Genomic DNA, 54,111 nt, shown 5'->3' with positions numbered 1-54,111 from the left:
TGGACGGGCATCACCAGGCCGGTGCGGTGGGTGACGTAGGTCAGCGCCATCAGTTTAATGCGTGGGTACTTCGCGAACGCATCGCGATACGTCTGCAAAAGGCTGTCGAAACTGGCCGGGTGCGCGTGGGACACTTCGATCACTTCCACCCCACGATAACCAGCGAGCCAGCGCATGGCGCCTTTGACTGTGTCGTACTCCAGGTCACTGATCAGTACCTGATCGCCCGGTTGCAGGCGGTTGTAGTTGCGGATCAGCGACTGCAGGGCTTCAGTGGCATTGCGGGTGAACGCGACGGACTCGGTATCGGCCTCGATCAACTCAGCCAATTGGCGGCGAATCTCTTGATTCTCGCCCTGCTCGAAGCGCTGGCGCACATGCACCGCGTTGCTGCGGTTGATAAACGCAACATGCTCCAGATACTGCGCCTGCACCGCGCGGCTCATGCGCCCGAAGTAGCCGTTTTCCAGATTGATCGGGCCAGGCTCCAGTTCGTAGCGCCGGGCAATGGCTTGCCAGTGAAGTTCGTTATCTGCATTGCGTGGCATGACGAGGACTCTTAATGGCGAGGGGCGGGTTTGCCATGTTTGGCACGCAGCGGTTCGAGCAATTCAGACAGGCCGTTGTGGTCGATTTCCTGCATCAGTGCCAGCAGGCCGCCCAACTCGCCGTGGGGGAAACCCTCGCGGGCAAACCAGTTCAGGTAAGGGCCAGGCAGGTCGGCGATGATTCGCCCCTTATACTTGCCGAAGGGCATTTGGCGGGTGATCAGCAGTTCGAGTTTTTCGGGGTTCATGGGGTTTCAGCGGCGTGAGTCGAGACCTTTGAAAATACAGGCATTCTGCATGAAGGCCAAATGACAGATCATGCAAATAACGCACATACAGATGGTTCAATTATTCGCAACTAATTGATATTAAAAGAAAAAGTTATTTTTAGAAACCTGGCACGGGCGCTGCAATCATTAAGACAAGCTTCTTAACCCACCCGCACAAGGAATTGGAAAATGACTGACATCAACAAAGAATCGATCTCCGTACTCAACGACCTGATCGAAACCAGCAAAGACGGCCAGGAAGGTTTCAAGACGTGTGCTGAGGACATCAAGCACCCCGAACTGAAAGCCCTGTTCGTCAAACGCTCCGCCGACTGCGCCACCGCTGCTGCCGAACTGCAGACCGCCGTGCGTGCCTTGGGCGGCGATCCGGAAGATTCCGGTTCGGTCGCTGGCGCGCTGCACCGTGGCTGGGTCGACGTGAAGTCGATGGTCACCGGTAAAGACGAAGAAGCCGTACTGAACGAAGCCGAGCGCGGTGAAGACCACGCTTTGAAGGCTTACAAAGAAGCGATCGAGAAGATCAACAAGCATAACCTGGTGGGTATTCGTGACTTGGTTGAGCGTCAGTTCCACGGCGCCCAGCGTAACCACGACCAAGTGAAGGCCCTGCGTAACCAGGCACGCGCTCAGTCTTGAAGCCCGCTGGGTAACTTCCAGGTCACCTCTGGGTAACCGATATGGGAGGGGCTTGCTCCCGATGGCAATGTGTCAGTCAGCTTATCTGTAGCTGACCCACCGCCATCGGGAACAAGCCTCTCCCACATTTATATCTAAATCGTGTCGATCGTGAAATCGCAATCAGCCAATGCTGATCGGCGGCAGTTCGGTCAGTGTCACCACCTGCTGCTTGCGTGGCGCGAGGATTTCCGCCTCGCCGTCCACCACCAGCTCATCGCGCTGGTTGAACACGCGAGTGGCAATGCGTACACGAAACTTCGGCAGTTTCTCCAGAATTTCCAGACGCACGGTCAGGGTGTCGCCGATTTTTACCGGCTTTTGGAAGGTCATCTGCTGGCCGATGTAGATCGTGCCTGGCCCAGGCAACTCGCAGGCAACCGCCGCACTGATCAATGCGCCGCTGAACATACCGTGAGCGATCCGCTCCTTGAACATGGTGGCCTTGGCGTATTCGGCATCCAGGTGCAACGGGTTGTGGTCACCGGACATCGCGGCGAACAGCTGGATATCGCGCTCTTCGACGGTCTTGCTGTAGCTGGCGGTCTGGCCGACTTCAAGGGCTTCGTACGGGGTGTTGGTTACCTGTGTCATCTAAAGGTGCATCCTGTGGCTAATCGGTAATTTTTAATGGGCTGATTTTAAACGGCTGATTTTAAAGGAAAAGTCATTCGCAGTGGGCCGGTCTGCGCAACGTCAGGGCCTGGTCGAGCCACGTCAGCACATCCGCTGTGACAGCGTCGAGGTTGGTTTCGTTGAATACTTCGTGACGCGCCTGCGGGTAGATATTCAGTTGCAGGTGCTGGCAGCCGGCTTCACGCAGTGCATCGGCCAGATTGTTGAGACGCTTGCCCTCACTCACCGGATCACATTCACCGCCCATTACCAGGATCGGCAGGCCCGGGTCGATCTGCGCGAGATTGGACGCTTTGCTGATTTGCTGCAAGCCGCCCAACAAGTCGATCCACAGCTGGTTGGTGCAGCGGAAACCGCAGAGCGGGTCGTTGATGTACTTGTCCACTTCAGCCGGGTCGCGGCTGAGCCAGTCAAATGCGGTGCGATTGGGTTTGAACGCCTTGTTGAACGATCCGAACGACAGGAACTCGATCAGCGCACTGCGGCCACGCAGGCCTTGGCGCAGGCGTTCGGCCCGGGCAATCACCCGCGCGGCGCGGTACAGCGCCACCGGCTGGAAATTCGAACCACTTAGAATCGCCCCGTGCAGGCTGGCACTGTGGTGCAGCAGGTAGGCCTGGGCGATGTAGCTGCCCATGCTGTGGCCAAGCAAAATGATCGGCAGGCCCGGCTGCTGCTGGCCGATGTGCTGGTTGAGGCTGGCCAGGTCGCCCACCACTTTGTTCCAGCCATCCTTTTCTGCGTACAGGCCCAGGGTGCCTTCGTCTGCCGTGCGGCCATGGCCCCGCTGGTCCAGCGCGTACAGACCGTAGCCGGCACCGCACAAGGCTTCGGCCAGGCGCGCGTAGCGACCACTGTGCTCGGCCATGCCATGGGACAGCATAACCAGCGCCTTCGGCGTGCCGTCGGGCATCCAGTGATTGACGTACAGGCGGCTGCGGTCATTCGCGGTCAGCCAGAAGGTGCTGTGGTTCATGGCGGTTCCTTTGCTCAGGGTCGTGGCAGTGTATAGCTCATCCCGAGGCTTGCGGCTGGTCAGCGCAAGCCTTTGTAGGAAGATTCACGCAAGTAATGACGCTCTTTCCTGTATTTGCCTGTTTGGCCATAGCTGCTAACGTCCCCAAAGCTCCGCTTTCTATAGCAGCACACTTTTTATAGCTGCAGCGGCCGGACACACTCAGGTAAGGGGACAAGAATAATGCAACCTGATTTCTGGAATGACAAACGCGCGGCGGGCGTTCCCAATGACATCGACCTTACAGCCTACAAGTCGGTGATCGAAGTCTTCGAACGTTCCTGCAAGGCTTTTGCCGACCGTCCGGCATTCAGCAACATGGGCATTACCATCACCTACGCAGAGCTTGAGCGCCAGAGTGCGGCGTTCGCCGGCTACCTGCAACAGCACACCGACCTCAAGCCCGGCGAGCGCATCGCGGTGCAGATGCCCAACGTACTGCATTACCCGATTGCCGTGTTCGGTGCGCTGCGCGCCGGGCTGATCGTGGTCAACACTAACCCGCTTTACACCCCGCGCGAGATGCGTCACCAGTTCAAGGACGCCGGCATTCGCGCGCTGGTCTATCTCAACCTGTTCGGTTCGCGGGTGCAGGAAGTCAGCGCCGACACCGAGATCGACTACCTGATCGAAGCCAGGATGGGCGACTTCATGCCCGCCGCCAAGGGCTGGCTGATCAACACCGTGGTCGACAAGGTGAAGAAGATGGTCCCGGCCTATCACCTGCCACGTGCGGTGTCGTTCAAGCGCGCCTTGCGTATGGGCGCGGGGCTGGGCGTGACCCGTCACCCGGTGAGCCTGGATGACATCGCCGTGCTGCAATACACCGGCGGCACCACCGGCCTGGCCAAGGGTGCGATGCTTACCCACGGCAACCTGGTGGCCAACATGCAACAGGTGCGCGCGTGCATGTCCCAAGTTGGCGATGATGGCCACCCGCTCATCAAGGAAGGGCAGGAGGTAATGATTGCGCCGCTGCCGCTGTACCACATCTATGCCTTCACCGCGAATTGCATGTGCATGATGGTTTCGGGCAACCACAACGTGCTGATCACCAACCCGCGGGATATTGGCGGCTTTATCAAAGAGCTGAAGAAGTGGCGCTTTACCGGCTTGCTTGGGCTCAACACGCTGTTTGTGGCGTTGATGGATCACCCCGACTTCAAGACCCTGGATTTCTCCCACCTCAAGCTCACCAACTCCGGCGGCACGGCGCTGATCAAGGCCACGGCCGAGCGCTGGGAGCAAATGACCGGCTGCGCGATTGGCGAGGGTTACGGCCTGACCGAAACCTCACCGGTGGCCAGCACCAACCCGTATGGCAACAAATCCCGCCTGGGCACCGTGGGCATCCCGGTACCGGGTACGGGAATGAAGGTGATCGATGATGAAGGCGTCGAGTTGCCCCTGGGTGAGCGGGGCGAGTTGTGCATCAAGGGCCCGCAAGTGATGAAGGGCTACTGGCAGCAACCGGCCGCCACGGCCGAGACCCTGGACGCCGAAGGTTGGCTCAAGACCGGCGATATCGCAGTCATCGACGATGACGGGTTTGTGCGCATTGTGGACCGCAAGAAAGACCTGATCATCGTCTCGGGTTTCAACGTGTACCCCAACGAGATCGAGGACGTGGTGATGGCCCACCCGGCGGTGGCCAACTGCGCTGTGATCGGCGTGCCGGACGAACGCACGGGGGAGGCGGTGAAGCTGTTTGTGGTGGCGCGGGCCGAGGGCGTGAGCCTTGAGGAGCTGAAGAACTACTGCAAGGCCAACTTCACCGGCTACAAGGTGCCCAAGCATATTGTGTTGCGCGAGTCGTTGCCGATGACGGCGGTGGGCAAGATCTTGCGGCGTGAACTGCGCGACATCGCTTGATTTGAAATGAGGTCAAATGTGGGAGGGGCGGTGCGACGATTCGACTTGCTCCCGATGGCGCTGGATCAGTCACCAGATGTGTTGGCTGATACACCGCCATCGGGAGCAAGCCCCTCCCACCTTGTTGTTTTTTCGCCCTGAAAGCCCTATTCCAGAGCCTTTTGCTCGGGGATGTCCCGCCTGTTTGAAGTGTGACCAATTATTGTAGGACAGTCATGTTTATGACCGTAGGGCCCTCGTTTGGCTCTAGGCGGCACTTGGCAAAGCTGCTACTCTCGGCGCGCTTTGTGACCTCTCGGCTTGCTTGAAAGCGCCAGACTCACCTTAAAAAAACATACACCAATAATAATCGCATCAAATGCGATGATGAATTCGCGTCGCTGAGGAGTGGGCTTCCATGCACGAAGACTTTTGGAAGGATAAGTACCCCGCCGGGATTGCTGCTGACATCAATCCAGACGAGTATCCAAATATTCAGGCGGTACTGAAACAGTCCTGCCAGCGCTTCGCCAACAAACCGGCTTTCAGCAACCTGGGCAAGACAATCACCTACGGTGAGTTGTACGAATTGTCCGGCGCGTTCGCCGCCTACCTGCAACAGCATACCGACTTGAAACCTGGCGATCGCATCGCCGTACAACTGCCCAACGTCCTGCAATACCCGGTCGCGGTATTCGGCGCCATCCGTGCCGGCCTGATCGTGGTCAACACCAACCCGCTGTACACCGCGCGGGAAATGGAACACCAATTCAATGATTCCGGGGCCAAGGCCCTGGTCTGCCTGGCCAACATGGCCCACCTGGCGGAAAAGGTCCTGCCCAAGACCGCCGTCAAGCATGTGATCGTCACTGAAGTCGCCGACCTGTTGCCGCCGCTCAAGCGCCTGCTGATCAACAGCGTCATCAAGTACGTGAAGAAAATGGTCCCGGCCTATCACTTGCCCAAGGCGATCAAGTTCAACGACGTGCTCGCCAAGGGCCATGGCCAACCGGTCAATGACGTCAGCCCTGCCAGCAGCGATGTGGCCGTGCTGCAATACACCGGCGGCACCACCGGCGTGGCCAAGGGCGCGATGCTCACCCACCGCAACCTCGTCGCCAATATGCTGCAGTGCAAGGCGCTGATGGGCTCCAACCTCAACGAAGGCTGCGAGATCCTGATCACGCCGCTGCCGCTGTACCACATCTATGCGTTCACCTTTCATTGCATGGCGATGATGCTGATCGGTAACCACAACATCCTGATCAGCAACCCGCGCGACCTGCCGGCGATGGTCAAGGAGCTGTCGAAGTGGAAGTTCAGCGGCTTTGTTGGCCTCAATACCCTGTTTGTGGCGCTGTGCAATAACGAAAGCTTCCGCAAGCTGGATTTCTCCGCGCTGAAAGTCACCCTGTCGGGCGGCATGGCCCTGCAACTGGCGGCGGCCGAGCGTTGGAAGGACGTGACCGGCTGCGACATCTGCGAAGGCTATGGCATGACCGAGACCAGCCCGGTGGCCACGGTCAATCCGATCCAGAACATCCAGATTGGCACCATCGGCATTCCGGTGCCGTCGACCCTGTGCAAAGTCATTACCGATGACGGCGTCGAACTGGCCCTGGGCGAAATCGGCGAACTGTGCGTCAAGGGGCCGCAGGTGATGAAGGGCTACTGGCAGCGTGAAGACGCCACTGCCGAGATCCTCGACAGCGAAGGCTGGCTGAAGACCGGTGACATCGCGATCATCCAGCCGGACGGCTACATGCGCATTGTCGACCGCAAGAAGGACATGATTCTGGTCTCTGGCTTCAACGTCTACCCCAACGAGCTGGAAGACGTACTTGCGACCCTGCCGGGTGTACTGCAATGCGCGGCCATCGGTGTGCCGGACGAAAAATCCGGGGAACACATCAAGATTTTCATCGTGGTCAAGCCGGGGGCGACCCTGACCAAGGACCAGGTGATGGAACATATGCGCGCCAACGTCACCGGCTACAAGGTGCCCAAGGCCGTGGAGTTCCGTGATGCGTTGCCGACCACCAATGTGGGCAAGATCCTGCGGCGTGAATTGCGCGATGAAGAACTGAAGAAGCTGGGCTTGAAAAAGTAACCCGGCCTGAAATAAAAAGCCCCGCAGACGCGGGTAATGCCGATCAGTTAAGGGTAAATACCGTAACTGTGGCGAGGGAGCTTGCTCCCGTTGGGCCGCGAAGCGGCCCCAAAAATGGGACTGCTACGCAGTCCAACGGGAGCAAGCTCCCTCGCCACAAGTTATTGTTCGCCCTTTCTATTTCTTAACTGATCGGCATTACGCAGATGCGGGGCTTTTTATTGGGTGCGATTTCTGTAGAAGCGAGGCGGGCGGTACGTTTACAGCGTGAACTGCGCGAAGCTCACGCCAGCCCCGGCTGGGCGTACATCCTTCAGGAACGAATCCTTGTCCGCGCTCAGCTCCAGGGTGATCTCCGGCTTGCGCTTGCCCGCGTTGCGCACCACCAGGCCTTCGAGCTTTTCACGCAGGAACACCGTCGGCACCTTCAGGTGCAGCAACTGGTCACTCTCGGCGTTGTGCATCAACAGGTGAATCCACTCGTACTGGCCCACGGCGATGCGCGCCACCGGCAGGTCGAACCACCAGATGTTGCGTTTACGGTCCAGGTCGGTGAAGTGGCAGTTGTTGACGCCGAGTACGGCACCGCCCAGTTCCAGGTTTCTGCGGGCGATGGCCTGTGCTTTATTGAGTTTCATAACCTTCCTACGGGATCTGTTATTCAGCGTTATAGCCTGAATGTGCCGGGCATTCTCGTGGGTTGGCTGCAAAACATAAAGCCAAACCTGCGACCAGCGATGAAATGCCCGCTAAAAATAATTGAAACTCTGCTGAACAGCCCTGGGTCAATCTCTACGTAATGACCAAAACCCATCGATTGTTTCAGGAGAAATACCATGAGCAGCACATCGGATAAGGCAAAAGGTTTGGCGAACGAAGCCGTAGGCAACATCAAGCAAGGTGTCGGCAAAGTGACCGACAACGACAAGCTGCGTGCTGAAGGTGTGATTCAGGAAAAGAAAGGCGAAGTGCAGAAAGCAGTGGGCGATACCAAGGATGCGGTCAAGAAAGCGACCAAGTGATCTGCGATCGCTGGCTGTATGCGTGCAGCCCCGACGGCCATCCTCGGATGGCCGTTTTTATGTCGTACGGTGCAACTAAAATCTCGTAATTGTTTCAAAGTCGCCAAGTAGGCTACTTTTGATGTAGAAAACGGCCCCTGAGTCGCCCACGACCTCACCCTCTTTGCGGCGAAAGGAGACGCTATGATTTTTCCGGTATTAGATGGCCTCAAGCTGCACAAGGTGCTGGTGCGCACCGTCAAGGAATTCGTCGATGACGAAATGCCCACCTACGCCTCGGCACTGGCCTACCAGATGCTGTTCTCATTGTTTCCCTTCCTGCTGTTTCTCATTGCCCTGATCGGTTTCCTGCACCTGCCGGACTTCTTCACCTGGCTGCGCCTGCAGTCGGAACTGGTGTTGCCGCCCCAGGCCCTGGAGCAGGTCAACCCGGTGATCGACCAGTTGCAGCAATCCAAGGGTGGCCTGCTCTCGGTGGGTATCGTGATTGCGCTGTGGACCGCTTCGGCGGGCGTGCGCCTGATGATGAGCGCGATGAACGCCGCGTACGACGTGGTCGAAGGCCGGCCGATCTGGAAGCGCTTTCCGCTGTCGATTTTCTATACCGTCGGCATCGCCGGCATGCTGCTGGCCGCCGCCGCGTTAATGGTGCTCGGCCCGCAGGTGATGGAGTGGCTGGCCGGGCAGATCGGCATGCAGGAATTCGTGGTCACCCTGTGGACCCTCGTGCGTTGGCCGCTGATCGTGATCCTGCTGATGTTCGCGGTGGCCCTCATGTACTACGTGATGCCTGACGTTGAGCAGAAGTTTCGCTTTATCACGCCGGGTTCCGTACTGGCGGTGGTGGTCTGGATCGTCGCGTCCCTGGGGTTTGGCTACTACGTCAAAACATTCGCCGACTACAACGCCATGTACGGCAGTATCGGTGCCATCATTGTCTTACTCCTGTACTTCTATATTTCTGCCGCCGTGCTGTTGCTGGGGGCGGAGATGAATGCGGTGATCGAACACATGTCGGCCGAAGGCAAGGATCCCGGCGAGAAGGAGTTCGACGAGCCGGGTCACACCGGCGAAAAACAGCACGTCTCAGGCCTTGGCCGGGACCATTCCAAACCCACTCCCGACGAAGTCTGATCGATGATCCGTGAAATCCTGAAAATGGGCGATGAGCGCCTGCTGCGTATTGCACCGCCGGTTCCGCCGGAAATGTTCGACAGCCCCGAACTGTGGCAGTTGATTGATGACATGTTCCAGACCATGGAACACGTGGGCGGCGTTGGCCTGGCCGCGCCGCAGGTGGGTGTCGACCTGCAACTGGTGATCTTCGGTTTCGAAAGCAGCGAGCGCTACCCGGATGCCCCGGCGGTGCCGCAGACCATCCTGATAAACCCGCTGATCACACCGCTTAGCCCGGTCGTGGAAGAGGGCTTTGAGGGTTGCCTTTCCGTACCGGGCCTGCGTGGGGCGGTGGACCGTTACCAGCAGATTCGCTACGAAGGTTTTGACCCCAAGGGTGAGCCGATCGTACGTATTGCCGACGGTTTCCATGCGCGGGTGGTGCAGCATGAATGCGACCACCTGATCGGTCGGTTGTACCCGTCGCGGATTACGGACTTCAGCAAGTTCGGGTTTATTGAAGTGATGTTCCCGGACATGGACCCCGCCGCCGACGAATGATCAACCTCGATAGCTGATCGATCCCACCCTCCGCGTGGGAACGTTCACTTGGCGGGTTTGACGAACCGCAACGTCATCCGGTCTGACTCGCCAATCGCCACATACCTGGCCTTGTCCTGCGCCCCTAACTTCAACGTCGGCGGCAAGGTCCAAACACCCTCTGGATAGTCCTTGGTATCCTTCGGATTGGCATTGACTTCACTCTGCCCGGCCAGCTTGAACCCGGCATCGGTCGCCAGCTTCACCACTTGTGCGGTGGTCAGGTAACCACTGTCCTTGATCGCTTCCAGGTCCGCGCCATCCTTGGCCCGATGATCTTCCACACCCAGCACGCCGCCCGGTTTCAACACCGTGTAGAACGCACTGAACGTAGCTTCGGCGGTATCGGCAAGTACCCAGTTGTGCACATTGCGAAACGTCAGCACGGTATCCGCCGAGGCGGGTTTGCCGAATACGGGCGCCTTGGGATCAAACTCGACAACCTCGGCCCTGGCATAGCGTGCCGGGTCGGCGGCGAATTTCTTTTTCAGGTTCTCTTCCGAAGTGCGCGCGTAGGCGCTCACATTCGGCGCCTGCACCGCAGCGATGTAATGCCCATGGTCCTTGAGCAGCGGCGCCAGCACTTCGCTGTACCAGCCGGCTCCTGGTGTAATCTCGATGACGGTTTGCTTGGCGCCCAGGCCAAAGAACGCCAGCGTCTGCTGCGGATGGCGATAGCCGTCGCGCGCACCGTTGGCCGGCTCGCGCCAACTGCCGGCGAGAACGCTGGCGTATTGCTCGGCGGTAATCGGGGCGTCGGCTGCCTGGCTGAAGGTTGGAGCGAGGAGGGCGGTGAGGGACAGAGCTGCAAGCGTCGTTTTCATGATCGTCCTGGTAAGGGGCCACTGTGCCGTCGAGGCTAGCATGGGCCCTCTCCCTGCCGATCACACATTATCCGAGGTCGACCTCACCAAACGTTCTAAGCCCATGGCGATCATTGGCTTGTTGCGCTTGTAGCGCACCAGCCGTTCGCTGAGGGATTGGGGTAACACAGTCTCTTGGCTGAAACCCATGCGCTGATACACAGCTTCCAGGTCCGGATGACACAGCAACCAGACCGTTCCTTCAACCTCGGCCGCCGCCTGAAGAATCAACCTCCCCGCCAGCCCCTGGCCGCGATAGGCCGGGTCGACAAACACCCCGGTCAGCCATTGCCCACCCACCACGGGCGTTAGGCACAGGCCGGCGATAATCTCGCTGTCTCGTGCCACCCACAAACGTCCGCCCTTGAGCGCTTTCATCGGCGAATTGTGGCTGCGATAAAACTTGTTAAGCAACGGCCACAGGGGCTCTGCCAACGGTTCGATGAGTAACTCGGGCATGGTGTTCAGGCGCGCGTGATCAAGGGTCGGGGATTATAAGCGCCTTCTGTCCGGCAATAGGTGGTATACCCAGTGTTACATCCCCTGTAAGTGGAGCACGCATCATGGCCAAAGGTATGGATTCAAAGAAAGCCGCGAAGAAAAAACCGGCAAAAACCGCCGATGAAAAACGCGCCGACAAGAAAACCAAGAAAGCCGAGACTGGCTTGTTCGGTCACTGAGTTACACGCTTAGAACCAAACGCTCTGCAAGATTTTCGCGCCTCACTGCACAGAGCAGGAAACACCTGCTCTGAGCTGCCGATACACAATTGCCTTGATCACAATCCGCGCCGAGATATCCACGTCCTGGCGCTTCACTCATTTCGCGCACCCAATGGGCCAGCTGGCGCACTGATGGCCTTGCAGAGCACCAAGCCCCGTCTATGCTCACCCAACCATTAGCCGCTCTATGGCGGTGATCGAGTTAACGCCCCAGGGCCATATCCTCAACGCCAACGAAAACTTCCTCAAGACTGTGCAGTATTCCCTCGACGAAATTGTCGGCCAGCACCACAGCCTGTCCTGTCACCGCAGCGAAGTGGAGTCACCGGCCTATACGGCGTTCTGGGCGTCACTCAACCGCGGTGAATATCACGCCCACCGGTTCGAGCGCAAAAACAAGTACGGCAAGACGCTGTTTCTGGAGGAGTCCTACAGCCCGATCTTCGATACCCATGAAGTGCGCAGCCTCGCGGCGCGGACCAGCGCAATCGGGCAGTTCAATTCGACGTTGCAACTGCAGTAACCCGCGTCATAGCCGGGTTACTGTGGCAAGCGGGTTTACAGTGGCGAGCGGGCTTGCCCGCGTTGGGCTGCGAAGCGGCCCCAATAAGAACACCGTGTTTATTCAGGTAATACGCGGTGTACGTTTTTAGGGCCGCTTCGCAGCCCAACGCGGGGCAAGCCCGCTCGCCACATGGTCAGCATTCACGCGGGACGGCGGTGTTGCTTAGATCGCTGCCAGGGTTTCTTTCACGGCCTGCGCCTGCGGGTCGGTGGTCTTCGCGGCTACCTGCTGTTCTTGCTGGTCCTTCAGGCGCTGAGCCACTTCCTTGGCAATCGCATCCTGTTTTTCCTTCGGCATGGCCTGCACTGCTTCCTCGGTCAAACCCTGCTCCTTGAGCAACTGTTCGCGAATGCGTTCGGCCGGGGTTTTGCTCATGTATTCGTTGAATTCAGTACGCGCGGTGCTGGTGGTGGAGCCGGTCGCGGCCACATCCGTTGACGCCACAGGCGCAGCAGTGGTTGCCTGCAACTGCACGCGAGTCTTGGCGAAGGCTTCGTCGATGCGATCGCTCGCCTTGTCCAGTTCCTTCTGCGCGGCCGGCACCGTGACGCTTTGCTGCGCGGCCTGCAGGGCGCCGCTGTACAACGTGCTGGCAGCGGCGTTGGCGGGGTCCATGTCGGGTCGCTTGATCTGTTGGACGGTCGACACGGCTTGGGTGTTGTTGTTAACCAGCATGTTCGGTCACCTGGAGAAATGTACGGTGTCACAGCTGGAGCAAATTGCATGCCGGGTACGCCAGCCCCGGTTTTAAAGGGGCTGGCGCGGCCGTCGCGGCAAACATTGTCCCGCAGGCGGCCAACCTTTGCCGTCAGTGGGCGATGTTTTCCAGCGCCAGGTTGCGCGTACGTGGCCCGAACCAACTGATGGTGATCATCACGATCAACATGCTGCTGGCGATAAAGGCCAGCACGCCCGGCGTGCCCAGGTGCTCGAGGATAAAACCGATCAACAGGCTGCTGAACACCGTCGACAAGCGGCTGAACGAATAGCAGAACCCCACCGCCCGTGCGCGAATGTTGGTGGGGAACAATTCGCTTTGATACGAGTGATAACTGAAGCTCAGCCAGGCGTTGCAGAAGGTGATCATCACCCCGCAGATCACCAGCCCCACCGCCGTGGTTTGCAGCGCGAACAGGCTGCCGAAGATCACCGCGCCCATGGCCGAACCGACAATCTGCCATTTGTTCTCGAAGCGGTTCGCCACTTTGACAAACAGCAGCGGCCCCAGCGGGTAGGCGAGGGTGATGATAAAGGCGTACATCAAGCTGTGGGTCACGCTGACGCCCTGGCCCGAGAGCAGCGCCGGCAACCAGTTGCCGAAGCCGAAAAAGCCGATGGCCTGGAACACATGGAACACGATCAGCATCAACGCGCGGCGGCGGTACGGCGGTTGCCAAATATCGGCAAAACGGCCGGAGCCCTGCACGCTGACGGCTTCGGGCTCCGGCTCGTCCAGCGGTTTGCCGTGGTCCTTTTGGCAGCGCGCTTCCAGGCTGTCCATGATCTTTCCGGCCTCGTCAAAGCGGCCTTTTTGTGCGAGCCAGCGCGGTGATTCCGGCAGACGCTTGCGCAGTTGCCAGATAAACAGCGCAAACACCGCACTGGTCAGCACCACCCAACGCCATCCGGAAATCCCGAACGGCGCCTGGGGCACCAGCCACCACGACATCAACGCCACCGTCGGCACCGACAGAAACTGGATGAAAAAAGCAAAGGCAAACGCCGAGCTGCGCATGCGCTTGGGCACCAGTTCCGAGAGGTAGGCGTCGATGGTTACCAGCTCGATGCCAAGGCCAATGCCCACCAGAAAGCGCATGCAGATAATGCCCAGCGCGGATGTTTGAATGCCCATCAACACTGTGGCCACGGTGTACCAGATCAGCGCGAAGGTGAAGATCGCCCGGCGCCCGAAGCGGTCGGCAATCGGGCTGAGCAGGCTGGCGCCGAGGAACAGGCCGAGAAAGGTCGCCGAGGCAAATGCGGCCTGGTCGGAGAAACCAAACACGCCCTCGCTGCCGGTATGGAAAATCCCGTCGCTGATCAAACCGGGGCTGATGTAGGCGGTCTGGAACAGGTCGTACAGCTCGAAAAAACCACCGATCGACAGCAACGCCACCAAGCGCCAGACGGTGGCGACGGCGGGCAGGCGGTCGATGCGCGCGCTGATATGGGCGGCACGGATCGGGTCGATGCCGTCCGTGGCAGAGGCGGTGAGTGTCGACATAGGAGCGATTCCAGGGGCAGTGACCTGGAATCTTAGCTGGCTAACGGAAATCGGCGCTTGTGAAGTTGCGTGCGGCAGGCCACACATTCGCCGATTTATTGCGCTTAGGCGTTATGTTTCAAGGTTTTATAGCGCAGGGGCTCAGTAGGTGATGGGGATCTCAAAGGTTTGGAACGCATCATCCACCGGCTCATAGCCCAGTACCCGTGTGGTCTCGCTCAGGTCCAATCGCTTGAAACGGTTATTGGAAATGCCATGGGCGATCAAGTGTTTTACCCCGATGGCCTCCACCGAACGCTGCAGCAGCTGCACCGCATCACGCGGGCTGAGCCAGGCGCTGAGGTCGCGGGCGTTGTTGAGGTCGTGGGTTTCGGGGAATTCAAATGCGCCGATGCGCAGGGCAATGGTCGACAGCGGCGTTTTGGCGGCGTAATAACCGCACAGCGCCTCGCCGTAGCATTTGCTCACGCCATACAGGTTGGCGGGCATCACCTGCATGCCGGGGGTGATCTGGCGGTCCACCGGGTAGCCTTCGATGGTTTGCGCGCTGCTGGCGAACACCAGGCGATGGACCCCGGCGGCCAGGGCGGCTTCGAACAGGTAGGTGGTGGCGAGGATATTGTTCGGCAGCAGTTCGTCGAACGAGGCGCTGGCGTGGGGGATGCCTGACAGGTGCACGATCACGTCGATGCCGTCGAGCAGGGCGGCGAGGCTGGGTTTGTCACTCAGGTCGGCGTGCACGAAACGATGCTCGCCCAGGTCGAAATCCGGCGTGAGGCGGTCGGTGAGGGTGAAGCGGTAACGGTCTTTCGAGGCTTCGAAAAACGTCTTGCCGATTCTGCCGCAGGCGCCGGTGAGCAGTACGTTGAGTCCTTGCATGTAACCTCCGGTGAGCTACAAGTTATAAGCTCCAAGCCGCAAGAAAAAGCGGTCTGGCTTGAAGCTTAAAGCTCACAACTTGCAGCTGCCTTTATTAGTTATGGCCGTCGAGGGCGAAGGTCTGGAAGCCTGGGTGGGAGCTGAGTCGCTGATAGTACGCCGCTACCGCCGGGTAGGCCGGGCGTTCCATGGGCGTCATCTGCCAGCGATGCACCGACAGCCCGATCGGGATATCGGCCAGGGTGAATTCATCACCGGCCACGTAGGCGTTTGTGCGAATCAGCTGTTGTTCGAGCAGGCCCATCTTGTCATTCCACACCTGCACAGCGGCGGCGATGGCCTCTGCGTCGAGGCCGTCGGGGTTGTTGCGTACCAGCGCGGTGAAGGCATCGCCCCAGGCGCGGTTGAGTTCGACGGCCTGCCAGTCCATCCACTGCTCGACCCGGGCCCTGGGTGCGGGATCAAAGGGGAGCAGGTCGTGGCGTTGGTAGAGGTTCACCAGGTAGCGGCAGATGGTATTGGATTCCCACAGTACGCCGTGGTCGTCGATCAGCACCGGCACTTGGGCGTTGGGGTTGAGGGCGAGGAATTCGGCAGACTGGGTGGGTTTGAAGCCGATGCCCCAGTCTTCGCGCACGTAGTCGATGCCCAGTTCGTGGCATGTCCACAGGACTTTACGCACGTTGATGGACGAGGCACGGCCTAAGATTTTCAGTGAGTGTCCCATGGTGCTTCCCTGGCATTGGAGAGCAGCCAATCTAGCAGGGGCAAAGTGGGCACGGTTAAAAATGTGGGAGGGGGCTTGCTGAGTAAGGCTTTAGCAGCGTGGAGTGTGCTGGTCCATCGCCTTGCCGACCAGCAATACGCTGAGTTCGCTCAATTGATGAATGGCGAGTGCTACATCGCGGTGTTTACCGGTGAGGTCATCGGACAGGTCGAGCAACAAGGTGCTGACGGAGCACACGGTTTCGTAGCTGTTGATCAGCAGGGTTTCGGTGGGGATGTCGGGGATAACGGTGAAGAGGGTCGTTGGCGATTTTTCAACTTCTTTGATCATTACGGTGCTCCTGGTCTAGAAAGTCCAAAAGTGGGCTACTAAACCCGATCACCGAGAAGTTCAGCGACCGGCAAACCTTAGAGACCCGCACCCAAGCGCACAAGCCGGCGGATTCTGACGTAAGCGTAGGCAACGGAGCAAGGCGCTGACCGCAATGTCCGTCGCGTCCTACAGGCGTCCTACGTGCTCTCCCGCACCTGCAACTCAAACCCCATATCCACCACCGGCTTGGCGATCTTGTTACCCGCCATGATCGTCAACAAATGCTCCGCCGCACGCCGGCCAATCGCTTCCCTTGGCGTGCTGATGCTGCTCAGTCGCGGCACCATGAACGAAGACGCGGGCAAGTCGTTGAAGCCCAGCACTGCCACGCGCTCCGGCACTTTGATGCCATGGCGCATGGCTTCCAGCAGCGCACCCTGGGCCAGGTCGTCGTTGCCGAAGAAGATCGCATCCACATCCGGATGGGCGGCCAGCAGCTGCAAGAACAACTCGCCGCCCAAACCCACTGAGGAGGGCCGTGGCGTCAGCAGTTCCAACGCCGGGTCATACAACCCGGCCTGTTGCAGTGCGCGACGAAAACCTTCACCGCGCAGCAACGTACGCTGATCCAGTTGCGCGCCGATATACGCCAGGCGCTTGCGCCCACGGGAGATTAAATGCGCCGCCGCTGTCTCACCTGCGCTCAACTGCGAGAAGCCCACGCAGTTCACCCCGGCGTTGGGGTCCAGGTCCATCATGTACACGCAGGGCACATTGCTGGCTTCGACCATTCGTCGTGCGCTTTCGGTGCGGTCGAAGCCGGTCAGCAGCAACCCCCGTGGCTGGTAGGCCATGTAGTTGCGCAGCAGGTTTTCTTCTTCGTCGCGGGAATAGTGTGAGTTGCCGATCAGCACTTCAAAGCCCTTGGGCCGCAGCACTTGGTGGATGGCTTCCAGCGTTTCGATAAACAACAGGTTGGACAGCGACGGCACCAACACCACTACCGAATGGCTCTGGGCTGAGGCCAGGGCGCGGGCGGCTGGGTTGACCACGTAGTTGAGTTCGGCGGCGGCCAGTTGCACTTTTTCCACCAGTTCGGTGGCCACTGTGCTGATGCCGCGCAGGGCGCGTGAGGCCGTAATCGGGCTGACCCCGGCCAGGCGGGCGACTTCGTTCAGGGTGGGGCGTCCCGTCGTGCGGGTATTTTTATCGTTCTTGGAGGTCATCAGGCGGCTTGCCAAACAAAAATCGAGGCACTAAGGTAGCGCTGTCTCTAAATGGCTGCAAATTATTGAACTTTGGGTTGCCTGATCCGGTTCAAATGATTGAAGCGGATGCACGCGTCACTCCATAAAAATGACAAGACGGCGCGGGAAAAGCCTGTTTTTGCACTGCCCTTACGGCGTGTAAAGGTAGCGCTATCTGCGTCCTGAGGTGTTTCATGAGTCAACCTGTTACTGCCCTGGTCATCATGGGTGTTTCCGGCTGTGGCAAGTCCAGCGTCAGCGAGGCCTTGTGCCAGTTGAACGGTGCCACTGCCATCGAAGGCGACAGCTTCCACCCCGCCGCGAACATCGAAAAGATGAGCGCCGGCCACCCCCTCAACGACGACGACCGCGCCGGCTGGCTCGACATCCTGTGCGATGAACTGCGCCGCTCGCTTAAGGCCGGCGAACACCCGGTACTCACCTGTTCATCCCTGAAAAAGAAATACCGCGACCACTTGCGCGAATCTGCGCCGGGCCTGGGTTTTGTGTTTCTGGAGCTGACCCGTGCCGTTGCCGCCGACCGCGTGCTGCATCGCCCCGGCCATTTCATGCCGGCCAGCCTGATCGACAGCCAGTTCGCCACCCTTGAATCGCCCGTGGGCGAGCCGCTGACCCTGGCGCTCAACGCCAGCGAAGACAGCGTCGAGGCGTTGGCCAAGCAGACCAACGACTGGTGGCTGCTACACGGCTTTGAACCTAAAAAATAATTTTTTGCCGGGAAAGATAGCGCTATCCCCGGCGAAAGATTCAATACCGGCTTTAATAACAACAACAAACAGGAGAGACCCCCATGTTTGGCATGTCCCACGAGTCCTACCTGCTGCTCGATGCAGTGGTCACTATCATCGGGTTGATCGTTCTGATCACCAAGTTCAAGGTTCACCCGTTCATTGCACTGATCATCGCGGCCGGCTTCCTCGGCCTGACCTCGGGCATGCCCGTGGACAAGATCATCAAGGCCTTCCAGGACGGTTTCGGCGGGGTGCTCGGCTTTGTCGGCATCATCCTCGCGCTGGGCACGATGCTCGGCAAGATGATGGCTGAATCCGGCGGCGCCGATCAGATCGCCCAGACACTGATCCGTGCCTTCGGCAAGGACAAGGTCCAGTGGGCCATGATGTTCGCCGCATTCCTGGTGGGCATCCCGCTGTTCTTCGAGATCGGCTTTGTGTTGCTGATACCGCTGGTGTTTATCGTCGCGCGCCGCACCGGCGTGTCGCTGATCAAGATCGGCATCCCGCTGCTCGCTGGCCTCTCGGCGGTGCATGGCCTGGTGCCACCGCACCCGGGTCCGCTGCTGGCTATCGGCGTGTTTGGCGCGGACATCGGCAAGACCATCCTGTACGGCCTGATCGTCGCACTGCCGACCGCCATCATCGCCGGCCCGATCTTCGGTACGTTCATTGCCAAGTACATCCCCGGTAATCCGTCCCAGGAACTGGTCGATCAACTGGCCCGCGAGCCGGAAAACAAGACGCTGCCGAGTTTCAGCATCACCCTGATCACCGTGCTGCTGCCGGTGTTCCTGATGCTGCTGAAAACCTTCGCCGACGTCGCTTTTGCCGAAGGCAATGTGGTGCGCAACTGGATGGACATGATCGGTCACCCGATCACCGCCTTGCTGCTGGCGCTGCTGCTGTCGCTGTACACCTTTGGCCATCGCCAGGGCATCCACTCCAAGCAGATCCTCAAGTTGCTCGACGCCAGCCTTGCGCCGACCGCCGCGATCATCCTGATCATCGGCGCCGGTGGTGGTTTCAAGCAGATGCTGGTGACCAGCGGCGTGGGTGACGTGATCGGCCATATGGCGGTGAACGCGCAGATCAACCCTATCCTGCTGGCGTGGCTGGTAGCGGCGGTGATTCGTGTGGCGACCGGTTCTGCAACCGTGGCGACCATTACTGGCGCAGGCATCGTGGTGCCGGTGGTGGGGATGATTCCTGGGGTTAACCGTGAGCTGCTGGTGTTGGCGACGGGGGCGGGCTCGTTGGTGCTGTCTCACGTCAACGATGCGGGATTCTGGCTGGTGAAGCAGTACTTCAACATGACCGTGGCCGAGACGTTCAAGACCTGGACGGCGATGGAAACCATCCTGTCGGTGGTGGCGTTGATCTTCATCATGTTGCTGTCGTTGGTGGTGTAACAGGCACACCGCAAAAACAAATGTGGGAGGGGGCTTGCTCCCGATTGCCGAGTGTCAGTCACTGCAAATGGTGACTGGTCCACCGCTATCGAGAGCAAGCCACCTCCCACATGTTTGACCGAGTCAGGGTCAGGCTTTAGGGGTCAGCCCGTCCGCCCGGAACATCCCGCGAATCCCCCGCACCGCCTGGCGAATCCGGTCCTGGTTCTCGATCAGCGCGAAGCGCACATGATCGTCACCGTACTCACCAAACCCAATCCCCGGCGATACACACACCTTCGCTTCCAGCAGCAGCTTCTTGGCAAATTCCAGCGAGCCCATGGCGGCATACGCCTCGGGGATCTTCGCCCAGACGTACATCGCTGCCTTCGGATTTTCCACCATCCAGCCCAGCTCATGCAGGCCCTTGACCAGTACATTGCGGCGCTGGCGGTATTGCTCGGCGATGTCTTTCACGCACTGTTGGTCGCCTTCCAGCGCAGCGATCGCCGCCACTTGCAGCGGGGTGAAGGTGCCGTAGTCGTGGTAACTCTTGATCCGCGCCAGGGCGTTGACCAGTTCCGGGTTGCCCACCATGAAACCAATGCGCCAGCCGGCCATGTTGTAGCTTTTGGACAGGGTGAAAAACTCCACCGCAATGTCCTTGGCGCCCGGCACCTGCATGATCGACGGGGCTTTCCAGCCGTCGAAGACGATGTCGGCATAGGCCAGGTCATGCACCACCAGCACGTCGTACTGCTTGGCGAGGGCGATCACCCGCTCGAAGAAATCCAGCTCCACGCACTGCGCAGTCGGGTTGGACGGGAAACCGAGGATCATCATCTTCGGCTTGGGAATCGAACCGCGAATCGCCCGTTCCAACTCGGCGAAGAAGTCTACGCCGGGAATCAGCGGTACCGAGCGCACCTGGGCGCCGGCAATCACGGCACCGTAGATATGAATCGGGTAGCTGGGGTTCGGCACCAGCACTGTGTCGCCCTGGTCCAGGGTGGCCAGCATCAAGTGCGCCAGGCCTTCCTTGGAGCCGATGGTGACGATGGCTTCCGACTCGGGGTCGATGTCCACTTCATAGCGGTCTTTGTACCAGCGCGAAATCGCCCGGCGCAGACGCGGAATGCCTTTGGAGGTGGAGTAGCCGTGGGTGTCTTCACGCTGGGCGACGGTGACCATTTTTTCCACGATGTGGGGAGGGGTCGGGCCGTCAGGGTTACCCATGCTCAAGTCGATGATGTCTTCGCCGCGCCTACGCGCAGCCATCTTCAGCTCGGCAGTGATATTGAAAACGTAAGGAGGGAGTCGATCTATGCGCGCAAAGCGGCGCGGCGAACCTTGGTCTGCCATTGTTGCCTCGAAAGTACGTAAGCGCCCGGAACCGTCCGAGCGACGTCGGCCACTGCGGTGGCCTGCGGGGCAGACAATACGGTCGATGATGGCCAGTTGTCCAGATGCGTAGGAAAAATTTCTGCATGGAGTCCCGCGTGGATATGCCCCTATACTCGATACGGGTTTGTTCCCTCATAAGAAGGAGACTGTTCATATGGATCAGCAGACAAAACAACCGTTAGAGCCACGCATGGAAGAGGGTAAGGCACTGGTAATTGCTGGTGTACAAGGGCGTTATTCGAAGGCCACCGTGGGCGATATCCCGCGGCTGTGGGAGTTGTTTGATACGTGCATCAAGGACATCAAAAAACGTGTCAGCGGCGTGACCTACGGCGTTTGCCATAACCCCCTGCACGGTGAGTTTGATTACCTGGCCGGGGTCGAAGTCCCGTCCAAGATCGATGTGCCGAGCAACTTCCAGTCCATCGAAATTCCGGTGCATCACTACGCCGTATTCCCGCATTACGGCCCGGTACAGGCGCTGGAGCAGACATACGAGCGGATCATGTTCGAATGGTTGCCGCATTCGGGCTACAAGGTTGCCGGGGTGGATTTTGAGCGCTACAGCGCGGATTTTGATGGGAGAAAGGGCACTGGCACTGTCGAAATCTGGTTGCCGATAGAAGCGAAGGCCTGAAACACCGGCCGAAGATGATTTATGCTCTTCGGCCATTTTTTTCTGCGAGTGAATGTTGATGATCAAGCGCTGCACGTTGCTCGACCACGCTGGCTGGCTGGCGTTGCGTATCGCGCTGTGGCCGGATTCGGCGTTCGGCAGTGAGGATGAAACACAGACCCTGCTGAGCGCGCCAGAGCGCAACCTTGTCCTCACCTTCCACGACGCCGACGGCCAGGCAGTGGGTTTTGCCGAGGCGTCGGTCCGCGAGGATTACGTCAACGGCACCAGCACCTCGCCGGTCGCGTTTCTTGAAGGGCTGTACGTAGCGCCCGCCAGCCGTGGCCAAGGTGTCGCACGACAGCTTGTCGCCGCCGTTGAACAGTGGGCCGTGGACGTGGGCTGCGTGGAACTGGCGTCCGACGCATTGCTGGAGAACCACAGCAGCCATGCCATGCATCAGGCCCTGGGCTTCGCAGAAACCGAGCGCGTGGTGTATTTCTTGAAGCCGCTGGCGGCTTCCGACAAGTAGTCCCTGTCACGTAAACATGACATTCACTTCAAAAAGTCATGTTTGCGTGACATTCACCGAGCGTTAAACACCCAACTCAACCTGCGCTCATACCCAATCCGGCCCTTATAGGCCTCGCCGCTATCCGCCCACCCCGCGCCCAGATACAAGCCCATCGCCGCCACGTTGTTGGTGTCCACCGACAGCTCCAGCGCCTCGATCTGCGGCCACGCCTGCTTCGCCGCATCCGGCAGCGCCCGCATACACGCCTTACCAAACCCTCGTCCCTGTTGATGCCGATCCACCTGCAGCGCGTGCAGCGTGGCACTGTGTTCATCCGCCCAATGGGGCAGGCACGGTGGGCGTTTGAGCAGGAGGAAAGCCACTGGGGTGTCGTCGGCGAGCAGGGCGAAGCCCTTGATGCCGGGGTTCGGGTTGACCAGCAGGGAGTTCAGCGCGCAATAGATATCGCCGGAATACGCCAGTTGGTCGGGATGCACTTCCAGGCCGTCGAGCTGCTGTTTTTGCGCAGTGCTCAACGTCTCATAGGGCACGAGGCGGGTTTCCATCAGGGGGGCATCCGAATTCCTACGCAGAAGCGCGGATTCTAGCGGGTTTGCCGGGGGCGAAATTATTTTTCAGTGGGCTGTCGATTGGCCGGTGGCGCGTTCGACTCAGGGTTTCTTAAGTAATCGACGCCTTTCAATATGGAAGTCGGCGCCGGTCTGTTCGAGCTGAAACCTTGAGTTCCGGCGGTACGGGTCGGCAGTGTGGAAGTACGCCCCGTGCGTGAATTGAATCTCTGAACACAACAATCATAAAACTCAGGAGGTTTCCCCATGAACCCGCAACCCGCTGAATTTGAACTGTCCATCAGCCGCTTGATCGACGCGCCGCGCAGCCGCGTCTTCCGTGCCTGGACCGAACCGGCCTTGCTGCAACAATGGTGGGGCCCCCACGGCATGACCACCCCCGAGTGCGAAATGAACCTGTGGGTCGGTGGCCTGTTTCGCACCCTGATGCGTGCGCCGGATGGCAGTGAGTACCCGCGGTGGGTCAGCTTGCATTTCTATTGGCTGATACGCCGCCATCGCCGGCAAGCCGATATCTACAGGGTTGGGCGTTATTCGAGCATCTGCCCCAACATCCAGCTCCCCGCCGGCCCCGGCGGGTGTTGCCGCGACCAGAGTGCATCCACCGCCACCGAGCGCGGCCAACCGCGAACGGTGAGTTCCACCAGCCCGGCATTGCCAAAGCGTTCCACCAGCCAGCGCGGCAGTGCCGCCCAACCGAAGCCGAGTTGGGCCATCTCCATCAGCATCAGAAAACTCGGCGCCGACCACACGCGGCCCGCAGGGCGGGTTTCATTCGGGTTGATGATGCTCGCCAGGCGTAGTTCACGGTGTTGCTGCAATGCCTGCTGGTCGACGGCTGCCAGGCTGGCCAACGGGTGCGTAGGGGCGACGAACAGGGCGATTTCAGTGCGTTGCGCCACCGGCGCGCGGGTCAGGTCGGGCGGATACACGTCCTGGGCTTCGATCAGGGCAATCTGCGCCCGGCCACTCTGAACCAGCGCGATCAAGTCCTCGCATTCGGCGATCAACCATTCCAGCTCCAGGTCCGGGTAGCGTTGTTCGAAGGCCTTGAGGGCGAGTTCGAAGCGTTCCGACTGGTACGTATCGGACATCGCGATACTCAGCTTTGGCTCCAGCCCCTGGGCCAACTGGCTTGCCGCCAACTCCAGACGGCTGCTGGCCTCCAGCACCTGCTCGGCGCGCTGCAACAACACATGCCCCGCCGGGGTCAGCGTCGGCTTGCGGCTGCTGCGATCAAACAGCACCACGTCCAAGTCGATCTCAAGGCTGGCCACTGCAGCGCTGACGGTGGACTGGCTCTTGCCCAACTTGCGCGCCGCCGCCGAAAACGAGCCTTGGGTGGCAGCTTGCACAAACGCCTGGAGCACTTCATGGGACGCCATGACTATCGCCTTGATCGATGGTTATTGGTTATGAAGTATCGACTCAAGGGGTAATGATGGCAACCGTTGTCACTCACGGAGCCGGGTCATGAACCCTACCAAATCCATTACTGAACGCGTTTGCCAGGCCATCGGTTTCGAGGCCCTGGCGTTGTTGATCTGCACCCCCTTACTGGCGTGGATCATGGACAAACCTGCCCTGGAGATGGGCATGGTCACCCTGGCAATCAGCCTGATGGCGTTGACCTGGAACGTGATCTTCAACGGCCTGTTCGACCGCCTCAAGGCCCGCCTGCAACTGGCCAACAACGGTTGGACCCGCGTGCTGCACGCCCTGCTGTTCGAAGGCGGGCTGATCCTGGTGTGCGTGCCCTTGATTGCTGCGTGGCTGAATATCAGCCTGATGCAGGCGTTTATCCTCGACATCGGCGTGCTGCTGTTCTTCCTGCCGTACACCTATGTGTATCACTGGGGGTATGACGTGTTGCGCGAAAAACTCTTACAAAAACATGCCGCCCGACGCCTCGATACGTTGCCCGGTGATCCAGTGGCTGCCGTCGGCCAGCAAGAGGGAAATCGCCCCGCCGATGTCATCCGGTAAACCCGCGCGGCCCAGGGCGGTGTTGCTGGCGACCATGGCGTTGAGGTTTGCGTTGTCGCGCACCGCGCCGCCGCCGAAGTCGGTCTCAATGGCGCCAGGGGCGAGGATGTTGACGCTGATGCCACGTGCGCCCAATTCTTTGGCCTGGTAGCGGGTCAGCACTTCCATCGCGCCTTTCATGGCGGCGTACGCCGCGTAGCCCGGCAGGCTGAAGCGCGCCAGGCCGCTGGAAATATTGAGCATGCGCCCACCGTCGCGGATCAACGGCAACAACTTCTGGGTCAGGAAAAACGGACCCTTGAATTGGATCGCCACCAGTTGGTCGAACTGGGCTTCGGTGGTCTCGGCGAAGCTGGCATGAATGCCAATCCCGGCGTTGTTGATCAGAAAGTCGAAGTGATCCTGTGCGAAAACATCCTTGAGCACGCCACTTACTTCGCCGACGAAATCGTTGAAGGTCGTGCTCTGGCTGACATCCAGTTGCAGCATGGCGGCGCGGCCACCCAATTGTTCGATCTGCGCGACCACCGCCTGCGCCTCATCCGCTTTGCTGTGATACGTGCCGATGATATCGACGCCTTGCGCCGCGAGGTGCAGCGCGGCGCTTTTGCCCAGGCCGCGGCTGGCGCCGGTGATCAATGCGATTTTGCGGGTCATGGTGAGTTCCTCTGAGTGATCGTGGGATGAAGTGTATTTGTCCGGCTGTTACGTGATAAACAGAGTGAAAGCGGAATCACTGGCCGGATAGGGCGAACAATCCATGAACAAACTGGAGTTGCTGCGCACCTTCGTGCGCGTCACCGAACTGTCGAGTTTCACCGGCGCCGGCGAGAGCCTGGGCCTGCCGCGCTCCACCGTGTCCGAGCACGTGCAGGCGCTGGAAGAACTACTCGGCACGCGGCTGTTGCAGCGCACCACGCGCAAGGTGCAGGCGACCCAGGACGGTCGCGTGCTCTATGAGCGCAGTAAGGATTTGCTCGCGCACATGGAGGAACTCGAAGGGCTGTTTCGCCAGGACGAAGCGCAACTGGCCGGGCGCATCCGTGTGGACATGCCCAACGTGATGGCGCGGGAATTGATCCTGCCGCGCCTGCCGGAATTCATGCGCGCGCACCCGCTCATCGAGCTGGAAATCAGCACCACCGACCGTCAGGTCGACCTGCTCGCCGAGGGGTTTGACTGTGTGTTGCGCGTCGGTGCGCAGCCGGACCAGTCCGTGGTGGCGCGGCTGTTGTGCAGCCTGCCGATGATCAACTGCGCGAGCGCGGCGTACCTGCAACGTTATGGCGTGCCGCAGACGCTGGCAGACCTGGCCGATCATCAGTTGGTGCATTACGTGCGGCCGCTGGGTTCGCGCTCGGCGGGGTTCGAATACCAGCAGGGCAACAAAGTGCAGCGCATTCCCATGGCCGGGCGGGTTACCGTCAACAGCACCGATGCGTACAAGTCGGCGTGCCTGGGCGGCTTCGGGATTACCCAAGTGCCGGCCCTCGGTATTGGCGATCAGTTGGCCAGCGGTGAGTTGGTCGCGTTTTTACCGGATTACCCGGCGCCGCCGTTGGACGTATCCCTGCTCTACGCCGGGCAGCGGCATTTACCGTTGCGGGTGCGGGTGTTCATGGACTGGCTGGCGGCCACGCTGCAAGCCCAGCTCTAACGCCGTGCCGACAATTGTTGAGGCGTCAGGAACGCATCATGGAAGTAATCGCGGAACGCCTGCATCGCCGGGGTAAACGCGCGCTCGCGGTGCCAGGCCAGGCCGACGCTCATGGGCGTGACCTTGTCGGTCACGGTCAGGGTTTCGATGCGCTTGCCTTCCAGTGACCAGGGCCGATGCACCAGGTCGGACAGAATCGCCACGCCGCTGCCATTGGCGACCATGCTGCGTACCGCCTCCACCGAACTGGTGCGCAGCCGCACCTTGGGCGTTTGCCCGGCCTGCTCCCAGTAGCGCATGGCGCTGTGTTCGGCTTCGTCGACGGTGAGCAGGATGTAGGGTTCTTCGGCCACATCCGCCAGGCTCACGGCGCCGCGCTCGCACAACGGGTGATGGCTGGGCAACCACAGGCGTCGCTCCGAGTTGAACAGGATTTCCGAGACGATATCCGGGTGGGTGAGGTTGGCGGTGAGCACCACGGCCATGTCGAACTGGCCGTCGAGCAGGCCGTGTTCGATGGCTTGGCGCTCCTGTTCGAACACTTCGATGGTCACGTCGGGGTGCCAGTGTTCCATGCGCTGCAAATGGTGGGGCAGGAAGTAACCCAGCACTGTGTAGCTGGCGGCCACGCGTAATACGCCGCTGGCGCGGTAGTCGGGCAGGGGGCTGTTCAGCGCGTCGTCGACACTGCGCACGATCACGTAGGCGCGGTTGAGAAAATGCCGGCCGGCGTCAGTCAGGTTCATGCCCTGGGCCGAGCGCACAAACAGCTGGGCGCCGAGCATCGCCTCCAGCTCCTTGATCGCGGTGGTCACCGCCGATTGAGAGATGTTCAAGTGAATCGCCGCTTGGGAAATCTGGCCGATTTCGGCGGTGGCGACGAAGTAGCGGATTTGGCGCAAAGTCAGTGACATAAGGCTTTCCCCTGATCGTTCCCACGCTCCGCGTGGGAAAGCAGCCCAGGACGCTCTGCGTCTGCTTTTAAAGTCGTGACGCGGAGCGTCACAGGATTCATTCCCACGCAGAGCATGCGAACGATCGGTGTCGATCTGTCGTCAGGAGCTTAGTGATATCTGATTTTCAGAAGATACCCTATCTGATAATAGATCTTCCCAAGGGGTCAAGCGCCAGCCTACTTTCCAGCATCACCTTTGGCGGAGCAACCCCCGATGCAGGCAGTGGATTTCAATTCAGACATGGGCGAAGGCTTCGGCCCCTGGACCATCGGCGATGGCGTCGATTCCGAGCTGATGGCCTATATCAGCTCGGCGAATATCGCCACCGGCTTCCACGCCGGCGACCCCGGCACCATGCGCCGCACCGTCGAACGCGCCAAGCAGCTGGGTGTGGCGATCGGTGCCCATCCCGGCTTTCGCGACCTGGTGGGATTTGGCCGCCGGCATATCAACGCTCCCGCTCAGGAATTGGTCGACGACATCCTCTACCAGCTCGGCGCCCTGCGTGAAATCGCCCGGGCCCAGGGCGTGACCCTGCAACACATCAAGCCCCACGGTGCGCTTTACATGCACCTGGCCCGCGACGAAGAGGCCGCACGCCTGCTGGTGCAAAACCTGCAATTCATCGAGCCGACCTTACTGCTGTACTGCATGCCCAACTCGGTGATCTGGCGCGTGGCCAAGGAATTGGGGCAGCCGGTGGTGCGCGAGTTTTATGCCGACCGTGAGTACGATCTGACCGGATCTATCGTGTTTACCCGCAACGTGCGTGCGCTGGATCCTGCAACGGTTGCGGCGCGTGTCTTGCGTGCGTGTCAGACCGGCCTGGTACGGACCGTAGAAGGCGAAGACCTGTTTATAGAATTCGATTCCATCTGCCTGCACAGCGACACCCCCGGGGCCCTGGAACTGGTAGAGGCGACCCGCGAAGCGTTGGACCAGGCGGGAATAGCAGTCAAAACACCAAAAAAATAAGATCAGAAATAACTTTTTTGCCTGCCTTTCTATAACGATTCCAAGAGGAACAGACATGGCTGAAACGTCCCCCATCCGCTACAGCTTCGGCGCTGATGAACACCTGTTTGCCGAGGTCAGCGACAGCATGTCCCTGGAGGCCTTTTTCAAGGGCATGGCGGTGACTCGCGCCGTGGAGCGCCTGGCGCTGGAAGGCGTGCTGGATGTGTGCCTGGCCAATGCGTCGTTCCAGATTCGCTTCGACCCCGATCGTATCGCGCCCCAGGTATTGCTCGACGCGGTGCAAAGCGCCGAAGCCCAGGCGGTGGCCGAACGCACCTTGCACACGCGCATCATCGAAATTCCGGTGCTCTATAACGACCCCTGGACCCATGAAACCCTGATGCGTTTTCGCGACCGCCATCAAGACCCCAGCGGCACCGACCTGGAGTACGCCGCGCGCATCAATGGCTTGGCCGATGTGGATGCGTTCATCGCCGCTCACAGCGGCGCGCCGTGGTTTGTGTCGATGGTTGGCTTTGTCGCGGGCTTGCCGTTCATGTTCCAGATGGTCGAGCGCGAGCGGCAATTGCAGGTGCCCAAGTACCTGCGCCCGCGCACCGACACCCCCAAGCTGACCCTCGGCCACGGCGGCTGTTTTGGCTGCATTTACTCGGTGCGCGGCGCCGGCGGTTACCAGATGTTCGGCGTGACCCCGGCACCGATCTACGACCCGCAGCAGCAGTTGGCGTACCTCAAGGAACACATGGTGTTCTTCCGCCCCGGCGATATCGTGCAGTTCAAACCCATGGATCGCGACGCCTATGACCTGGCCGTCGCCGAGGTGGACGCAGGCCGTTTCGACCTGCGCATCCGCCCGGTGGAATTTTCCCTCGACGCGTTTCTCGAAGACCCCGTCGGCTACCCGAAAACCCTGCAGGAGGCGCTGGCATGATCAAGGTCCTCAAACCCGGCCTCGCTACTTCCGTGCAGGACCTTGGCCGCGAAGGCTATTACCACTTGGGCATTCCGCCATCGGGCGCACTGGACCCATACGCACTGAGCGCGGCCAACCATCTGGTGGGCAACCCGGTCGGTGTGGCCGGGTTGGAATGCACGTTGATCGGCCCCGAGTTGGAGTTCCGGCAGGACGCCCTGGTGGCACTCAGCGGCGCGTTGATGTCACCGCGCCTGGATGGCGAAGTGGTGCACCAGGACACCGCCTTCCAGGTGCGCGCCGGGCAGGTGTTGCGCTTTGAATTTCCCAAGGCGGGCGCGCGTACTTACCTCGCGGTCGCCGGTGGCATCGATGTGCCGTTGGTGCTCGGCAGCCGCTCGACGTACACCCTGGGGGCGCTCGGTGGTTTTCACGGGCGGCGCTTGCAGGAGGGCGATGAACTGCCCATCGGCGAGGCCAGCGGCCAGGGGCGCGCGGGTAACAGTTTACCCATGGCGCTGCGCAGTTCGGTCGGCGGCGATGTGACGTTGCGCGTGGTGCCGGGGTTGTATTACGAGCGCCTGACGGATGCGGCGAAAAGCAGCTTTTTTGCTGAACCGTGGACCGTGGGTTCCGAAGCGGACCGCATCGGTTATCGCTTCAAGGGCGGCAGTGCGCTGAGCTTTCAGCCACGTGAGCAGCCGTTTGGTGCGGGGTCTGATCCGTCGAACATCGTCGACAGTTGCTACCCCATCGGTTCGATCCAGGTACCGGCCGGGCTGGAGCCGATTGTGCTGCACCGGGATGCGGTGTCGGGTGGCGGTTACGCGATGATCGGCACGGTGATCAGTGCCGACCTGGATTTGATCGGGCAGATGCAGCCGAACCAGCGGGCGGGGTTTGTGGCGGTGACGCTCGAGGAGGCGCTGGAAGCGCGACGGGTGTACAAAAAACGGTTGAAGGCGATGACCAGATTGTTCTGCTGATCGTTCCCACGCTCTGCGTGGGAATGCCGCCCTGGACGCTCTGCGTCCGCTTTTGACGGTCGTGACGCAGAGCGTCACAGGATGCATTCCCACGCGGAGCGTGGGAATGATCGATCAGCGATGGTGTGTCAGAACAGTTGAGTGAACAACCAGTACAAACTACCCGACAACACAATCGCCGCCGGCAACGTCAGCACCCAGGCCATCAGCAAGTTGCGGATGGTCTTCATCTGCAAGCCACCGCCATTGGCCACCATGGTCCCCGCCACCCCGGACGACAACACATGAGTGGTCGACACGGGCAACCCGAACATATCCGCTGCGCCGATGGTCAGCATCGCCACTGTCTCGGCCGACGCGCCTTGGGCGTACGTCAGGTGGGTCTTGCCGATCTTCTCGCCGACCGTCACCACGATGCGCTTCCAGCCGACCATGGTGCCCAGCCCGAGGGCGATGGCCACGGCGATCTTCACCCACAGCGGAATAAAACGCGTGGCGTTGTCGATCTGTTGCTTGAACAGTTGCAGCTTGTCTTGGGTGTCGGCGTCGAAGCTGCCGACCTTGCCCTTGTCTATCAACCGAATGGTTTCGCTGGTCAGGTACATGTCGTTACGCACGTTACGTACCGCCTCGGCGGGGACTTTGGCCAGTGAACCGTAGCCTTTTACTTCGTCACCGATCTGGCCGGCGAGGGCGGCGAGGGCGGGTATCAGTTCCGGCGTGGCCTCCTTGGTGCGTACATAGGTCGAGAGGATCGGCCGCGGATCTCCTGGCAGCGCGTGCGGTGCGCTTTTCATCAGGGCCACCTGGGTCACTTCGGCCACCGCCGCGAACTGCAAAGACTGCTCGGCGGGCATGGTGCGGTTCAGTGCGTAGGCCATCGGCAGGGTGCCGACCAGGATCAGCATGATCAGGCCCATGCCTTTCTGCCCGTCGTTGGAGCCGTGGGCGAACGACACGCCGGTGCAGGTGACGATCAGCATGCTGCGAATCCACCACGGCGGCGGGGTGTTGCCTTTGGGGGCCTTGTACAGCGCGCGGTTTTTCACAAAGGCGCGCAGGGCCAGCAACAGCAGCGCGGCAAACGCGAAGCCTATCAAGGGTGACAGCAGCAACGCATAACCGATCTTGGTCGCCTGGCTCCAATCCACGCCGCTGGTGCCGTCACGCCCGTGCATCAAGGCATTGGCGACGCCGACGCCGATGATAGAGCCGATCAGGGTGTGGGAAGACGACGCAGGCAACCCCAGCCACCAGGTGCCGAGGTTCCACAGGATCGCGGCGATGAGCAGGGCGAAGATCATCGCGAAACCAGCCGATGAGCCCACCTGCAAAATCAGCTCGACCGGCAGCAGCGCAATGATGCCGAACGCCACCGCACCGCTGGACAGCAGCACCCCGAGGAAGTTGAAAAAACCCGACCACACCACCGCAAATTGCGGTGGCAACGAATTGGTGTAAATCACGGTGGCGACGGCGTTGGCGGTGTCGTGGAAGCCGTTGACGAACTCGAAACCCAGGGCGATCAGCAGCGCCACGCCCAGCAGCAGGAACGGCGTCCAGGTGGTGACCTCCGTGCCCAGTTCTTTCATGTCGTGCATCAGGCTGTAGGCGGTAAACAAAAGGCCCATGGCGAGCACGGCGAAGAAAAAGATCACCGTCAACAGGCTGGGTTTTTTGTCCAGTCGGGGTTTGGGGTCGGCGTGTAAGCCGGCGGTGGAGGCAGTCAGGGAAGGGGTGGCCATGCCGAAGCATCCAGTGGGGAGGATGTCGCCCATGATCGTTGCAGAATGTTACAGACATGCTGCCTCAGGTCATGTTTAGCTCATTGAGCAGCACCGCTGGTCAGTCCGATCGTTCCCACGCTCCGCGTGGGAATGATCAATGTGGGAGCAAGCCCCCTCCCACCTTTTTTACCGCATTCCAATTCAGTAATCCTTGCGCTTGCGGAAGGCCCAGCGCCCGGCAATCAGGGTGAAGGTCGCAACCAGCGCCACCAGAATCCAGAAGCCTTCCGGGTCTTGGGAGAGCGGTACGCCGCCTACGTTCATGCCGAAAAAGCCGGCAATGATGTTGATCGGCAGCGCCAGTACCGTCACCACCGTGAGCGTAAACAGCGTGCGGTTGCTTTGCTCGTTGAGGTTGGCGGCGATCTCTTCCTGCAACAGCTTGATCCGCTCACCCAGGGCCATCAGGTCGTTGATGATCAGCGCAAACTCCTCCGTGGATTTGCGCAACTCCTTCACGTCTTCCTTTTGCAGCCACTGCGGCGGGCGGTTGAGCAGGCGCAGCAACGAACCTGGCTCCAGCGCCAGCAGGCGTTGCAGGCGTACCAGCACCCGGCGCGCCGCACCCAGTTCGGCGCGGTTGGTGGACAGGCGCGAGGACAGCAACTGGTCTTCGATATGGTCGACGCTGATGCTGGTCTTGCGCACGATCTGCGTCAGCACTTCGCCCTGGTCGCGCAGCAGGTGCACCAGTAATTCCAGCGGCGAGCGAAAGCGTTCACCGGCCTTTACCGACGAGCGCAATTTGTCCACCGAGTGCAACGGTTGCAGGCGCGCGCTGACCAGCAGCCGGCTGCGCGCGCACACCCACAGCGTGGAAATATCCGACGAGACCATGCTGCTGAAGTTGAACACCACGTCGTTGACCACCGCCAGCAAGGCCGAGTCGACGTGTTCGATGCGGGTAGAGCGCGAGCCTTCATGCAGGGCTTCGAAGAATTCTTCGGGCAAGGCCAGGTTCGCCTGCATCCAGCGCTCGCACGCTGCGTGGGCCAGGTTCAGGTGCAGCCAGAGGAACTCCTCCGGGTCGGCCGGTTGTTGCAGGGCCTTGAGGGCGGTGGCCGAATCAATCTGTTCACCCTTTTCACCGGCACGAAAACGAAAACCGTAAAGCAAGCCAAACAGGTCGGAATCCTGGTGGCTGTGGTCGATGCTGTGGTTCATGGGGGCTCGCAGAGAAAGGGCCTGTAGGACGTTTCACAGGTTCGCGTGGGCGAATCATTGCAAGGATATTTGACATTTTTGTGACACTAAGAGGTTTTTCACTGCAATAAGACATTTTTTTGACCATTGGTCGGGTAGGCTCAAGAAGCGTCTAGAACAGCCGATCCAGCGCATAAGCCCCGTGTGGATCTGAGGGCCCATTGATGACAGGGAAGTTAAGGCGTGCTTGCACCCTATCCCCTCGTGTCGAGACTTTCCCCTATGAAACTTCTGCAAACATCCCTGAGGGCACAAATTCTGTCGCTGCTCGGCGGCAGCCTCCTGGCGATGCTGTTGATCGCCCTTGCCTGTTTCAACTTCCTCTCCAACGGGGTGCAAAGTTATCGCAGTTTGCTCGAGGGTCCCTTGCTCACTTCACAACTGGTCGATGAAGCCAACCTGCAATTCAAGGTGCAGGTGCAGGAATGGAAAAACGTGCTGCTGCGCGGCAAGCAACCGCAGGATATGGAGAAATACTGGGGCCAGTTCCAGGAGCGGCAGCGCGATGTACAAGGCATTCTCACGCGGCTGGTCACCCAGACCAACAGCGACCCGGTCTTGAACCGACGCATCGAAACCCTGCGCCAGGAACACCAGCAGCTCGGCGTCGCCTACCAGAAGGGCCGCGATGCCTACGTGGCTGCGGGCGCCGATGCAGCCGCCGGCGACAACGCGGTCAAGGGAGTGGACCGCGCAGCCAGTGAGCAGATGAGCGCCCTGGTCAGCGACCTGCACGCACAAGGCACTCAACAATCCCAGGCCATCAGTGCTTATGCCGAGCGCACCGTGTGGGTGGGCCTGGCGATCATGTTGCTGTCCGGTGTGCTGATTGGCCTGTTCAGCCTGTGGCTGATCAACCGTAACCTGATCCTGCCGATTCGCAGCCTGATCGACTACGTGACTCAACTGAGCCGTGGTCGTTTTGCCGAACGTGTTGCCAGTTCCCGCCAAGACGAACTGGGGCATCTGGCGGCCGCCGCCAATACCTTGCGCGACTTTCTGGCCGAGACCTTCAGCCGCTTGCAGCGCAGTGCCAGCAACCTGGTGGGCGCCAGCGGCGAGTTGAATTCGATTGCCGCACAGATGTCGACCGGCACCCACGACCAATTTAACCGCACCGATCAGGTGGCCACGGCCATGACTGAAATGTCGGCCACAGCCCAGGAAGTGGCGCGCCACGCCGCCAGTGCCTCGCGCGCTGCCGATGAGGCCGACCACTCGGCCCGCGAGGGCGGCGAAGTGATGAAAGTCACCATCGCCACCATCGGCCAGATGCGTAATGAAATCCTCAACACCGGTACCATCATCCGTCGCCTGGAAACCGACAGTGTGCGCATCGGCAAAGTGCTGGAAGTGATTCGCGGTATCGCCGAGCAGACCAACCTGCTGGCGCTGAACGCGGCTATCGAGGCTGCGCGGGCAGGTGAGGCGGGCCGTGGTTTTGCAGTGGTGGCCGACGAAGTGCGCAGCCTGGCGCAGCGCACCGCCGCGTCGATCATCGAAATCAACCAGATTATCCAGGCGGTGCAGACCGGCGCGGTGGATGCGGCCGAGGCGATTGTCACCGGCCAGTCGTGCAGCGATGACAGTGTGGAAAAAGTCACTCAGGCCGGCGCCATGCTGGCTCACATTACCCAGGCCGTTGAAGCGATCCGCGATATGAACCGCCAGATTGCCACGGCGGCCGAGGAGCAAACCTCGGTGGCTGAGGACATCTCTCGCAACATCACGCAGATCACCACCGTGGCCACGGCCAACCTCGAGAGTGTTCAGCGCACTGAAGCCGCGAGCCACAATTTGCGCAGCTTGTCCGGCGAGTTGAATGAGGTGACGGCGCGACTGGGTGCCTGATCAGGCCGTTGGCAGGCTAAACGTAAACACCGTGCCGTGCTCTTCGGTCGTGGTCAGGTCCAGCTCGCCGCCGACGCCGAGGCCGAAATTCAACGGGTCGAGCACGGCGCATGCGGTCCAGGTGTCGTCGGTCACCCTGGCCACTGCGGCAAAGCGCAGGCCGGTCATGTCGCTGATGACTTTGAGCATCGCGGGCACGGCACTGATTCGGCCGATGGTAGCGAGGTTGGTGGCTTTTTGCTCCATGCAGCGGTCTCTGTACGCAAAGTGGCGGCGTGATGCCCTGGCCCGTCAGTGGGATTCTAGTGAGCTTGCGGGTTATAGGGGCAGTTTCATCCGCTCGAACGGGGTTTTCCTACGCTGCATTGACGAGCGCCCATAAAAAAACCGCGCCACCCGAGGGTGGCGCGGTTTTTTAAGGTTTGACTCAGGTGTCCAGCTTGTCTTCCAGCACGGCCCCGGTCTTGGCGTCGAGCTTCACTTCAAACTTCTTGCCGGTGGTATCGGTCAGGTCAACTTCGTAGACCAGTACGCCACTATTGTTGTGGTCCAGTTCGGTGTCGTTGATGGTGGCGCCGGCATGTTTGGCCACGGCCGCAGCGTTGAGTTTCTCGAATGGCATCACAGCGCCGGACTTGAGCAGGCCTTCGATATGATCCGGGCGAACATCAGCCTGGGCCAGGCCGGCAGTCAGGGTCAGGGCGGTGGCAGCGAACAGAGCGGTCAAGGTTTTCATCGTGTGTATCCTTCTTCGGTGAGCTGTTTAAGTGGGCTCAGGTTAACCAGTGCAACTTAACTCATGCTTAATTAGTTCAAGGAGTTGCGCAGTTCGTTCAATCCAATGTGCACGCGAACTTTCATGCTGGGGCCTCACGTAAGGGAGACTCGGATGAAACGGTTAGTGAGTTGGATGTATGCGCCCGCGTTCCTGGCAGGGTTTGTCGGCTGGTCACTTTGGCTGATACAGGCCGGGCAAGCGCAATGGCTGGTGCTGGTCTTTGCCACAGCGGTGGCGGTGTCGTTCCTGGCGGAACAATGGCTGCCCTATGAGCCGCAGTGGAATCACACCCTGGGCGACCGTCGGCGTGACACGCTTCACGCGCTGGTCAACGAAAGCCTGAATGCCTTGGGTTTGCTGATAGTGCCGGGGCTGACTGCGCTGCTGGCGTTCGACGGAATCTGGCCGCGCGGGTGGCCGATGTGGCAGCAATTGTTGCTGGCCGTTTTCCTGGCCGACGCCGGCATTACCTTGATGCATTACGCCAGCCATCGCATCGCCCCTCTGTGGCGCCTGCATGCGGTGCACCACAGCGTGCAACGGCTCTATGGCTTCAATGGGTTGATGAAGCATCCCTTGCACCAACTGCTGGAGGCCACGGCGGGCCTGCTGCCGTTGATCCTGCTGGGGATTCCGCTGGAGGTGGCGCAGTTGCTCGCACTGGCCATCGCCATTCAATTGTTGTTACAGCATTCCAACGTCGATATGCGCCTGGGGCCGTTGCGTTGGGTCTTTGCCTGGGCGCCGGTGCACCGTTTTCATCATATGAAGTACGGCCGGGCGGGCGATGTGAATTTCGGGCTGTTTTTCAACCTGTGGGACTGGCTGCTGGGCACGGCGTTTTATCGTGACGGCTATCGCATGGGGCCGGGGGATTTGGGCATTGGCAGTCGGCCGGATTTTCCGGTGGCGTACGGGGCGCAGTTGCGTGATCCGTTTATGCGTGCGCAGTTGGCCAAAGAGCCGCCGTTACCAGACGATCTACGTTAAGAGTCGCACGTGCAATTGGCGCAGTGACGCTCCAGCGGTGACGCCAAACAACTGCTTCATCGTCCGCGAGAAGTGCGCCGAGTCGGCAAAGCCCGCACCGTGGGCGGCCTCGGTCAAGCTGCTGCCGGCGAGGGCCAGTTGCAGTGCGACGCGCAACCGCCGCCACAGCACCAGGCGGCGTATCGGCACACCGAGTTGATCAGCGAACAGCCGCTCCAGTTGGCTCAGCGACAGGTGCGCCGCCTGGGCGAGGGCAGCGGCCGATACCTTGCCGGCCAGTTGTTGATCGAGGGCTGACAGGGCGCGCTTTATCCGAGCATCTTCAAGGGTGCGCCGGGGCAATTGACGCAAATGCTGGTCGAGTATTTCCAGCGACAGTTCGCCGGCAAGCAGCAATTGCTGCAAAGGCTCGGCATCAAACACGACGGGTTCGGCATACAGCATCAACACCTCAGCCTCGGTCTCGAGAATGGCGTGGGTGTGCCGTGAAGGGATAAACAGGCGATGGGCCGTGACTACACGGCCATCAAGGCTGACCGTGACCGGCCCGCCGAGGGAGAACATCAACTGATGCGCGTAATGCGCATGGGGCGCGGTGCGCCAAGGCTTGCCGAGGATCAGGCCGTAGTCACACCCCAACCACAGGAGGCCTGACCCTTCGGGTTTCACTCAGTACTTATAGTCGTTCAGCAGATCCTGCACGCTGGACGACGGGTAGCGCTTGTAGAACTTGAGCAGTTCGGCGGCGCGGTTGGTGAAAATGCCGTCGACGCCTGCTTTCGTCACCTTGTCGAAGTCCACAGGCTCATCGACGGTGTAGACGTGCACCAGTAGGCCCTTGTCGTGGGTAAGTTGGTTCATTTCAGGCTTCACCAGGTCGGTGTAGCTCTGGTCGCCGTGGGCGGTCAGTTCGGCCGACGGGCCAGTGCCAATGGCGCCGAGGCTCTTGGCTTCGTCGACCCATTTTTCAAATTCAGCGGCGTCTTTCGGCTCTTGCTTGGCGTAGTAGGCGGCCTTGGTGGTTTCGCCGGATTCGGCGAAGGTCTGCTTGGATTTCGGTTCGATGCTGCCTTCACCCACCCATAACAGCAGGATCTTCGGGGTGTTCGGCATTTCTTTCTGCAGCTCTTTCAAGCTGTCTTTTTCAAACGTCTGCAGCACGACGCGGCCCTTGCCCTGGCCAACACCGATGTTCTTCTGCGCTTGGTTGGAACCGGTGGAGCTCAGCCAGCCCTTGTCCAGCAGCTTGTTTTTCAGGTCGGCTTCGATGCCAGGAAACTGCTTGGGCTCCTTGGTTTCGATGTACAGGCCTGGTTTGTGCTGCGGCGAGCCTTCGGCAATCTTGATGATTTCGTCGAGGCTCTGGATTTTCAGGCCCACGAACCCTGGGCGGGCACGATCCGGGTAAGCGGCGTTGAACCAACTGCCGGCGTCCAGGGTGCGCAGCTCGGCCCACGTGAACTCGTTGGCCGGGCTGTCTTTACGCTCGGGAAACTTGGAGGCCACGTCGGTGGTGCGCTGCAGGTTGTTGTCGTGCAGGGCGAACAGCACGCCGTCCTTGCTGCGCTGCAGGTCCAGTTCCAGGTAGTCGGCACCCAGGTCGCGGGCGAGCTTGTAGGAAGCAGCGGTAGATTCGGGTGCGTCGTAGGAAGCGCCACGGTGGGCGATCACGGCTGGGTAGGGGATGCCTTCGTTAGTTGCCAATTCAGCCGGGCTGATCGGGTCGGCAGCCTGCGCCTGGCCAAAGCCGAGCATCAGGGCGAGCAGCAAGGCGCTCCCTATCGTGGCTGGCACCGGGCCGTTGGTAAACGTGACAGGCATATGCGAAGTCCTTTCGTGGAGGTAGCTTTGAGAAGGCCTCCTTTTTAACAATTGATTGCGAAAGGCGCTATCACCAAACCGACATTAACGTGCGCACGGCCCAATTTTCTCGGTTTTTTTGTGATGCATTGCAGTACCCTTGCCTGAAGCTGCCCCGCTAGAGGGCGGTACTTTCTGCCACGCGTGTAAACCATCTTTCCAGTCCCTGTGGGACTTTTCAGTGAGGTTGACCATGCGCATCACTTCCGAGCTTATCTGCCAGGCCGCCGACCAACTCAAGGGTTTTGTCGGCCTGAACCGCAAGTCCGGCCAGTACATCGTGCGTTTCAGCGAAGATTCCTTCGGCATGGACGTGGCCGATGACGGCATCATCCCCACCGCCGAATTTGTCTGGCTGCCAGCCCCCGAGCAGGCCATGACCCTGTCGCGTGAACGCATTCAGTTGCTGCTGGACCAGAACATCGACGACCGCATCAACATCACCGAGCCGCTGCGGGTGTATATGCAGCGGGTGGAGATACCGCAGATCAGTGCGTTGCGCAGTTTGGTGAGCTGACAATCAAGGTGTGGGCTTGTCGTGGCTAGCATGCCTGTTGTGGGGCGCGTGCTTTTTGTGGCGAGCGGGCTTGCCCCGCGTTGGGCTGCGCAGCAGCCTTAAAACCTGACGCCTCGGTGTATCAGTAATAACCAGGTGGTCTGAATGGGGCCGCTTCGCGGCCCAACGGGAGCAAGCTCCCTCGCCGCAGTTACGGTGCTTACCCTTAACTGGGCAAGCCCGCTCGCCACGACAAGCGTGTTACTGGCTGTCGAATGTGTAAGCCCGCTCCACTTTGCACACCCGTGTGTGAAACGCCGCGTACCAGGTGGAGCGTCCCTGTTCACGTATGTCCCGATGCTCGGCCTGCTGTTTCCAGGCCAGGATCGCCGCCTCGCTGCTCCAGTACGACACGGTGATCCCCAAACCATCCTCCCGCGCCGATTCCACCCCCAGGAACCCCGGTTGTTCGCGCGCCAGTTCCAGCATGCGCGTCGCTGCCTGGCCATAACCTTGATCACCGTCGGTGCGCAGTGAGCTGAAAATCACCGCGTAGTAGGGTGGCGCGGGCGTCTTGGCGATCATGCCGACACCGCCTGGCAGGCCTTGAGCAGGGCAACTGCCAGCGGCGGCGTGATGCCTTTGAGGGCGGCGCGTTCGGGTTGGAACAGGGTGGCGACGAAGAACGGATGGTCGAGCAATTCCACCGCGCGCACATCTCCCGCCGAATCATGGCCGCTGGAAATCAGCTGGCCTTCGAGCAATGCGCTGGCGAACTCGGGGCTCATGCCGTAGCGGCAGCGATAGCCTTCCTCGATATCAAGGTGGCCGTAGGCTTCGGCGATTCGCGTGTAGGGCGCCAGGCGCACGGTGTCGGTCGCTTCCACCAGCGCACAGCTCAGTGGCGTGATCACTGCACGCTTGGCATCCGGCGCCAACTCGCCATGTTCGGCGTCGGCCCAGCCGAGCACGTTGCGGGCATATTCCAACACCGCATGTTGAAAACCACCGCAGGTACCGAGGAAAGGGCGACGCTGTTCGCGGGCAAAACGGATCGCGCGCAGTGCGCCTTCAGCGTCGCGGTACGGGCTGGCGGGCACGCACCAGAAGCCGTCGAAGCCATGGAGTGATGGGGGGAGTGTGTCGGTGTCGAGCCATTGGGCATGAACGGTCAGCCCCAAGGTGTCGGCCGCCTGTTGCAATGCGAGGGGAATGGCCTGGTGCGCGATGACGTCGGGGTTGTAATCGCCGATCAGGGCGAGGTGCAGGGTGGTGTTTTTCATCGTGGGCGTCCCATGGCTTGTTGTGTCCTGGTGCGCACTATAGATTGGCGTTCACGCAATCAAAATTGGCGTTTACCCACATGCTCAATGCAGCCACGCACTATCAAATCGACTACCCCGACCTGTCGCTGATCCTTGCTTTGGTACGCGGTGGCACACTCGCACGGGCGGCGGCATTGTTGCGGGTGGATGTGTCCACGGTGTTCCGTGCGGTTCGGCGGTTGGAGGCGTCGCTGGGCCAGACGTTGTTTGAAAAAAGCCGCGCCGGTTACCTGCCCACCAGCCTGGCCAGCCACCTGGCGCAACAGGCCGAGCACGCAGAACAAGCTCTGGAAGCCGCGCGAATAGGCGTGGAGCAGGGCGGTGAAGTGATCAGTGGCACGGTGCGCCTGACTTGTACCGACTCGGTGCTGCAAGGCCTGCTGCTGCCGGCCCTGGCGCAGTTCATGCCGGATTACCCGGCGCTGACCCTGGAACTGAGCACCTCCAATGATTTCGCCAACCTCAGCCGCCGCGATGCCGACATCGCGCTGCGCCTGACCAAGACGCCACCGGAGCATCTGGTCGGCCGCCGCCTGGGCGCGGTGGCGTATCAAGTGTGTGCCAGCGCGGGCTATGCGCGGCAGCACGAGGGTCGCGACCTGGCCGACCTGGCCTGGATCGCGCCGGATGACTTCCTGCCCGATCACCCCACCGTCGCCTGGCGTCGCGCGCACTTGCCGGGCGTGCGCCCGAGTTATCGTTGCAACAGCATGTTGTCGGTCACCGAACTGGTGCGGGCGGGGTTGGGCGTGGCGGCGTTGCCGGACTTTCTATTGAACGGCAGCCTGCAACCGCTGGGCCCTGCGCTGTCAGGGCATGACACGGCGCTGTGGTTGCTGACACGCCCGGATTGCCGGGCGTTGCGCTCGGTGGTGACGCTGTTTGATGAGTTGGGGCGGCATGTGCGCTTGCCGGGGCGTTAGGTTTTTCGCACAAAGTGCTCATGCATTTCGCACGTCAGGGTCTCGATGTGTTCCGTCAGCTTCTGGGTCATTTCCGTCAGATGGGTGTTTTGTTCCAGCAGGGCCAACAGCTGTTTGCTGGTCTGTTCCGCCTGAGCCTGGCGCTCGGTATTGGCGACGGCCAGCGCTTCACGGTGTTGCGCATCGGCGTCGGACTGGGCTTTGTCGCGGGCGGCCTGGCGCGTCTGGGCCAGCAGGATCAGCGGCGCGGCGTAGGCCGATTGCAGGCTGAAAGCCAGGTTGAGCAGGATGAACGGGTACACGTCGAAATGCGTGATGCCGGTGACGTTCAACACCACCCACAAGATCACGATCGCGGTTTGCGCGCCGAGGAACGTCGGCGTGCCGAAGAAGCGGGCAAAGGCCTCGGCCTTGAGGGCAAAGGTGTCATTGCCAAAGGTCGGTGCCAGGTGGGCGTGAGCACGGTGAAAACGCAGGTGGTCGACGGGAGTGGGTTTGGGCTTGTCTGGGGTCATGGCGGGCTCGGGTCATCAACGTTGAGACAGTGAACCACTATAGCCCTGGCGACCTGTCTGACACATGAATAACCCCGGTCCCACCCTCTCAGGTTCAGTTGCCGCCGCGCTCATTGGCAAATGCGCTGACCGCTTGCACTGCCTCGCTGGTGCTTTCGCGAATCTGCAGGATCACCGTGCCGTCTCGATGGCGGCGTTGAGCGCGAGCAGGTTGGTCTGGTCGGCGATGCGGGCGAACGCAGGCGTGCAGAACATTCGATGGAGCTGGCTCTCGATCTGCTCGGCGCGGTAGCGCATGGTCCGCAGGGAATTGTCACTGGCGCGCAGCACAGTACCTTGCAGGCCGAATTCGAATTCAGACGAGGTGTCGTATGACAACCTCAGGCGGAATGAGCGATCACGTAGTCGCTGACATTGACCCGATTACGCCCAGTATCCTTGGCGGAATACAGCGCCCGATCCGCCGCGTTCAGCCACATGGCCGCATCGGTGAAGAAGGGCTGGAAATCCGCCAGGCCAATGCTGAGGCCGACGCGCAGCTCGGGGATCTGCGGGTTGCGGTAATTGCTGAAGGTTTCGCGCATGCGTTCCATGACCTGCGCGGCCTCTTCCAGGGGCATTTTCGGAAGAATCACACAGAACTCATCGCCACCATAACGGCCTGCCAGGTCGTTTTCCCGCAGGTTGCGTCGCAGCTCCACACTCAATTGCCGCAGCACAGCGTCACCGACGATGTGGCCGTGGGTGTCGTTGATCTGCTTGAAGTGATCGATGTCGATCAGCGCGATGGTGGCGTGACTTTGCTGCTGTTGGCACTTGTGGAACTTGAGGTGCAGCAGGTCTTTCCACGAGCCGTGATTGAGCAGGCCGGTGAGGCTGTCGGTGCGGCTCAGGGCGCTGAGGGCGCGTTTGTGTTCCGAGAGTTTGATTGCCAACTGATAACAGACCATGCCGATGGCCATGGGGTAGAGGGTCAGCATCGGCAGGCAGGTGTAGACCTGGAGCAGGCTGACGTCGGGGTTGAACCGGATGCCGAACAAAGCTCCCGCCACACCGATGCCGATGCCTTGTGCCAACAGGCCGCGCAGGAACAGGCGCTTGCCGCCGGCCGCGACGTTGTTCATGGTCATCATCGAAAGGATCGTCACCGCCGTGAGTGGGGTGAACTGCGTGGCGGCAGCCCAGAAACCACCGCACAACGAGTCGTACAGCAGGTTGCGCTGTTCGGCCTGATAGGGAAATTGCGAACGGGTCGAAAGCTGGTACGCCACGTGCGCCCAGGCAAAACCATTGAACAGCAGGAATGCCCAGACCCAGCCCGGCATTGCCAGTGGGTATAAAGCGCCAATGACGCTGAAGCAGCCGATACCCAGGCCGATAATCCTTGGCTTGTAGATACGCCTGGCAAATGAAAGCCCTTTGCCTCGTCTGTTTTCCATAAATTCCTGGGGCAGCTCTTTTTTGCAGATTCGCCAGTGCGCGTTCGCAGGGTTAACCGTTGATCGGATAAGGCCTGTGAATATTGTCAGTTATTCACGCAGGAATAATCAGTGTCCTTATAGGCCATTTACGTGAAATAGAGGGCAAATACGTCAAAAACGACCAGGGATGTCGTGCCTGCAATGGTTGCTATAGCGGTCGGGTTGCGGGGACCTCGTAGCCAGCCAGAAACAAATCGATAGCCGACTCGATCACACTGGCCTGGTTGGCGGCGTCCAGGGTGGGTTGGCCCAGGGTGATTTGCGGCCAGAACGCGAACGCCTTGAGCAGGCTTTGAATCTGATGGGCGGCGAACGCCGGGTCGGTGCAACTGAGCCGGCCATCGTCCTGGGCGGCGCGTACCCACTGGGTAAAGCCTTCTTCACGCTTGCTCAGGCGGTTGACCATGTCCTGGGCGCGTTCCGGCGAGTGGATGGTCGCAGCGATGGCAACGCGGGCCAGGTCGAGGAAATTGGCGTCCGCCATCATCTTCATCTTGGCTTCCAGCAACCCGCGCAGTTGTTCACGCAGGGGGCGGTTGCTGGCGTAGCTCACATCCAGTTGCGCGACGCTGCTGGCCCAGAGTTGGTGGAGGATCTCTGCAAACAACTCCTCCTTGCTGGGGAAGTGGTTGTACACCGTGCGTTTGGAAACGCCGGCCGTGGCGGCGATCTTGTCCATGCTGGTGACCTCGAACCCGTTATCGCGAAACTCGGCGATGGCAGCGGCCACGATGGCTTCGCGTTTGCGGTCGGTGAGGCGTTGGGGGGCAGTCATGGCGGGCGATCAGCTCCAAAAATAAAATTACACTCGGTAGTTTACTTGCTACAGGTTTTGTTGCAATCTTGAAACTACACTGTGCAGTGTAACTTATGAGCGGTCTGTAGGAGATACCTTGTAATGGCCACAACCTTAACCCGTCTCGCCCCCGCGCCTGTCGCGCTTAAACCCGCCGAGCAGGATCAGGGGCACTTCAGCAACGACGCCCCCGTGCCGCACGGCGGCTTTGGCAAAACCTTGGGTATTTTTTGGAAGATGCTGTTCCACAAGCCGCGCAGTACGCGGCCGTTGGGCGAAATTCCAGTGCATGCGCTGACCCGCCAGCAACTACTGGCCGCCCCCGATCACAGCGTGTTCCGCCTGGGTCACTCCACCGTGCTGCTGAAAATGCGCGGCAAATTCTGGCTGACCGACCCGGTGTTCGCCGAGCGCGCGTCGCCGTTCAGTTGGGCCGGCCCCAAGCGCTTCCACCCGCCGCCGATCAGCCTGGACGAGCTGCCGCCCCTGGAGGCGGTAATTCTTTCCCACAACCATTACGACCATCTCGACCACAAGGCTGTCATCCAGCTGGCCGACAAGACGCGTTATTTTCTCGCTCCGCTGGGTGTGGGCGACACCCTGGTCAAGTGGGGCGTGGACGCCAGCAAGGTGCGGCAACTGGATTGGTGGCAGGGCACCGAGGTCGATGGCATTCGATTTGTCTCGACCCCTGCGCAGCATTTCTCCGGGCGCGGCCTGTTTGATGGCAACCAAACCCTATGGTGTTCCTGGGTGATGATTGACGGCGCACGGCGGATCTTCTTCAGCGGTGACACCGGCTATTTCGACGGCTTCAAACGCATCGGCGAGCAGTACGGGCCGTTCGACCTGACGCTGATGGAAACCGGTGCTTACAATGTCGACTGGCCCCATGTGCACATGCAGCCGGAGCAAACCCTGCAAGCGCATATCGACCTCAAGGGCCGCTGGCTGCTGCCGATTCACAATGGCACCTTCGACCTGGCGTTCCATGCCTGGCACGAACCTTTCGATCGGATCATGGCGCTGGCGTGGGAGCGCAACGTGTCGATCACCACACCGCCGATGGGGCAGGCGTTCAGTTTGAACCAGCCTGAACGTGGGTATGCGTGGTGGCTGGAGGTGGAAACTCAAGGGGTGGAAGAGCAGGTTGTAAGCTAATGCAGGGGGCATCTGGAAAAAGGATTTTCGGGGTGTTTCACCCCTGCGACAAACGCCCGAACAGGGTGCGATGATCCCGGCAAATTCATAGTCCGGGGCAGGTTCTGATGGAAGAGAAATGTACGAAATATTGGCGGGCGGGCATGCCCTGTCCGGCGGGGTTGCCCTTGCTCTCCGGTTCGGCCTGTTCGCCATCGCCGCCGCCGCCCCACGACCCCCCCAGTCCGGGTAGCATCACGTTTGGCGTCGCTGCACCCAATTCGGAACAGCCTGTCGTAAGCGTTCCAACGCCCAGGTATGACGTCCCGGGGCCGATGATGAAAACCTCACGGGATCCCGCGTTGTCACTGATGGCCTTGAGTGGTATCGAGCCTACGGGGCCGCTAATGGTGGAAGTCCCTTTGGTGCAAAACAACAGCACGTTTGCTCCCACCCAGGCATTGGCCGGTTGGCGCATAGGCTTTGCCGGCCGGTATGTGCGTGTAAACAACTACCAGCGTGTCGAGCAAGGGGCACCCTTCGTCCGGGCCTTGGACATCCTGCGCGAGGCCGGTGCACAGCTAGTGCCGGTGGACGTGCAATGGGTGGATGACACCCTTCAATTCACCCTGCAGACCCACCCTGAAATCGATAATTACGTGATCAAACATCGCCTGGATGCCATGGTTTCCGAAGGCGAGAGCAGCGTATTTCATGGGGCTTGCAAACGCGGGTACCCCGGCCTGTGCGAGCCGTTGGAGGAGGGTGCAACGCTGTGGTTTTATAGCGCGCGTTGGTCGCGCGATTCGTTGGCCACGTTGGTGCGGGTGTATCGGCAGAGGGCGTCATGTGAGCCGGGTAGCCAGGATCCACTACAAGGCACGCTGATTCCTCCCACGGCCTGAATGGCAATAGTCTCAACGCTCGGGAGAGGCTTGGGTTCTTAGACTGGAGCATGGATCAACCTTGATCCTTGGTTCTTTCTTACCTCAGGAGAAGCCTTATGGTTGGCATTGGTTACGGCATGAATTCGCTCATCCGACAGTGTGCGCAGTATCTGGTCGAGGTTCCCTCCCGTCCAGCTTCCAAACCCGTGTCACCAGGTACCGAATACGCAAGCGTTCGCGAACTCGGCGAGCAAATGGCCAGGCCGGGCGGGCTGACATCGGCGGATCTGGTCAATTACCTGCAAGAGCGTATCCGCACGTTAAACCCGCAACTGAGTGCGGTCATTGAACTGAATCCCGAGGCGTTGGAGACCGCTCGCGAGCTGGACCGCGAACGCGCCAGTGGCAAGGTTCGGGGGCCCCTGCATGGCATTCCGATTTTGCTCAAGGACACGATTGAGACCCAAGGCATGCAAACCAGTGCAGGCGCCTTTGGACTTGTCGGGGCGGTGGCCGGTAAAGATGCCCCTATTGTCCAGCGCTTGATCGAGCAGGGCGCGGTGATCCTGGGTAAAACCAACCTGAGTGAGCTGGCCGGTTTTCGCGGTGGCCCCGATGGCTGGAGTAGCCGGGGTGGGCAAACACGTAACCCGCATAACCCCGACGCGGATGTGGGCGGTTCAAGTGCCGGGTCGGCGGCGGCAGTTGCTGCCGGGCTGGCACCGTTGGCGGTAGGCACCGAAACCAATGGTTCGATCATCGTGCCCGCGGCGCTTAATGGCGTGGTGGGGCTCAAGCTCAGCGTCGGTCTGGTGGATCGCAACGGCATCATTCCCGCCAGCCAGCGGCAGGACACACCGGGCCCGATGGCGCGCTCGGTGTTCGATGCGGCGTTGATGCTCAATGGCATGTCGGGCAGCGATCCTCAAGATCCGCAAAGCACAGGGGCACCTCAGGGCATCGACTACACCAAGCTGTTGGTTCCGGGTGCTTTGAAGGATAAGCGCATTGGCTATCCCGCGACTTTCTCCGCAAATGGAGAAAGCCAGCCAGTGATCAACAGTGAACAATTCGCCCAGACACTCAAAGTGCTTGAAGCGAAGGGCGCAATTCTGGTGCCAATCGACATGCGCATTGCCGATGCTTCACGCTACGGTGAATTGCTGTACTCGGATGTGAAGGACGAGCTGAATGCCTATCTGCAAAAGCGCCCGGGGTTACCGGCCCAGTCACTGGACGAGTTGATCAAGTTTAACGAGGCGCGTGACGGCACCGAGACCGATCACCAACCAATGCTCCACGAGGTCAACGCCTCCACCCTTAAACCTGAAGAGCGCACAGCGCTTTGGGATGACCTTATCGAGGATTTTCGCAGCACGGTGGACGACCCGATCAAACAGAACAAGCTGGACGCCATCGTGTCGGACTTCGAAACGAGCAGTTACTTCGCGGTTGCCGCCGCGGGTTATCCGGGCATCACGGTGCCTTCCGGAACGAATGAGGAAGGCCTGCCTACCAGTGCGTACTTCTTTGGTACCCGCTGGGCGGAGCCGACGTTGTTGGCGGTGGCCCACGGTTACGAACAGGCGGCCCAGGCTATTCCAAAGCCTGTGCTTTCAAAGGATCAGTCGCGTTCCCGGCAATAGCGAAGGGGCGGGGTTGCGGTGTGGCAGGTCTGGGCCAAGGGCCTGACACGCCGGTAGGTTGCCTGTTACACAGAACAGCCTTAACCCCGGACGCGATTACACTCAATCCCATGGAGGGAAACCATGGCCTATAAAATTCATATCCTGGGGGCAGCAGGTGCCGGCACCACAACCTTGGGCAAGGCCTTGGCCGAACGCCTGGGCGTTGCCTATTTCGAATCGGACTTCTTCTACTGGCAGCCAACGCCAGCCCCCTTCACCGTCGCCCGACCCCGGGATGAACGCATCCGCCTGCTGCAGGAGCAGACCGCCGGCCTGGAAGGCTGGGTGCTGTCCGGCTCATTGTGCGGTTGGGGAGATCCCATGATCGAGCACTTCACCCACGTGGTGTTCCTGCGGCTGGACCCCAACTTGCGCCTGCAACGCCTGCGGCTGCGGGAAGTGCAGCGCTACGGTGACCAGATACTGGAGGGCGGCAGTCGCCATGCAAACAGCGTTGCCTTCCTCGCCTGGACCGCGCGTTATGACGACGGCAACCACAGCCTACGCAGCCTGCGCCGGCATGAAACCTGGTTGAAACCGCTGACCTGCCCGGTGATCCGGCTGGATGCTACGCACCATTCGGTTGAGGGGTTGGTGAGTCGATTACTTGAAGCGATAAGAAGGCGCTGACCAACGTCCGAGAGCCACTCAAGCGAACAGCACTTCAATACGTCCTTGTGCACGCGAAGCGGGAGCCGCGCTGATGACAATTTGTACATCACGTCCTAGCAGCGATAAACACTCCAGCATCTTGGCTTCGCTGATGCCTCTGAACTTTCCGCGAAGCATTTCAGAAACCTTGGGTTGCGATAACCCAAGGATCACCGAAGCCTGGGATTGAGTGAGATTGCGTGCCTTGAGGATCTCGCCGATCTTTGCCGCGAGCTGTGCCTTGACCTGCATTTCGCTGGCGTCAGGTTGACCAATATCCTCATAGACATTGCCACTGCTTTCTTCGATCTCAATCGCTTTGTGATGCTTCTGCATGGTCCTGCGCCGCCTTGAGTCGCTGTTTGATCAGTTGTATATCGTGCTGTGTTGTTGCAATGCTTTCGTCGACTTCTTCTGAAAACAATGGAGGACATACACAGCGGAGCCAAACCGAACGGTATAGACCCCTCGATAAGTGTTGCCGTCGAAATCTTCGACGATCTCCACTACGGCGTTACCGCCAAATCCCTTTAATGCCTTGGTTTGAGAATGTCTCCCGCCTTCTTGGGCGAGGTGCAACGCAAAGCCAAACACGTCTTGAACAGAGCCAGGCATCAACTGAAGGTCTTTTTTGCTACCGCCCACCCACAGGAGTGGTTTCCATGGACTCATGAGAAAATATACCTAAATAGGGATAATCGTCAGTGCAGGTAAAAAATTAGTCTGCTGTCTCATAAGCCGCATGTATCGAGGATACGGGCAAGACACCGCGCACACTCATCCCCCACCCCGGCGCAAACCCCGGGAAAAACACCAGCCCCTCGGCCTCCAGGCGAAACGCCAATGCCAAACGGGTTTCATCACCCACGTCTGCCTGGCTTTCAAATTGTTGAATCGCCTCCACCGCCACACCGGCCTGGCGGGCCAGTTCTTCGCGGCTCCAACCCAGTATCGCGCGGGCCTGTACGCTGTGCTTGGCGGTGAATTGATGCAGGACGATCTGCTGTTCTACGAAAGAGCTCATTGCCAGAGAGGACATGGATTGTCTCCAGGGTTCGACGGGGGAGGGCAAACTATACTGTGTTTTTGTACAGTTGTTTTGACCGCTCATCAACTGGATTTTGTTGATGGCGTTTCAGCCACCCGTTATTCCACCCCTGGGGTCTCCCGAATAATCAGATGGTCCAGGTTCTCGATATTCGCGCTGAACACCCCGAACGTCTGCTCGGGGTTTTTCTTGCTGGGCACTTGCTTCAATTCCGGCGTCACCCCGTAGAAGAAGCAATACAACGGCCGCTCACTGTCCACCGCCGCCTTGATCTGCTCAAGGAACGCCTGGCGCTTGCGGTAGTTCTCGATGAGCTTTTTGCTCAGGTAGACGTTGACCGAGTAGGGCTTCTTGTCGAGCCACACCTTCTTTTCGAAGTCGATGCGAAAACTGCTGGTGTAGTCCTTGATCTCCTTAATCTTGCCCCAGTAGATAAGGCCCTTGTTGTCCTGCAGGTATTCGATTTTCTTGAAAAATGCCCAATAGGTTGCCGTGTGATCGCCGATCTTCAACGGCATCGCTTTAAGCTTGTCCTTGTCGTCGATGTTCGACACGTAGCATTCCACCGGGTGGGCAAACACGCTGGTTTTATCCGGGGTGGTATCGCTCGAGCTGACAGATGAGTCGGTGCGGTTTAACGGTGTTTTCGCTGGACCTTGTGGGACTTGTCCCTCGGTACCCGTCGCCGGTGTTTTACGCTCGTAGGTACGTCGAGTCAGTACAAACTCCGAGGGGAAATTCTCCTCGCGCTCGTCGTCATTTTCACCCGTGGCGGTTTTGTGGGTGCTGGCGTAGCGGCACCCGTCGATGTGCCGCGTAGTGGTTTTGTTCTTGAAGTGCGGGGTACGCAGGTAGTTGACGTTTTTCGCGTTGAACGTGCTCAGCGCATTGCCCGTCTCGAACGCTGCACGGCAGGTATCGTTGGGGCAGAGGAAGCTGTCCTTGTCGGAATCGTAGGCAGCGGTTTCGTCGAAATTCAGGTCTCGTACGTCGTAGATCGACAGTTTGTCATCGAGACTCAGGCTGTAGGCCGTGTCGAATTTCATGGGGCTCGGGTCCGTGAGATGAATAGCTGGATACTACGCAAATATCAGCCGTTACGGAGTTCAAAAGTGGTCGCCCCCCAGCGAGGTCGCGAACACTCAACCCCTAGCACCCCATGCTGGTGCGCTTCCCACCCTGACACCGCTCAAACCGTAGGAGCTGTCGAGCCCCAGCGAGGCTGCGAAGGGATCACCTCGATCCCCCCACCCGCATCACCGCTGCAACCGGGCCCGCTTTTTCTTCTTCGCATGAAAATGCCGAAAATGCGCATCCTGCGCCGCCGCCAACAACTCCTGATCCCCGCGCGTATCGCCCCAGGCCCGGAGCCGATAATCCCCCAGGTCCCCATACACCGCCTCAAGCCGCCGCACCTTATTCTCACACCGGCAGTTATTCCCGGTGAGCTTGCCCGTCAACACCCCGTCGACCACCTCAAGCTCAGTCCCAATCAACTTGATCCCAAGCCGATCGGCAAACGGCTGCAACACCAACGCCGGCGACGCCGAACACAGCGTCACCACCGCCCCCGACCCCAACTCCTGCTCCACCGACAGCACCCCGGCCGGCCGCATCAACCGTGCCCAGTTGCGCTGGCAGTATTCCTCGGCCTTCTGCTGCACCCACGCCTTCTCCACCCCAGTCATAAAGGTGCGGATCAACTGCGCCTTCAACTCATCCCGGCTGATCCGCCGCAGCAAAAAACGCAGCCCAGGCACCGCCAGCTTCACCATCCGGCCATAAAACTCGCCGGGGCCAAAGGCAAACTTGAGGAAGGGCACGAAACTGTCGTGGTGGGTCAGGGTGCCGTCGAAGTCAAAGACGGAAAGTACTTTGGCATCCACAGGGCCGGCTTCGAGCATGTCTGGGTTCACGGGTTGGCCTCGGTCCTATCTAGTATTTTTTGAGCGTGCATCAGGTGTGACAGCAGGAGTCTACTCCCGTGCCAATCTTCCGATTTTGGAATAAAGCCCCTCAGTGAAAGCATCTCGATCACTTGAACGGTGACAACGCTGATGGCAATTGGGGCACAAGGCTACAGCATTGGTGGTGCGATCCGAACCCTTCTGGGCGAGGTGCTTGACGTGATGTACTTCAAGAAATGGCTGGCCATCCTCTCCAGCAAACGGCGCTGGCTGATCGCAGCCTTCGCAAATGCCATTTGCTAACAGTCTAACCAGCCTTCGCACATGCAGTGCGCGCGCGTAGGAAAGACTGACAGTAAATAACTGCCGCGGATTAAGAATGCCTTGCGGCTCTATTTCAAGGGAGGGCATCGGAACAGTGGTGCGCTTTCGAGGCAATGGCTTATCCGCTGTAGCCTTATGAATCTCAGCGTACAAGCCAGGTTTCGCATCCAGCACCTTGCGTATACGTTCAATCACGCCAGCGCCGATGTTTTTCGCAGGCATATAGCCAGTGATACGCCGCAAGCCCAGCTGTTCAAACACCGCAGATATATTCTGCATGCGGTATTCAATAGACGAGGCGCTGCGCAGGTTAAGTGGCCCCTCTCGCAGTAACCGGTTCTCTGCTGATTTCTTAAAGGCTTGTCCGCTCTGTTCAAGCGTCCACATTTTCAAATAGGCATCGACTGAGGCTTCAAGCTCCTCGTCACTCCAGCCGTTACTCGCTTTTTTCGTATCCATACAGCCGCCGAGGGTAGAAAACCCTCGGACGATACTGAGTGGCTACTATTGAGTCTACGAAATTTCCTACAGCGTGTTGGTGATTCGAAGTCGTTTGAGTCAGAAAATTCGCTGCCACATTCGGAGAGTCTGAGCGACTTTCCGCCACCAAGGCGTCTTTGCTGGCTCTCTACGATAGGTTCGATTCACCAACAGATACGGCATGTCCCGAAGCCGTATCCAGCCTTCATCCTGCCAATGCAGCAGGTTTAGTGACATCTGGGGCCAATCCAGCATGCTCAACAACGGCCGCTCCATCGTTCGTGGCTGACGCTCGTCCCGTAAAATCGGAACGACTTCGTGAGTGAGCCAGTTCCGCAGTAGTCGATTACCCGGTGCGTAGTGGTAAACCAGTAATGCATAGGCACCCGATTCGCTGATCATCAGCATTTCTTCCGGTTGACCGTGGAACAGCAGCCTCAGGCTTTGTCGCTGATCATCATCAAGCTTACGGGTTGTTCGCTCATCCAAGTAACAGCCCATCAAGCGTCCAAGGTCACGCGCGCAGAACCAGGGTTGGTTTTCCAAAAGAAGGGCATGTAGGTGAAGATTATGACGGGTGAAAACGACGGCGATAGAAGGCTCGGGCGTGGCAACTTTCTTGGCCGTCGGCAAGTCGAGCAGATATTGGCTATGCATTTCCTATGACCTCTACGTAATTAACAGAAAGGCCTGAACCCAACGTAGAGAGCGGATTTAAGAAACTCCAACTGGCTTCGCCTCAATGCAGCATCAATTCCGCAGGCACTGAGGTCAGGCGGATTTATTGCTGTGTGGGTGAGGTTAGCTTCTACGTTGGGCGTTTCTTAGGCACCGGCGGACGAGACTATTCAACATCAAAATTCACATCAATCATTCCAGGGATGATCTTCGCGTAAGAAGGATCCTGTTCAGATCATTGAGCATAAAAAAGCCCTGAACAAGTCAGGGCTTTTTAATGTTGCTTGGCTCAGGAATTAATCCCAGCTCAACGCCCCACCAGTCTGATACTCGATCACACGAGTCTCAAAGAAATTCTTCTCTTTCTTCAAGTCCATGATCTCGCTCATCCACGGGAACGGATTGGTGGTGCCTGGGTATTCTTCTTTCAAACCGATCTGCGACAAACGACGGTTAGCGATGAACTTGAGGTAATCCTCCATCATCGCCGCGTTCATGCCCAATACACCGCGTGGCATGGTGTCGCGTGCATATTCAATCTCCAGCTGAGTCCCTTGCAGAATCATCTGGGTCGCTTCTTCCTTCATCTCGGCATCCCACAGATGTGGGTTTTCGATTTTGATCTGGTTGATCACATCGATACCGAAGTTCAAGTGCATCGACTCATCGCGCAGGATGTACTGGAACTGCTCGGCCACGCCGGTCATTTTGTTGCGACGGCCCATGGAGAGGATCTGGGTGAAGCCGCAGTAGAAGAAGATGCCTTCCAGGACGCAGTAGTAGGCAACGAGGTTGCGCAGCAGCTCTTTGTCGGTGTCGACGGTGCCGGTTTCGAACTTTGGATCGGAGATGGAGCGGGTGTACTTGAGGCCCCATGCCGCTTTCTTAGCGACCGATGGAATCTCGTGGTACATGTTGAAGATCTCGCCTTCATCCATGGCCAGCGATTCGATGCAGTACTGGTAGGCGTGGGTGTGGATCGCCTCTTCGAAGGCCTGGCGCAGGATGTACTGGCGGCACTCCGGGTTGGTGATCAGGCGGTACACGGCCAGGACCAGGTTGTTGGCGACCAACGAATCGGCAGTGGAGAAGAAGCCGAGGTTGCGCATGACGATGCGGCGTTCGTCGTCGGTCAGGCCTTCGGGGTCTTTCCACACG

Annotated in this window: 60 protein-coding genes and 4 pseudogenes (1 of these 64 only partly in view); 26 read left to right on the top strand and 38 right to left on the bottom strand. The window is 59.7% G+C overall.

Translation table 11 applies throughout. The annotated features are described in order from the left end of the window. Positions 1–548 carry the 5' end (the start) of an aminotransferase class V-fold PLP-dependent enzyme gene (locus ACR52_RS17410; protein WP_048726833.1) on the bottom strand. The gene continues 634 nt to the left of window position 1, outside the view, so only the first 548 of its 1,182 coding nucleotides appear in the window; the start codon lies at positions 546–548; its stop codon lies off the left edge, out of view. An 11-nt stretch (positions 549–559) separates the two neighbouring features. After that, entirely contained in the window at positions 560–796 is a 237-nt protein-coding gene (locus ACR52_RS17405) for a DUF3820 family protein (protein ID WP_008056784.1), read from the bottom strand. Positions 797–1,006: 210 nt separating this feature from the next. On the opposite strand from ACR52_RS17405, the gene ACR52_RS17400 reads away from it, so the two are divergent. Next, positions 1,007–1,474, top strand: coding sequence for a ferritin-like domain-containing protein (locus ACR52_RS17400; RefSeq protein WP_048726823.1), 468 nt, complete (start codon positions 1,007–1,009; stop codon positions 1,472–1,474). Between the two features lie 162 nt (positions 1,475–1,636). On the opposite strand, the gene ACR52_RS17395 is transcribed toward ACR52_RS17400, so the two are convergent. Continuing rightward, positions 1,637–2,107 (bottom strand): MaoC family dehydratase, encoded by a 471-nt coding sequence (locus ACR52_RS17395; RefSeq protein ID WP_048726822.1) that lies wholly within the window; start codon positions 2,105–2,107, stop codon positions 1,637–1,639. 73 nt (positions 2,108–2,180) lie between these two features. Next, a complete protein-coding gene (locus ACR52_RS17390; RefSeq protein ID WP_048726819.1) occupies positions 2,181–3,125 on the bottom strand; it encodes an alpha/beta hydrolase in 945 nt (314 codons plus the stop codon). A gap of 222 nt (positions 3,126–3,347) precedes the next feature. Between ACR52_RS17390 and fadD2 the strand changes: the two genes are divergently transcribed. After that, the gene (gene fadD2 / locus ACR52_RS17385) at positions 3,348–5,036 is read left to right on the top strand and encodes a long-chain-fatty-acid--CoA ligase FadD2 (RefSeq protein WP_048726816.1); all 1,689 of its coding nucleotides are present in this window, start codon (positions 3,348–3,350) and stop codon (positions 5,034–5,036) included. 397 nt (positions 5,037–5,433) lie between these two features. Continuing rightward, entirely contained in the window at positions 5,434–7,125 is a 1,692-nt protein-coding gene (gene fadD1 / locus ACR52_RS17380; protein ID WP_048726814.1) for a long-chain-fatty-acid--CoA ligase FadD1, read from the top strand. 260 nt (positions 7,126–7,385) lie between these two features. Here the strand turns inward: fadD1 and ACR52_RS17375 are convergent, their stop codons facing one another. Beyond that, positions 7,386–7,763, bottom strand: coding sequence for a hypothetical protein (locus ACR52_RS17375; RefSeq protein ID WP_048726811.1), 378 nt, complete (start codon positions 7,761–7,763; stop codon positions 7,386–7,388). A 198-nt stretch (positions 7,764–7,961) separates the two neighbouring features. On the opposite strand from ACR52_RS17375, the gene ACR52_RS17370 reads away from it, so the two are divergent. From ACR52_RS17370 to def, 3 genes are all read left to right on the top strand, one after another. Then, positions 7,962–8,147, top strand: coding sequence for a CsbD family protein (locus ACR52_RS17370; protein ID WP_048726808.1), 186 nt, complete (start codon positions 7,962–7,964; stop codon positions 8,145–8,147). A 183-nt stretch (positions 8,148–8,330) separates the two neighbouring features. Then, positions 8,331–9,281 (top strand): YihY/virulence factor BrkB family protein, encoded by a 951-nt coding sequence (locus ACR52_RS17365; RefSeq protein ID WP_048726805.1) that lies wholly within the window; start codon positions 8,331–8,333, stop codon positions 9,279–9,281. Positions 9,282–9,284: 3 nt separating this feature from the next. Continuing rightward, on the top strand, positions 9,285–9,824 hold the full coding sequence (def, locus tag ACR52_RS17360; RefSeq protein ID WP_048726802.1) for a peptide deformylase: 540 nt from the start codon (positions 9,285–9,287) through the stop codon (positions 9,822–9,824). Between the two features lie 44 nt (positions 9,825–9,868). Here def and ACR52_RS17355 read toward each other — a convergent pair whose 3' ends face one another. Then, positions 9,869–10,687: a class I SAM-dependent methyltransferase gene (locus ACR52_RS17355; RefSeq protein ID WP_048726799.1), complete on the bottom strand. Its 819-nt coding sequence runs from the start codon at positions 10,685–10,687 to the stop codon at positions 9,869–9,871. Positions 10,688–10,747: 60 nt separating this feature from the next. Next, on the bottom strand, positions 10,748–11,185 hold the full coding sequence (locus ACR52_RS17350) for a GNAT family N-acetyltransferase (RefSeq protein WP_048726796.1): 438 nt from the start codon (positions 11,183–11,185) through the stop codon (positions 10,748–10,750). Positions 11,186–11,623: 438 nt separating this feature from the next. Between ACR52_RS17350 and ACR52_RS17345 the strand changes: the two are divergent. Further along, positions 11,624–11,899: pseudogene (locus ACR52_RS17345) on the top strand (PAS domain-containing protein); the annotation flags it as partial. Positions 11,900–12,175: 276 nt separating this feature from the next. Here the strand turns inward: ACR52_RS17345 and ACR52_RS17340 are convergent. The 6 genes from ACR52_RS17340 to gntR form a co-directional block, all read right to left on the bottom strand. Continuing rightward, entirely contained in the window at positions 12,176–12,688 is a 513-nt protein-coding gene (locus ACR52_RS17340; RefSeq protein WP_048726790.1) for a hypothetical protein, read from the bottom strand. 133 nt (positions 12,689–12,821) lie between these two features. Continuing rightward, a complete protein-coding gene (locus tag ACR52_RS17335; RefSeq protein ID WP_048726787.1) occupies positions 12,822–14,237 on the bottom strand; it encodes an MFS transporter in 1,416 nt (471 codons plus the stop codon). A 141-nt stretch (positions 14,238–14,378) separates the two neighbouring features. Beyond that, the gene (locus ACR52_RS17330; RefSeq protein ID WP_048726784.1) at positions 14,379–15,116 is read right to left on the bottom strand and encodes an NAD-dependent epimerase/dehydratase family protein; all 738 of its coding nucleotides are present in this window, start codon (positions 15,114–15,116) and stop codon (positions 14,379–14,381) included. A 94-nt stretch (positions 15,117–15,210) separates the two neighbouring features. Next, positions 15,211–15,843: a glutathione S-transferase family protein gene (locus ACR52_RS17325; RefSeq protein WP_048726781.1), complete on the bottom strand. Its 633-nt coding sequence runs from the start codon at positions 15,841–15,843 to the stop codon at positions 15,211–15,213. Positions 15,844–15,933: 90 nt separating this feature from the next. Further along, entirely contained in the window at positions 15,934–16,173 is a 240-nt protein-coding gene (locus ACR52_RS17320) for a DUF6124 family protein (RefSeq protein WP_048726779.1), read from the bottom strand. Between the two features lie 179 nt (positions 16,174–16,352). Beyond that, positions 16,353–17,384, bottom strand: coding sequence for an HTH-type transcriptional regulator GntR (gene gntR, locus ACR52_RS17315; RefSeq protein WP_161799305.1), 1,032 nt, complete (start codon positions 17,382–17,384; stop codon positions 16,353–16,355). 212 nt (positions 17,385–17,596) lie between these two features. On the opposite strand from gntR, the gene ACR52_RS17310 reads away from it, so the two are divergent. Both ACR52_RS17310 and ACR52_RS17305 read left to right on the top strand, forming a co-directional pair. Then, entirely contained in the window at positions 17,597–18,130 is a 534-nt protein-coding gene (locus ACR52_RS17310; protein ID WP_048726773.1) for a gluconokinase, read from the top strand. 83 nt (positions 18,131–18,213) lie between these two features. Next, positions 18,214–19,566 carry a GntP family permease gene (locus ACR52_RS17305; RefSeq protein WP_048726770.1) on the top strand — a complete coding sequence of 451 codons (1,353 nt, stop codon included), beginning with the start codon at positions 18,214–18,216 and terminating at the stop codon, positions 19,564–19,566. A gap of 129 nt (positions 19,567–19,695) precedes the next feature. On the opposite strand, the gene alaC is transcribed toward ACR52_RS17305, so the two are convergent. Further along, the gene (alaC, locus tag ACR52_RS17300; RefSeq protein WP_048726767.1) at positions 19,696–20,907 is read right to left on the bottom strand and encodes an alanine transaminase; all 1,212 of its coding nucleotides are present in this window, start codon (positions 20,905–20,907) and stop codon (positions 19,696–19,698) included. A 196-nt stretch (positions 20,908–21,103) separates the two neighbouring features. Here alaC and ACR52_RS17295 point away from each other — a divergent pair, with 196 nt between their 5' ends. After that, complete coding sequence (locus ACR52_RS17295) at positions 21,104–21,586, top strand: GyrI-like domain-containing protein (protein WP_048726763.1); 483 nt, start codon at positions 21,104–21,106, stop codon at positions 21,584–21,586. Positions 21,587–21,644: 58 nt separating this feature from the next. After that, entirely contained in the window at positions 21,645–22,097 is a 453-nt protein-coding gene (gene aac(6') / locus ACR52_RS17290; protein WP_408003343.1) for an aminoglycoside 6'-N-acetyltransferase, read from the top strand. A gap of 53 nt (positions 22,098–22,150) precedes the next feature. Here aac(6') and ACR52_RS17285 read toward each other — a convergent pair whose 3' ends face one another. Next, positions 22,151–22,645 (bottom strand): GNAT family N-acetyltransferase, encoded by a 495-nt coding sequence (locus tag ACR52_RS17285; RefSeq protein ID WP_048726758.1) that lies wholly within the window; start codon positions 22,643–22,645, stop codon positions 22,151–22,153. A gap of 270 nt (positions 22,646–22,915) precedes the next feature. Here ACR52_RS17285 and ACR52_RS29555 point away from each other — a divergent pair. Then, positions 22,916–23,125 (top strand): annotated as a pseudogene (locus ACR52_RS29555) (SRPBCC domain-containing protein); the annotation flags it as partial. Positions 23,126–23,199: 74 nt separating this feature from the next. Here the strand turns inward: ACR52_RS29555 and ACR52_RS17280 are convergent. Next, positions 23,200–24,054 carry a LysR family transcriptional regulator gene (locus ACR52_RS17280; RefSeq protein WP_048726756.1) on the bottom strand — a complete coding sequence of 285 codons (855 nt, stop codon included), beginning with the start codon at positions 24,052–24,054 and terminating at the stop codon, positions 23,200–23,202. Between the two features lie 88 nt (positions 24,055–24,142). Between ACR52_RS17280 and ACR52_RS17275 the strand changes: the two genes are divergently transcribed. After that, on the top strand, positions 24,143–24,655 hold the full coding sequence (locus ACR52_RS17275; RefSeq protein WP_048726754.1) for a multidrug/biocide efflux PACE transporter: 513 nt from the start codon (positions 24,143–24,145) through the stop codon (positions 24,653–24,655). Here ACR52_RS17275 and ACR52_RS17270 read toward each other — a convergent pair. After that, complete coding sequence (locus ACR52_RS17270; protein ID WP_048726752.1) at positions 24,554–25,312, bottom strand: SDR family NAD(P)-dependent oxidoreductase; 759 nt, start codon at positions 25,310–25,312, stop codon at positions 24,554–24,556. The two genes, ACR52_RS17275 and ACR52_RS17270, sit on opposite strands and share 102 nt — an antisense overlap. 103 nt (positions 25,313–25,415) lie before the next feature. On the opposite strand from ACR52_RS17270, the gene ACR52_RS17265 reads away from it, so the two are divergent. After that, positions 25,416–26,312 carry a LysR family transcriptional regulator gene (locus ACR52_RS17265; RefSeq protein WP_048726750.1) on the top strand — a complete coding sequence of 299 codons (897 nt, stop codon included), beginning with the start codon at positions 25,416–25,418 and terminating at the stop codon, positions 26,310–26,312. On the opposite strand, the gene ACR52_RS17260 is transcribed toward ACR52_RS17265, so the two are convergent. Continuing rightward, positions 26,309–27,226 (bottom strand): LysR family transcriptional regulator, encoded by a 918-nt coding sequence (locus tag ACR52_RS17260; protein WP_048726748.1) that lies wholly within the window; start codon positions 27,224–27,226, stop codon positions 26,309–26,311. The two genes, ACR52_RS17265 and ACR52_RS17260, sit on opposite strands and share 4 nt — an antisense overlap. Before the next feature lie 255 nt (positions 27,227–27,481). On the opposite strand from ACR52_RS17260, the gene ACR52_RS17255 reads away from it, so the two are divergent. From ACR52_RS17255 to ACR52_RS17245, 3 genes are read left to right on the top strand one after another with little or no spacing between them, the layout of a single operon-like run. After that, the gene (locus ACR52_RS17255; protein ID WP_048726745.1) at positions 27,482–28,243 is read left to right on the top strand and encodes a 5-oxoprolinase subunit PxpA; all 762 of its coding nucleotides are present in this window, start codon (positions 27,482–27,484) and stop codon (positions 28,241–28,243) included. A gap of 55 nt (positions 28,244–28,298) precedes the next feature. Further along, complete coding sequence (locus ACR52_RS17250) at positions 28,299–29,177, top strand: 5-oxoprolinase subunit B family protein (protein WP_048726742.1); 879 nt, start codon at positions 28,299–28,301, stop codon at positions 29,175–29,177. Further along, positions 29,174–30,145, top strand: coding sequence for a 5-oxoprolinase subunit C family protein (locus tag ACR52_RS17245; protein WP_048726739.1), 972 nt, complete (start codon positions 29,174–29,176; stop codon positions 30,143–30,145). The genes ACR52_RS17250 and ACR52_RS17245 overlap by 4 nt, the downstream gene beginning before the upstream one ends. Positions 30,146–30,273: 128 nt before the next feature. Here ACR52_RS17245 and ACR52_RS17240 read toward each other — a convergent pair whose 3' ends face one another. After that, a complete protein-coding gene (locus tag ACR52_RS17240; RefSeq protein WP_406956436.1) occupies positions 30,274–31,926 on the bottom strand; it encodes an inorganic phosphate transporter in 1,653 nt (550 codons plus the stop codon). Between the two features lie 147 nt (positions 31,927–32,073). Further along, the gene (locus tag ACR52_RS17235; protein WP_048726732.1) at positions 32,074–33,096 is read right to left on the bottom strand and encodes a transporter; all 1,023 of its coding nucleotides are present in this window, start codon (positions 33,094–33,096) and stop codon (positions 32,074–32,076) included. 261 nt (positions 33,097–33,357) lie between these two features. Between ACR52_RS17235 and ACR52_RS31780 the strand changes: the two are divergent. Both ACR52_RS31780 and ACR52_RS31775 read left to right on the top strand, forming a co-directional pair. Continuing rightward, a pseudogene (locus tag ACR52_RS31780) lies at positions 33,358–34,101 on the top strand (methyl-accepting chemotaxis protein); the annotation flags it as partial. Positions 34,102–34,218: 117 nt separating this feature from the next. Further along, positions 34,219–34,986: a methyl-accepting chemotaxis protein gene (locus ACR52_RS31775; protein WP_406956437.1), complete on the top strand. Its 768-nt coding sequence runs from the start codon at positions 34,219–34,221 to the stop codon at positions 34,984–34,986. 36 nt (positions 34,987–35,022) lie between these two features. Here the strand turns inward: ACR52_RS31775 and ACR52_RS17225 are convergent. Together ACR52_RS17225 and ACR52_RS17220 are read right to left on the bottom strand one after the other, a co-directional pair. After that, positions 35,023–35,232, bottom strand: a pseudogene (locus tag ACR52_RS17225) (sensor histidine kinase); the annotation flags it as partial. 181 nt (positions 35,233–35,413) lie between these two features. Then, on the bottom strand, positions 35,414–35,722 hold the full coding sequence (locus ACR52_RS17220; RefSeq protein ID WP_048726723.1) for a PepSY domain-containing protein: 309 nt from the start codon (positions 35,720–35,722) through the stop codon (positions 35,414–35,416). A 153-nt stretch (positions 35,723–35,875) separates the two neighbouring features. Here ACR52_RS17220 and ACR52_RS17215 point away from each other — a divergent pair, with 153 nt between their 5' ends. Then, positions 35,876–36,754, top strand: a complete 879-nt coding sequence (locus ACR52_RS17215) for a sterol desaturase family protein (protein WP_048726720.1) — start codon at positions 35,876–35,878, stop codon at positions 36,752–36,754. On the opposite strand, the gene ACR52_RS17210 is transcribed toward ACR52_RS17215, so the two are convergent. Next, positions 36,746–37,423 (bottom strand): helix-turn-helix domain-containing protein, encoded by a 678-nt coding sequence (locus tag ACR52_RS17210; RefSeq protein ID WP_048726717.1) that lies wholly within the window; start codon positions 37,421–37,423, stop codon positions 36,746–36,748. The two genes, ACR52_RS17215 and ACR52_RS17210, sit on opposite strands and share 9 nt — an antisense overlap. Then, positions 37,424–38,575: a glycerophosphodiester phosphodiesterase gene (locus ACR52_RS17205; RefSeq protein ID WP_048726715.1), complete on the bottom strand. Its 1,152-nt coding sequence runs from the start codon at positions 38,573–38,575 to the stop codon at positions 37,424–37,426. A gap of 232 nt (positions 38,576–38,807) precedes the next feature. Here ACR52_RS17205 and ACR52_RS17200 point away from each other — a divergent pair, with 232 nt between their 5' ends. Continuing rightward, positions 38,808–39,131 carry a DUF2025 family protein gene (locus ACR52_RS17200; RefSeq protein WP_048726713.1) on the top strand — a complete coding sequence of 108 codons (324 nt, stop codon included), beginning with the start codon at positions 38,808–38,810 and terminating at the stop codon, positions 39,129–39,131. A 240-nt stretch (positions 39,132–39,371) separates the two neighbouring features. Here the strand turns inward: ACR52_RS17200 and ACR52_RS17195 are convergent, their stop codons facing one another. Then, the gene (locus ACR52_RS17195) at positions 39,372–39,695 is read right to left on the bottom strand and encodes an antibiotic biosynthesis monooxygenase family protein (RefSeq protein WP_048726711.1); all 324 of its coding nucleotides are present in this window, start codon (positions 39,693–39,695) and stop codon (positions 39,372–39,374) included. Further along, complete coding sequence (locus ACR52_RS17190) at positions 39,692–40,393, bottom strand: CTP synthase C-terminal region-related (seleno)protein (protein WP_048726708.1); 702 nt, start codon at positions 40,391–40,393, stop codon at positions 39,692–39,694. Before ACR52_RS17190 ends, ACR52_RS17195 begins: the two co-directional genes overlap by 4 nt. Before the next feature lie 80 nt (positions 40,394–40,473). On the opposite strand from ACR52_RS17190, the gene ACR52_RS17185 reads away from it, so the two are divergent. Then, entirely contained in the window at positions 40,474–41,358 is an 885-nt protein-coding gene (locus ACR52_RS17185) for a LysR family transcriptional regulator (protein WP_048726705.1), read from the top strand. On the opposite strand, the gene ACR52_RS17180 is transcribed toward ACR52_RS17185, so the two are convergent. From ACR52_RS17180 to ACR52_RS17165, 4 genes are all read right to left on the bottom strand, one after another. Continuing rightward, positions 41,355–41,873: a DUF1003 domain-containing protein gene (locus ACR52_RS17180; RefSeq protein ID WP_048726702.1), complete on the bottom strand. Its 519-nt coding sequence runs from the start codon at positions 41,871–41,873 to the stop codon at positions 41,355–41,357. The two genes, ACR52_RS17185 and ACR52_RS17180, sit on opposite strands and share 4 nt — an antisense overlap. A gap of 171 nt (positions 41,874–42,044) precedes the next feature. Beyond that, a complete protein-coding gene (locus tag ACR52_RS31770) occupies positions 42,045–42,251 on the bottom strand; it encodes a hypothetical protein (RefSeq protein WP_048726701.1) in 207 nt (68 codons plus the stop codon). Positions 42,252–42,253: 2 nt separating this feature from the next. Continuing rightward, on the bottom strand, positions 42,254–43,312 hold the full coding sequence (locus ACR52_RS17170) for a diguanylate cyclase (RefSeq protein WP_048726698.1): 1,059 nt from the start codon (positions 43,310–43,312) through the stop codon (positions 42,254–42,256). 190 nt (positions 43,313–43,502) lie between these two features. Then, positions 43,503–44,129: a TetR/AcrR family transcriptional regulator gene (locus ACR52_RS17165; protein ID WP_048726696.1), complete on the bottom strand. Its 627-nt coding sequence runs from the start codon at positions 44,127–44,129 to the stop codon at positions 43,503–43,505. 123 nt (positions 44,130–44,252) lie between these two features. On the opposite strand from ACR52_RS17165, the gene ACR52_RS17160 reads away from it, so the two are divergent. From ACR52_RS17160 to ACR52_RS17145, 4 genes are all read left to right on the top strand, one after another. After that, the gene (locus ACR52_RS17160; RefSeq protein ID WP_048726693.1) at positions 44,253–45,311 is read left to right on the top strand and encodes an MBL fold metallo-hydrolase; all 1,059 of its coding nucleotides are present in this window, start codon (positions 44,253–44,255) and stop codon (positions 45,309–45,311) included. A 317-nt stretch (positions 45,312–45,628) separates the two neighbouring features. Continuing rightward, complete coding sequence (locus ACR52_RS29550; protein WP_177330522.1) at positions 45,629–46,195, top strand: hypothetical protein; 567 nt, start codon at positions 45,629–45,631, stop codon at positions 46,193–46,195. Between the two features lie 98 nt (positions 46,196–46,293). Beyond that, entirely contained in the window at positions 46,294–47,823 is a 1,530-nt protein-coding gene (locus tag ACR52_RS17150; protein ID WP_048726687.1) for an amidase family protein, read from the top strand. Positions 47,824–47,946: 123 nt separating this feature from the next. Beyond that, positions 47,947–48,495 carry an AAA family ATPase gene (locus ACR52_RS17145; protein WP_048726684.1) on the top strand — a complete coding sequence of 183 codons (549 nt, stop codon included), beginning with the start codon at positions 47,947–47,949 and terminating at the stop codon, positions 48,493–48,495. A gap of 18 nt (positions 48,496–48,513) precedes the next feature. Here the strand turns inward: ACR52_RS17145 and ACR52_RS17140 are convergent, their stop codons facing one another. From ACR52_RS17140 to ACR52_RS17110, 8 genes are all read right to left on the bottom strand, one after another. Beyond that, positions 48,514–48,852, bottom strand: a complete 339-nt coding sequence (locus tag ACR52_RS17140; protein ID WP_048726681.1) for a helix-turn-helix domain-containing protein — start codon at positions 48,850–48,852, stop codon at positions 48,514–48,516. A gap of 30 nt (positions 48,853–48,882) precedes the next feature. Beyond that, on the bottom strand, positions 48,883–49,188 hold the full coding sequence (locus ACR52_RS17135) for a type II toxin-antitoxin system RelE/ParE family toxin (RefSeq protein ID WP_269084181.1): 306 nt from the start codon (positions 49,186–49,188) through the stop codon (positions 48,883–48,885). Between the two features lie 46 nt (positions 49,189–49,234). After that, positions 49,235–49,555 carry a helix-turn-helix domain-containing protein gene (locus tag ACR52_RS17130; protein ID WP_048726678.1) on the bottom strand — a complete coding sequence of 107 codons (321 nt, stop codon included), beginning with the start codon at positions 49,553–49,555 and terminating at the stop codon, positions 49,235–49,237. Positions 49,556–49,662: 107 nt separating this feature from the next. After that, on the bottom strand, positions 49,663–50,610 hold the full coding sequence (locus tag ACR52_RS17125) for a hypothetical protein (protein ID WP_048726675.1): 948 nt from the start codon (positions 50,608–50,610) through the stop codon (positions 49,663–49,665). 210 nt (positions 50,611–50,820) lie between these two features. Further along, positions 50,821–51,468, bottom strand: a complete 648-nt coding sequence (locus ACR52_RS17120) for an HAD-IB family hydrolase (protein ID WP_048726672.1) — start codon at positions 51,466–51,468, stop codon at positions 50,821–50,823. Positions 51,469–51,540: 72 nt separating this feature from the next. Continuing rightward, positions 51,541–52,254 carry an HNH endonuclease gene (locus tag ACR52_RS29545; RefSeq protein ID WP_082143178.1) on the bottom strand — a complete coding sequence of 238 codons (714 nt, stop codon included), beginning with the start codon at positions 52,252–52,254 and terminating at the stop codon, positions 51,541–51,543. 99 nt (positions 52,255–52,353) lie between these two features. Next, positions 52,354–52,932: a BRO-N domain-containing protein gene (locus ACR52_RS17115; protein ID WP_048726670.1), complete on the bottom strand. Its 579-nt coding sequence runs from the start codon at positions 52,930–52,932 to the stop codon at positions 52,354–52,356. A gap of 317 nt (positions 52,933–53,249) precedes the next feature. After that, positions 53,250–54,111 (bottom strand): ribonucleotide-diphosphate reductase subunit beta (locus tag ACR52_RS17110; RefSeq protein ID WP_048726667.1); only part of this gene is annotated, 862 nt, incomplete at its 5' end.

Origin of the sequence: Pseudomonas fildesensis, from assembly GCF_001050345.1 — a bacterium.
Lineage (GTDB): Bacteria > Pseudomonadota > Gammaproteobacteria > Pseudomonadales > Pseudomonadaceae > Aquipseudomonas > Aquipseudomonas fildesensis.
Note: the sequence above shows the minus strand (reverse complement) of the source record. Positions and strands in the feature narration are given on the sequence as shown.

Coding starts and splice junctions, on each gene's coding strand:
- ACR52_RS17125 (WP_048726675.1), bottom strand. CDS start 50,610: ATGAAATTCGACACGGCCTACAGCCTGAGTCTCGATGACAAACTGTCG.
- ACR52_RS17145 (WP_048726684.1), top strand. CDS start 47,947: ATGGCCTATAAAATTCATATCCTGGGGGCAGCAGGTGCCGGCACCACA.
- ACR52_RS17170 (WP_048726698.1), bottom strand. CDS start 43,312: ATGGAAAACAGACGAGGCAAAGGGCTTTCATTTGCCAGGCGTATCTAC.
- fadD2 (WP_048726816.1), top strand. CDS start 3,348: ATGCAACCTGATTTCTGGAATGACAAACGCGCGGCGGGCGTTCCCAAT.
- ACR52_RS17165 (WP_048726696.1), bottom strand. CDS start 44,129: ATGACTGCCCCCCAACGCCTCACCGACCGCAAACGCGAAGCCATCGTG.
- ACR52_RS17130 (WP_048726678.1), bottom strand. CDS start 49,555: ATGTCCTCTCTGGCAATGAGCTCTTTCGTAGAACAGCAGATCGTCCTG.
- ACR52_RS17275 (WP_048726754.1), top strand. CDS start 24,143: ATGAACCCTACCAAATCCATTACTGAACGCGTTTGCCAGGCCATCGGT.
- ACR52_RS17140 (WP_048726681.1), bottom strand. CDS start 48,852: ATGCAGAAGCATCACAAAGCGATTGAGATCGAAGAAAGCAGTGGCAAT.
- ACR52_RS17305 (WP_048726770.1), top strand. CDS start 18,214: ATGTTTGGCATGTCCCACGAGTCCTACCTGCTGCTCGATGCAGTGGTC.
- ACR52_RS17220 (WP_048726723.1), bottom strand. CDS start 35,722: ATGAAAACCTTGACCGCTCTGTTCGCTGCCACCGCCCTGACCCTGACT.
- ACR52_RS17340 (WP_048726790.1), bottom strand. CDS start 12,688: ATGCTGGTTAACAACAACACCCAAGCCGTGTCGACCGTCCAACAGATC.
- ACR52_RS17190 (WP_048726708.1), bottom strand. CDS start 40,393: ATGAAAAACACCACCCTGCACCTCGCCCTGATCGGCGATTACAACCCC.
- ACR52_RS17235 (WP_048726732.1), bottom strand. CDS start 33,096: ATGAACCACAGCATCGACCACAGCCACCAGGATTCCGACCTGTTTGGC.
- alaC (WP_048726767.1), bottom strand. CDS start 20,907: ATGGCAGACCAAGGTTCGCCGCGCCGCTTTGCGCGCATAGATCGACTC.
- ACR52_RS17180 (WP_048726702.1), bottom strand. CDS start 41,873: ATGACCCCAGACAAGCCCAAACCCACTCCCGTCGACCACCTGCGTTTT.
- ACR52_RS17400 (WP_048726823.1), top strand. CDS start 1,007: ATGACTGACATCAACAAAGAATCGATCTCCGTACTCAACGACCTGATC.
- ACR52_RS17115 (WP_048726670.1), bottom strand. CDS start 52,932: ATGCATAGCCAATATCTGCTCGACTTGCCGACGGCCAAGAAAGTTGCC.
- ACR52_RS17370 (WP_048726808.1), top strand. CDS start 7,962: ATGAGCAGCACATCGGATAAGGCAAAAGGTTTGGCGAACGAAGCCGTA.
- ACR52_RS17185 (WP_048726705.1), top strand. CDS start 40,474: ATGCTCAATGCAGCCACGCACTATCAAATCGACTACCCCGACCTGTCG.
- ACR52_RS17375 (WP_048726811.1), bottom strand. CDS start 7,763: ATGAAACTCAATAAAGCACAGGCCATCGCCCGCAGAAACCTGGAACTG.
- ACR52_RS17365 (WP_048726805.1), top strand. CDS start 8,331: ATGATTTTTCCGGTATTAGATGGCCTCAAGCTGCACAAGGTGCTGGTG.
- ACR52_RS17205 (WP_048726715.1), bottom strand. CDS start 38,575: ATGCCTGTCACGTTTACCAACGGCCCGGTGCCAGCCACGATAGGGAGC.
- ACR52_RS17270 (WP_048726752.1), bottom strand. CDS start 25,312: ATGACCCGCAAAATCGCATTGATCACCGGCGCCAGCCGCGGCCTGGGC.
- ACR52_RS17395 (WP_048726822.1), bottom strand. CDS start 2,107: ATGACACAGGTAACCAACACCCCGTACGAAGCCCTTGAAGTCGGCCAG.
- ACR52_RS17295 (WP_048726763.1), top strand. CDS start 21,104: ATGGATCAGCAGACAAAACAACCGTTAGAGCCACGCATGGAAGAGGGT.
- fadD1 (WP_048726814.1), top strand. CDS start 5,434: ATGCACGAAGACTTTTGGAAGGATAAGTACCCCGCCGGGATTGCTGCT.
- ACR52_RS29545 (WP_082143178.1), bottom strand. CDS start 52,254: ATGGATACGAAAAAAGCGAGTAACGGCTGGAGTGACGAGGAGCTTGAA.
- ACR52_RS17150 (WP_048726687.1), top strand. CDS start 46,294: ATGGTTGGCATTGGTTACGGCATGAATTCGCTCATCCGACAGTGTGCG.
- ACR52_RS17355 (WP_048726799.1), bottom strand. CDS start 10,687: ATGAAAACGACGCTTGCAGCTCTGTCCCTCACCGCCCTCCTCGCTCCA.
- ACR52_RS17160 (WP_048726693.1), top strand. CDS start 44,253: ATGGCCACAACCTTAACCCGTCTCGCCCCCGCGCCTGTCGCGCTTAAA.
- ACR52_RS17255 (WP_048726745.1), top strand. CDS start 27,482: ATGCAGGCAGTGGATTTCAATTCAGACATGGGCGAAGGCTTCGGCCCC.
- ACR52_RS17285 (WP_048726758.1), bottom strand. CDS start 22,645: ATGGAAACCCGCCTCGTGCCCTATGAGACGTTGAGCACTGCGCAAAAA.
- def (WP_048726802.1), top strand. CDS start 9,285: ATGATCCGTGAAATCCTGAAAATGGGCGATGAGCGCCTGCTGCGTATT.
- ACR52_RS17245 (WP_048726739.1), top strand. CDS start 29,174: ATGATCAAGGTCCTCAAACCCGGCCTCGCTACTTCCGTGCAGGACCTT.
- ACR52_RS17135 (WP_269084181.1), bottom strand. CDS start 49,188: ATGAGTCCATGGAAACCACTCCTGTGGGTGGGCGGTAGCAAAAAAGAC.
- ACR52_RS17325 (WP_048726781.1), bottom strand. CDS start 15,843: ATGGGACACTCACTGAAAATCTTAGGCCGTGCCTCGTCCATCAACGTG.
- ACR52_RS17320 (WP_048726779.1), bottom strand. CDS start 16,173: ATGATCAAAGAAGTTGAAAAATCGCCAACGACCCTCTTCACCGTTATC.
- ACR52_RS29550 (WP_177330522.1), top strand. CDS start 45,629: ATGAAAACCTCACGGGATCCCGCGTTGTCACTGATGGCCTTGAGTGGT.
- ACR52_RS17310 (WP_048726773.1), top strand. CDS start 17,597: ATGAGTCAACCTGTTACTGCCCTGGTCATCATGGGTGTTTCCGGCTGT.
- ACR52_RS17195 (WP_048726711.1), bottom strand. CDS start 39,695: ATGATCGCCAAGACGCCCGCGCCACCCTACTACGCGGTGATTTTCAGC.
- ACR52_RS17350 (WP_048726796.1), bottom strand. CDS start 11,185: ATGCCCGAGTTACTCATCGAACCGTTGGCAGAGCCCCTGTGGCCGTTG.
- ACR52_RS17390 (WP_048726819.1), bottom strand. CDS start 3,125: ATGAACCACAGCACCTTCTGGCTGACCGCGAATGACCGCAGCCGCCTG.
- ACR52_RS31775 (WP_406956437.1), top strand. CDS start 34,219: ATGTCGACCGGCACCCACGACCAATTTAACCGCACCGATCAGGTGGCC.
- ACR52_RS17260 (WP_048726748.1), bottom strand. CDS start 27,226: ATGTCACTGACTTTGCGCCAAATCCGCTACTTCGTCGCCACCGCCGAA.
- ACR52_RS17265 (WP_048726750.1), top strand. CDS start 25,416: ATGAACAAACTGGAGTTGCTGCGCACCTTCGTGCGCGTCACCGAACTG.
- ACR52_RS17250 (WP_048726742.1), top strand. CDS start 28,299: ATGGCTGAAACGTCCCCCATCCGCTACAGCTTCGGCGCTGATGAACAC.
- ACR52_RS17120 (WP_048726672.1), bottom strand. CDS start 51,468: ATGCTCGAAGCCGGCCCTGTGGATGCCAAAGTACTTTCCGTCTTTGAC.
- ACR52_RS17405 (WP_008056784.1), bottom strand. CDS start 796: ATGAACCCCGAAAAACTCGAACTGCTGATCACCCGCCAAATGCCCTTC.
- ACR52_RS17335 (WP_048726787.1), bottom strand. CDS start 14,237: ATGTCGACACTCACCGCCTCTGCCACGGACGGCATCGACCCGATCCGT.
- ACR52_RS17215 (WP_048726720.1), top strand. CDS start 35,876: ATGAAACGGTTAGTGAGTTGGATGTATGCGCCCGCGTTCCTGGCAGGG.
- ACR52_RS17330 (WP_048726784.1), bottom strand. CDS start 15,116: ATGCAAGGACTCAACGTACTGCTCACCGGCGCCTGCGGCAGAATCGGC.
- ACR52_RS17280 (WP_048726756.1), bottom strand. CDS start 24,054: ATGGCGTCCCATGAAGTGCTCCAGGCGTTTGTGCAAGCTGCCACCCAA.
- ACR52_RS17200 (WP_048726713.1), top strand. CDS start 38,808: ATGCGCATCACTTCCGAGCTTATCTGCCAGGCCGCCGACCAACTCAAG.